We start from the raw sequence: 57671 nt of genomic DNA, 5'->3' as shown, positions 1-57671 counted from the left end.
CGCTGGTTATAGACTTGGGAGAAGGATTTATTACCGAAGATGTGGTGCTTGACGCCTCAAAAGTAGGACAGCCAAAACCTACTCCGGTATTGATTAAAGAAGAAGTGCTTTGGTCAACCAACGACAATATACAAACCTGGCTTTTGCTGTCGTATTTAGCAGCTGTTTTGGGAGCCTGGGGAACCATTGGCTATGTAGTATTTCAGATTTTTAAAATTAGCCGGGCCGGCAAAGAGGAATAAATGAACATCTTTTATCTGCTTATAGGAGTAAGTTTACTGGTGGCGCTCATTTTTTTGGGTGCTTTTATCTGGTCGGTTCGGTCGGGGCAGTACGACGATAGCGAAACTCCATCGATGCGGATGCTTTTTGACGACGACGATGTGGAATCGGAACCGGAAACCAATGAAGAAAAAAAGAATAATAAAAAATAATTATCCAACTCATGGAAAATCAAAAATTTAATTACGACAACAAAATCGTTAAGTTGTTTATTCTGGCCACCCTGGTTTGGGGTGTTGTTGGCGTACTGGTAGGCATTTTGGCTGCGGCACAGCTCGCCTTCCCAGTATTCAACTTTGGTCTCGAATTTACCACTTTCGGAAGAGTGAGGCCACTGCATACCAACGCCATTATTTTTGCATTTGTAGGAAACGCCATTTTTGCCGGAGTGTATTACTCGATGCAGAAGTTGCTGAAAACCCGAATGTTTAGCGATACTTTAAGCAAAATTCACTTTTGGGGCTGGCAACTTATCATTGTTCTTGCAGCCGTTACGCTGCTGGCCGGATTTACCACCTCGAAAGAATATGCCGAACTGGAATGGCCAATTGATATTTTGATTACCATTATTTGGGTGGTTTTTGGTTGGAACATGATCGGGACAATTGTTGTTCGTCGTGTTCAGCATATTTATGCAGCCATTTGGTGGTACCTGGCTACTTTCCTTGGCGTGGCCATGTTGCACGTGGTAAACTCTTTCGAGTTGCCAATATCATTGTTTAAAAGTTATTCCATTTATGCAGGAGCACAAGACGCAGTAGTACAATGGTGGTACGGCCACAACGCCGTGGCATTTTTCCTTACAACTCCGTTTTTGGGCTTAATGTATTATTATCTGCCCAAAGCGGCCAACCGTCCAATTTATTCGTACAAACTGTCGATCATTCACTTTTGGTCGCTTATATTTTTATATATGTGGGCAGGGCCACACCATTTGTTGTATCAGGCGTTGCCTAACTGGGCACAGGCTTTGGGTACTACATTCTCAATAATGCTTATAGCACCAAGTTGGGGAGGAATGATAAACGGTCTGCTCACCCTACGTGGTGCCTGGGATCGTGTTCGCGATAGTGCCGCACTGAAGTTCATGGTAGTTGCTGTAACGGCTTACGGTATGTCAACTTTCGAAGGCCCGATGATGTCGTTGAAATCAGTAAACCAAATTACCCACTTTACCGACTGGACCATCGCTCACGTACACATTGGTGGTATGGGCTGGAACGGAGGTCTTGTATTTGGTATGCTCTACTGGCTGGTTCCAAAACTGTTTAAAACAAAACTATTCTCTGAGAAATTAGCCAATACTCACTTTTGGTTGTCAACGTTGGCAATTTTAATTTATGCCATCCCGCTTTACTGGGCAGCCGTTACACAGTGGCTGATGTGGAGAAACTTCACCCCTGAAGGTTTCCTGCAGTATCCGAATTTCCTGGAAACAGTAACACAGCTGATACCAATGTATATGGCACGTGTGGCTGCCGGAATTCTGTTCCTTGTTGGATTCTTTATCATGGTTTACAACCTGGCAAAAACAATGGCTGCCGGAAGTTTTGTTAACGACGAAGCTGCCGAAGCACCTGCCCTTGTGCTGGCCGGAGCCCGCAACCCGATGAAAGAAACCGTTCACCGATGGATGGAAAGAAAAGGCGTTCGTTTCTCTATCCTGGTATTTATTGCCCTCGCTATTGGTGGAGCTGTTGAGATTATTCCAATGATATTTATAAAATCGAACGTACCAACAATCGATTCGGTAAAACCATATACGCCGCTTGAGCTGGAGGGTCGCGACCTGTACGTAAAAGAAGGTTGTTACGTGTGTCACTCGCAAATGGTTCGTCCGTTCCGCTGGGAAACCGATCGTTATGGCGAATACTCGAAAATTGGCGAGTTCGTTTACGACTATCCGTTCCAGTGGGGATCGAAACGTACCGGCCCCGATTTGGCGCGCGCCGGAGTGGTTGGCGGACCGATGTACAAAAATGCGGCCTGGCACTACAACCACTTTATGGATCCGCAAAAGATGAACGAACAATCGATAATGCCGAATTATGCGTGGCTGGCGGTTAAAAACACCGATCTTTCGCTAACTCCGAAAAAGATCAGGGCCATGCAAACGCTGGGCGTTCCTTACCCCGAAGGATACGACGAAAAAGCCGTTGACGATTACCTTACGCAAGCCGAAGGAATTGTTGCCGACTTAAAAGCATCGGGTATTGAAACCGATGCAAAAAAGCAAATCGTTGCAATGATTGCCTACATGCACAAGCTGGGAAGAGACATTTCGGAGCAGCCGGAAGTTGCCGAAGTTGAACTACATTCGGAATCATTTACAGAAGCCACCGACCAGAAAGAGGTTAAGCTTTTAACCAGTGCTGAAGACCTGGCTGCCGGAGAGAAAATGTTTAAAACAACCTGTGTAGTCTGTCATGGCCCGGAAGGAAAAGGAATTGCAACATTTCCAAGTTTGGTGGATGACGAATGGCTGCACGGAAACTCGCCTGCGGAAGTTTTCCATTCAATTTCGGAAGGAAATGTAGCGAAGGGAATGGTGCCGTATAAAACGCAATATTCCGAGAAACAGATTACACAGCTAACAAGCTACGTATTAACAACTCTACAAAACAAGGAAAATGAAGATAGTAAGTAATCTATTAACAAATATCGAAGGAATCCAGATCTTTTACATCATTGGATTACTCATTTTTGTAATGCTTTTTATTGTGATCTTCATTCGCACCATGCGCATTCCCAACCAGGAAATGGAAGATATAAAGAATTCAATTCTAACAGATGGCGATTCTAATCCTATCAATACTTAAAAAATACAGCTATGTCAGATAAAAACAAACAAATATTGGAGCAGGATGAGCACCTGATGGACCACGATTATGATGGCATTAAGGAGTTGGATAATCCGCCGCCACGATGGATTATGATGTTGTTTTATATTACCATTGGCTGGTCGATAATTTACGGCGCTTATTACTTCTGGTTAAAAGAAGGCAACCTGCAGGATGAAGAATATGCGCACAAATCGATGCAGCACGATGCAAAATACCAGATCGCATCAATTTCGGCCGACGACCTTGTGGCTTTTACCGATGAAGAATCGCTAGCTGAAGGAAAGCAAATTTACACCGATTTAGCATGTATGGCCTGCCACGGCATGAATGGCGAAGGAAATGCAATTGGACCAAACCTGACGGATGATTACACATTGCACGGGTGCGATTTTGAGAGTGCTTTTAATACCATTAAAAATGGTGTGCCGGCAAAAGGAATGACCGCTTATAAAACGCAAATAAGCGATGAGAAGATCCAAAAAGTGGCCAGTTACGTTATGACACTCAGAGGAACAAATCCGGCCAATGCGAAAGAGCCGCAAGGAGAAAAATGTGAGTAAAAAATAAATACCTCGAAAAATGGTGGGGAACAGTGTTTCCCATCTTTTTTATATGCAAATTGAACATATGGCAAACCAAAAAGTCGATTTCAGAGACTACCCCATAAACTGGAACGAGCGGGGCGGACGAAAATGGATATATGCCAAAAAGCCTTCGGGAAAATGGTTCTCCCGGCGTACAATAGTTAGCTACTTTTTGTTGTTGTTTTGGGTAGGCGTACCCTTTATTCGAATTAATGGCAATCCGCTGATTCTGCTCGACATAGCTAACCGCAAGTTTATCATTTTCGGAGCCATTTTTTGGGCACAGGATACTTTTATTCTGGCATTGTTAATGCTTTCGTTTGTGCTTTTTGTTGTATTGTTTACGGTAACATTTGGCCGGTTATGGTGCGGATGGACTTGTCCACAAACCATATTTCTGGAAATGGTATTTCGTAAAATTGAATACCTGATTGAAGGCGATTACCGCGAGCGCCATAAACTGGATAACAGTCCGTGGACCACAAAAAAAATATTCAAGAAGACACTTAAACACGGTATTTTCATTCTGATATCGATTGCCATGACCAATGTTTTTCTGATGTGGTTTATTGGCAGCGAACGTTGGATTGAAATGATTCAGGAACCGATTAGCCAGAACCTTTCCGGCTTTTTGGTTATGCTGCTGGTTTCGGCATTCTTTTATTGGGTGTATTCGTTTTTCCGCGAACAAATCTGCACCATGGTTTGCCCTTACGGACGCATGCAGGGTGTTCTGCTCGACTCGAAATCGATTGCCGTTACCTACGATTATGTGCGCGGCGAACCGCGTGGCGGACATGGCGATGGCGATTGTACCGATTGCAAACAGTGCATTTCAGTGTGCCCAACCGGAATTGATATCCGCAATGGCTCGCAGCTGGAGTGTATTAACTGTACCGCTTGTATCGATCAGTGCAACAAAATTATGCATGTCACCGGAAAACCTCCGGGTTTAATTCGCTACGCTTCTGAAGCCCAGATAAAAGGTCAGCAAAATTCAATATGGAATGCGCGCAACCGGGCGTATTCGATGGTGCTGCTGTTGATCTTCTCGTTTTTTGTTTACACGCTATTTACGAGGCCGGTATTGGAAACAACGATTCTGCGCACACCGGGTTTGCTTTACCAGGAGCAGGACTCAACTCTGTCGAACGTTTACAACATTAAAATTGTAAATAAAACACACGACGAACTTCCACTTGAATTGCGTGTTATCTCTCATGATGGCAAAATTCAAACGGCCGGAAACACGATAATTTTGAAAGATCAGGATATGTACGAATCAACATTTATTCTTTTCTTGCCAAAAAGCGAAGTTACCAGCGACAAAACCGAGGTTGAGTTTGGTGTTTTCAGCAATAATGAATTAATTGAAACCTACAAGGCCACGTTTGTAGGGCCATGAGAAAACTGAAAGTTGACAGTCTCAGTTTTCAGTAAAGTGACAAATTAAAGACCTTGTCATTTCGACGAAGAATGAGGAGAAATCTGTATCATAAAAGCTAAATTGCAACAGATTGCTCTCCGTCATTTGACGGATCGAGATGACATAAAAAGGAACAGAAATAATAAACAGGAAAAAAATGAAGTTTAATTGGGGAACAGGAATATTTCTTTTTCTGGCGTTGTTTTTAGCCGGATCGGCCGTTTTTATTGTATTTGCGGTGCGCCAGCCGGTAAACCTGGTGCATAAAAATTATTACGAAAAAGGTGTTGATCATACCGAACAGATGAATGTAAATGCCCGGTCGAAACCATTTGCCCGCTCGTTTGATGTGAACCTGAACAACGAGGCATTGGTAATCAGCATTGAAAATGAACTGGCAACAAAAATCGATTCCGGTAATATGCAGTTGTATCGCCCGTCGGATTACACAAAAGACATTAAGCACGAAGTTTTAGCGGGAAACAATTCGATCCAATTTCCAAAATCCGAGCTGATAGCCGGTCGTTACATTTTAAAATTCACGTGGTACACCAACGGTTTACGTTACGAAGTTGATCGCCCGGTAAATATTCAGTAAATTCACTACCTTTAATCAATTACAACCTTTTGTTCATATAATCAGCGCCATGACAATTTTTATTTCAGCACTTATATTAGGCTTGATGGGCAGTTTTCACTGTGCCGGCATGTGTGGCCCCATTGCCATAGCTTTGCCACTTCACGGCAACACCGTTGCGCAAAAAATATTCGGAGGAACCCTTTATAACCTGGGGCGCACCTTAACCTATGGAATTATGGGAGCCATTTTCGGGCTTCTCGGGCAAGGGCTTCAACTCATCGGCTTTCAGCAAAAAGTATCGGTGATTATGGGTGCTTTGATGATTATTTCGGTGCTTTTCCCAAAACTGTTTAAAAACCAGTACAAAATGGATAAAAGCTGGTTTTCGGCAGTGGGCAAACTGAAAAAGAAGATTGCCGAAATGTTTTCCATCCGCTCTTTCCAAAGTTTGTTTTTTATTGGCATGCTAAACGGACTGCTGCCTTGTGGACTGGTTTATATGGCCATTGCCGGAGCCATTGGTACAGGCGGTATTGCAGAAGGTTCGCTGTATATGATTCTTTTTGGTTTGGGAACAATTCCCATGTTGCTGGCTATTTCGCTGGCAGGAAACGTTTTGAGCTTAGCAGTACGAAAAAGAATCAACAAACTAATTCCGGTACTGGTTGTTGTGGTTGGAATTCTGTTTGTATTGCGTGGATTGAGTTTGGGCATCCCTTATTTGAGTCCGCCAAAACAAAAAATTGAGCAGAAATTTGAAAAAAGTCTGGAGAAAGAAAGTGCGGCAATGCATACCGAAACAAAAGGCGATTGTTGTAAAGTAGATTAGTGGAAAACGGACCCTGGGAAATGGCGAAAAAGGAGGAGAATAGCTGTGTACATTGTGGTGCCGATTGCGGAAGTAATCCGGTGGTATGGAACGAGCTGAATTTTTGTTGCAGCGGTTGCAAAACGGTGTATCAGCTGCTGAACGAAAACAAACTTTACAACTACTACAACCTGGAAGAAACACCGGGGATAAAAGTGGAAACCACCACCGAATTTGGTAATAAATATGCATTTCTCGACAACGATGAAGTAAAGGAAAAGCTGATCTCGTTTTCTGAAGGCAGCATTTCGAAAGTAAAATTTTATGTACCGGTAATCCACTGCGCATCGTGCATTTGGTTGCTCGAACACCTGCACAAACTTCACAAGGGCATCCGCCATTCGTTTGTAAATTTTACCCGCAAAGAGGTTGACATTACTTTCGACGAAAAGGAAATTTCGCTGCGCCAAGTGGTTGAGTTGCTGGCATCCATTCATTACATCCCCGACCTTTCGCAAAGTTTAAGCGATAAAAAAGACGACAAATCGTACAAAAAGCTGTTGTATAAAATTGGCGTTGCAGGTTTTGTTTTTATCAACGTAATGACCTACAGTTTGCCGGCCTATTTTAACGGCGAACCGCTGAGCGACAAACTGCAATCGCTGTTTAGTATTCTCAGTTACATTCTGGTAATTCCGGTGGCGTTTTACAGCGGCAGCGATTATTACATTTCGGCCATTAAAAACCTGCTGAAAAAGAACATCAGCATCGATTTGCCAATCGCATTGGGAATAATTGTACTTTTCCTGGTAACCAGTTACGAGGTAATTTTTACCGGCGGGCCGGGTTACAGCGACAGCTTATCGGGCCTCATCTTTTTTCTGCTGGTAGGCAAATGGTACCAAAGCAAAACTTACGAAGCGCTTTCGTTCGACCGAAATTACAAATCGTATTTCCCCATTGCCGTTACCAAAATCAACAAGCAGATTGAAGAAAGTATTCTGATTGAAAAAATAGAAGTGGATGATGAACTGATCATTCGTAACAAAGAGCTGGTTCCTGCCGATGCCGAACTGGTTGATGGTGAAGGCCGAATCGATTACAGTTTTGTTACCGGCGAATCGACACCAATTGTTAAAAAGCCCGGCGACTTTATTTATGCCGGCGGCCGCCAAATGGGCGGAATCATTCGCATTAAGGTGAAAAAAGAGGTGAATCAAAGTCACCTCACCAAACTGTGGAACCAGGATAAATCGTACGAAAAACCCAGCGACTCGCTAAAAACGTTGTCCGACCGCATTAGCCAATACTTCACGCTGATTGTAATTGCCATTGCCATTTTCGGTTTTACGTTTTGGGCAATTCGCGGCGAATATCATACGGCCATTTTTGTTTTTACAGCGGTACTAATTGTTGCCTGTCCGTGTGCGCTGGCGCTATCCATTCCGTTTACCTTTGGCAACACCATGCGCATTTTTGGCAAGCGCGGTTTGTACATTAAAAACACCGATATTATTGAAAAACTTTCGCACATTAACAGCATTGTTTTCGATAAAACGGGCACCTTAACCCAGCCCAACCAAAACAAGGTGGAGTATTCCGGCTCCGAACTTTCAGCATCGGAAAAAGAAGCTGTTTTTTCACTTACGCGTCAATCGACACATCCACTGAGTGCGGCACTTTCGCAATCGTTTAACGGATCAGCATACCACAACCCGGAGCATTTTGTAGAAGTTGCCGGACGTGGAATTTTTGGGAAAGTAAACGACCTGAATCTGCGGATCGGATCGGAAGAGTATGTAACGAATACTCCCAAGTCGCAAAAGAAAAAATCATCGGTGGTTTATGTGGCTATCGAAGATGAACTGAAAGGCCATTTTACCATTAGCAACCAGTATCGAACAGGTTTTAAAAACGTATTAAGCGCGTTGAAACAAGGTTTTAACCTTTTCCTTATTTCGGGTGATAATGATGCTGAAGCTGAAAATCTGTCATCGTTTTTTGATCGGGAGCACATGCTTTTCAATCAGAAACCCGGCGATAAAGCCGCATTTATAAAGTCGCTACAAAACAAGGGAAATACCATATTGATGACGGGCGACGGGCTGAATGATGCCGGTGCGCTGATGCAAAGCGATGTGGCCTTAACAATTGCCGATAAAGTTTACCATTTCTCGCCTGCCAGCGATGCTGTTCTGGAAGCCGAACAATTTAACCGGCTGGCTAATTTTATCCGCTTCACCAAAACATCGCTGAACATTGTAAAACTCAGCTTCCTTATTTCGTTCTGCTACAATATTGTCGGAATTGCTTTTGCCCTCAGCGGAAATCTTTCGCCGGTGGTAGCCGCTATTTTAATGCCAATTTCGTCCGTTTCAGTTGTTGCTTTTGCCACTTTTGCAACGCGCCTGGCCGGGAGAATTAAGCTGCGCAAAATTCAGAAATAAACCTAAAAACAAGTAGCTGATAAATAACCCGGCAAACAAAACTTCGCTATTAACAATAAATTCTGCCAACTCTTTTTATTTTTATGGTGTAAAACTTTAAACCTAATGATCAGCAACAAAAAAGTAGTTGTGGTGCTTCCGGCCTATAATGCTGCCAAAACACTTGAAATCACCTACAACGAGATTGATTTTTCGATTGTTGATGAAGTTATACTTGTTGACGACTTAAGTAACGACGACACCGTTGAAGTAGGCAAAAAACTCGGCATTCAACACATTGTAGTGCACGAGCAAAACAAAGGTTACGGCGGAAACCAAAAATCGTGCTACAACAAAGCGCTCGAACTGGGTGCCGACATTGTTATTATGCTTCACCCCGATTACCAATACACTCCGAAATTAATTCCGGCAATGGCTAATTTACTTGCAAACGATTTATACCACGTTGTTTTGGGATCGAGGATTTTAGGAACGGGAGCACTGAAAGGAGGCATGCCACTGATAAAATACATGGCCAACCGCCTGCTTACTTTTATTGAAAATATTCTTCTCGATGCCAAACTATCAGAATACCACACGGGTTACCGGGCATTTTCGCGCGAAGTGCTAGAAGCGGTAAACTATAATGCCAATTCCGATAGTTTTGTTTTCGACAACCAAATGCTGGCCCAAATATGGTATGCCGGCTACGAAATTGCCGAAATAACGTGCCCAACAAAATATTTCGATGATGCCTCATCGATCAGCATTAAAAACAGTACCATTTATGCTATTGGCGTTTTAAGAACTGCTTGCCAGTTTCGTTTGCAGAAGTGGGGTTTGATTAAGAACAAGATTTTTGATCACAAATAATACACTAATGAAGAAACGAGATGCACTATTTCTACTCTTTTTAATCCTTATTAGTTTACTATATAACTACCACGAAATTATTTTTAAAGGACCTTGGTTACCACACATGTGGAGGGCTGCTGATTGTTTGTCGATAACCCAAAACTATTTCCAGGAGGGATTGAATTTTTTTAAGCCGGAGGTACACTGGACCGGCCCGCAAGGTAACGGAAAAACAATTTCGGAGTTTCCGATAATCTATTTCGCTGTTGCCAAACTGTGGACTTTATTTGGCAAACATTATTTCATTTACCGATCTATTAATATTCTACTTGTTTTTAGCGGTTTATTCTCGCTTTACAAAATATCTTACAGAATACTTAAAGATAACTTTTGGGCAGCGTTTATTCCCATCTTTCTGTTTACATCTCCGGCACTGGTATTTTATACCAACAACTTTCTTCCCAATGCTCCGGCTTTTGGGCTTTCATTAACAGGAATTTGGTGCTACTTGTTATTTACCGATACAGGTAAAAAGAAATGGTTAGTATTATCAGTACTGTTTTTTACGGTTGCCGGATTGTTAAAAGTGACTTCATTACTTATAGTGCTTGCTTTTTTTTCATTCCAGGTTTTACAAAGCTATTCTGACATTCGAAGAAATGGAATTAACGGCAAAGCCCTGTTAAGCAGATTTCTTCCTTATCTCCCTGTTATTGCAATTCTCTTTATTTGGGTACGGTATACTGATTATTATAATTCCAATAACAACCGAATCTTTTTACAAGACCTGTTCCCGATATGGGATTTAAATGCGGAACAACGAAACGAGATATGGAAAAACCTTTATTTTACTTTACTCCCATCATTTTTTAACAAAAAAGCGCTGGCTGTTGTTGGTACACTTTTCGTTATAAATATTGTTTTCTGGCTAAACAAAGGGAACAAATACCTGCTTATTATACCCATAACTTTTCTGGGTGTAATGTTGTACATTTTTCTATGGTTTAAGGCTTTCGATGTACACGACTACTATCTTATTAATCTGCTCATTATAATTCCTCTTATTTTATTGGGATTTCTGCATGAACTTCGAACCAGGTTTAAAATGGTATTTAGCAGCATGATTTTTAAATCTACCGCAATAATTGGAGTATCGCTATTAATCTATTTAACAACGATGACAAACAGGTTAAAATACGATGTAAACGATCCGATAGTAAAATATGACGTTGCGCTTGATGAAGCTGAGAAGGAATTATACGCCTACAAACAATACAATTACAGGAGAACTTTCGAAGCGTTTGAATCAATTACGCCATATTTACGCTCAATAGGCATTAACCGGAACGATATGGTTATTAGCATTCCGGATAACAGCATAAACATTTCGCTTGTTTTAATGGACCAAAAAGGATTTACCGATTATGGTTACGTTCCTACCAAAGGGAAACCCAAAGAACGAATTGAAGAGTTCAAATCGATCGGAGCAAAATATCTAATTGTTAACGACATCGATAAAATAAACCACCAGGAGTTTACTCCCTATCTTCAAAATAAAATTGGGGAATACAAAAACGTCAGTATTTTTAAACTTTAATGTAGCCATCTATCGTAAATGGTTCATAAAAAGCCGGAAATGAAAAAAAACGGAATAGCAATAATATTTCTGATGGCGATTGCCACACTGATACTGTTCGTGCAACTTAAGCCCGTTTTTCAACACCCCAACTCTGTTTTATATTCGAAAGGTGGTGATGCACTAAAAAGCTATTTCAATTTCTCTTACTATTTAAAATACGACGATGGCATTCGCCACGATGGAATAAACTACCCTTACGGCGACCATTTGCAATACATTAATTCGCATCCGCTTTATGTGCAGTTTGTAAAGTTTATCGACAAACATATTTACCCGGTTGCCAACCACGGAGTGGCCATTTTAAACCTGACGATGCTGGCGCTTTTTCTGCTGGCGCTGCCCTTTATTTTTCTGATTCTCCGGCACTATTCGCTACCGCGTTGGTATGCCGGAATAATATCGCTCATTATATTGTTTCTGAGTCCGCAATTCGATCGGATACATGGCCATTTCGAAATGGTTTATGCCGTTTTCCTGCCCATGTTCTGGTACTTCCTTATTCGTTGGCGGCAGGGCAACAAACGAATACTTTGGTCGGTATTTCTGGTTCTTGCAGCCTTAATCGGAGGATTCACAAGCGCTTATTTTGTGGCTTTTTATAGCATTTTACTGTTCGGCGTATTGATGGTGGAATGCTGGAACCACCGAAAAAACCTGTCAGGATTTTGGAAAACCGGCCTGTATTTAGTGGCAATTGCAGTGTTCCCTTTACTTATTGTAAAAGGACTGGTTTCGGCAACCGACTGGGTTTCCGACCGGCCAGATAATCCTTACGGTTTTTACGTTTACCACGCCAACTTTTTTAGCATCTTTCTGCCTCCGGGTTCGCAACTAAAAAGTATTCTGGGGAATCATATCAACATGAATTTTCAATGGGAAGGACGCGCTTATGTTGGGCTGCCGGCCACTTTACTTGCGGTATCAATTTTCATAACCGGTTTTTACAATCTGATAAGCAAAAAGAAAAGCAGCTGGAAGATTTTTAAACCCACAAAAAAGATCGAAGTATTTTTCTACGCTTCCATCCTTATTCTTTTTTTCTCAATGTGCATTCCGTTTAAATATGGTTTCGGATGGCTATTGGATGTGCTGCCTCCGTTAAAACAATTTCGGGCACTGGGACGCTTTTCATGGATTTTTTATTATGTATTCACCGTTTACACCGCCTGGTTTATTTACCGCATATTCCGTTTGTTAAAAATGAAAAAATTACCGGTTTTAGCCACCACATTGCTGGTTTTCGCAATTGGCTACTGGGCTATCGACGCCGGAGTGAATATAAAACGAAGTACCCGCGGATTGCTAAATACAAACGACAAATTTGAATCGATCGACAGCGAATACCTCGCACGTTTTCAGGAAGCAAAAGTAAATCCCGATGAGTTTCAGGCCATTTTCTTTTTGCCCTTTGCCAGCACCTGCGGCGACAAACTGCTGTTTGAGCACAGCCTGAATGGTTTTTCCGAGGCCATGAAATGTTCGTACCACACCGGAATTCCGCTTATACAAAGTTTTTCGCCAAGGCTTTCGTATTCGCAGGCACTCAGCAGTATTCAACTACTGGCAACTCCGGCCATTCGAAAAACCCGGCTCGACGATATGAACGACAAACCCATTTTGCTGGTTTGCACAAAAGAAACATTGAACGACCGCGAAAAATGGCTGCAAAGCAAAGCCGAGGTCTTTTGGGAAGACAAATACGTCACCTTGTCGCGACTGCCATTATCCGTTTTTCATGATAGTTATGCAGAGTGGCACAAACAAGTTGAGAGTGAGATTCCGAATCTAAAATCGTTTGGAGAAATTTCAACTGATACTACTATTAACTCCATACTTTTTAATGGTTTTGAAGACGGTTCTGCTAAAACCGTTTTTAGTGGAAACGCCTCTTTTTTCAGCAGAAAAGGCCAGCAGCTTTTACTCGACAAAAAGATTGACGCCCAATTTCCGGAAGGGAAATACGAATTGTCTTTCTGGCTTTATGTTGACAACCGGAAATACGACATGCCCAAAGCTGAGGTGAAAGTTTTTGATGCAGACGGCCGGCAGAAGTTTTACAAACGCATGAATACACGCCAGGTGCACGATACTTGTAACGGCTGGATTCGCGTTTCGGAAATGGTACAACTCCGCCCCGAAGACACATTGCAACTGCTGGTTAACGATGAATATGTTTCGGTTGATAACCTTTTAGTAAAACCTGCTGATGCTAAAGTGCTGGTAAAAACATCCAATCAGAATTTTTTCAATAACTACCCGTTATAAACCTATTTCGAATTTATTTCGATCCGACTAAATTTCCTGAAAACGTTTGAAATTTCAGAATTATATTTCACCTTTAAAACGACAAACAGAATTACTATGGCAAAATCGCTGGTAAACACTAATGCAAAATTTGGCACCCTGCCGGTTTTTCTAACGGCACTTTCTACCATACTTGGGGCAATTTTATTTTTACGTTTTGGCTGGGCTGTTGGGCAGGTTGGTTTTATCGGCGTAATTGGCATTGTTGCCCTCGGACATATTGTTACAATTCCCACGGCTTTTGCCGTTGCCGAAATTGCTACCAACCAGCGGGTGCAGGGCGGTGGTGCTTATTACATTATCAGCCGCTCTTTCGGGCTGAATATTGGCGGAGCCATCGGTATTGCCTTATACCTTTCGCAAGCTATTAGTGTAGCTTTTTATGTTATTGCTTTTGGCGAGGCGTTTGAGCCGGTAATAAAATGGATTGGCGAAACGTATAATTTTTACATCCCCGACCGGCGTTGGATTTCCATTCCAACCATGGTTTTACTTTCGGGATTAATTCTCACAAAAGGCGCAAATGTGGGTATGAAAGCGCTGTATGTGGTAGTTGCCATTTTACTGACTTCAATTGCCATGTTTTTTTTAGGCGACTCAACGATAAAACCCGAAGTGGTTAATTTTCACAGCAAAATTCCCAATAACCTGAATTTCTTCTTTGTATTCACCATCATCTTCCCGGCATTTACCGGGCTTGCAGCGGGCTTAGGGCTTTCAGGTGATTTAAAAGATCCCAAAAAATCCATTCCGCGCGGAACCTTGTGGGCAACTGTAGTGGGCATGCTGGTTTATGTTGCCATTGCGTATAAATTTGCCATTTCGGCAACACCTGAAGATTTGGTAGCCGACCAGTTGATTATGAGTAAAATTGCCATTTGGGGACCAATAATCCCGATCGGGCTGGCAGCTGCATCATTAAGTTCGGCGCTTGGCTCCATAATGGTTGCACCACGAACCTTACAGGCCATTGGCTACGACGATATTTTTCCGCAGGGGCACATAAACCGCTGGTTTGCCAAAGGAAGAAAAACCGATAACGAACCCATAAACGGATCGTTGATTACCATTGCCATTGCATTTGTTTTTGTTGTTGTTGGCGATGTTGATTTTGTAGCTCAAATCATCTCCATGTTCTTTATGGTAACTTACAGCGCCATCTGCCTCATCTCGTTACTGGAACACTTTGCTGCCGATCCGGCTTATCGCCCAACCTTCCGTTCAAGCTGGCATTTATCGCTTATCGGAACACTTTCGTCGTTGTGGTTAATGTTTCAAATGAATGCCACCTACGCAGCAGTTTCAGTGGTAATTATGGCCATGATCTATTACATTATCATGCTAAATAACGAGGAGAACCAGGGATTAAACAAATTGTTCCGTGGTGTTATCTTCCAGCTTAGCCGCCAGTTGCAAATTATGCTGCAACGTGCCGACAGCGAAAAAGACAAAAGCTGGCGACCATTTGGTGTTTGTATTTCGCACGACACCTTTAAACGCCGCTCGGCATTCGATATTATGCGCTGGATTTCGTACAAATACGGCTTTGGAACCTACATCCACTTTATTAAAGGACTATTGAACGAGAAAAATACGAATGAATCAAAACAAGTGCTCGACCGCCTGATTCAACTTTCGGCAGGAAGCCAAAACCGTGTTTATCTCGACACCATAATCTCGCCATCATACACTTCGGCAATTGCGCAAGTAGTGCAGCTTTCCGGGATATCGGGCAAGGGAAACAACCTTATTCTTTTTGAATTCTCAAGAACCGATCCGGGTAATCTGAAAGAAATTACGGGGAATTACCAGATCGTTGAATCGGCCGGGTTCGACATTTGTATTCTGAATACTTCATACAAAAGTTTTGGGTATAAAAAAGAAATTCATATCTGGATTCGCCCTGAAGATTATGTGAATGCCAACCTGATGATATTGTTGGGCTACATTATTTTAGGCCACCCTGAATGGAAAAAAGGAAAAATTAAAATATACGCGCTTTACCCCGAACAAGACATGGAGGAAAAACGCAAACAATTGATGGAATTGATAAAAGCCGGAAGGTTGCCAATCAGCCCGTCGAATATTTCGATGGTACCCTACGAATCGGGCGACCGGAAAAGCAAAATTATGAAATATTCGGCCGATGCCGACCTTACAATAATTGGATTCACTACCGATGCATTGAAAAATATTGAAGAATTCAGCGAAGGCTACAACGACCTGGGCAACATCCTGTTTGTGAGTTCAAACCGGGCAAAGGCAATAAACTAACCGCCACCTTCGTTTTTACACTTCGCATTTTTAGCTAATTTTGATGCACTTTAAACGATTCAAAATGGAAAGAATAGCCATATTTCCCGGATCTTTTGATCCTTTCACAGTAGGACACGAGTCGATTGTGCGACGTGCCATTTCAATGTTCGACAAAATTTATATCATGATTGGTTACAACGCCAATAAGAAATCGTTCTTTCCTGTTGAAAAAAGGATGAAGTGGATTAACCAGGTTTTTAAAGACGAACCAACAGTTGAAGTTCGCTTACACGAAGGATTGACCGTAGATTTCTGCAAAGAAGTGGGAGCAAAATACATTTTACGCGGTATTCGCACCTCGTCCGATTTTGAATACGAACGTGCCATTGCCCAGGTAAATAAAAAGATGCACCCCGAAATTGAATCGGTATTTCTGCTCACCCTGCCGGAACATACACCGGTTAACGCCAGCATTATCCGCGATATTGTTTCGCATGGCGGCGATGCAAGCATGTTTCTACCCAAAGGACTGGATATGAGCGAATTTAAAATTAAAAAACGTCAATGACCAATAGCCTGCGTGTTTTTATAATCCTGATCTGTTCGCTGTATTTCGCGTTAAATGCAACGGCAACAACTATTCGTTGCACCAATGCTGACTACGCCAACGAAAAGCTTACTTTTTACGCCTTTGCCGACCCGATTTCGAACAACAACAAAGTGGCTTTCACTTTAACATTTAACAGCGAAGGAACGAGCGAGGCATCCTTACAAACTGACGCGCCGGTTTTTACTTTTTCTGAATTTGGCATTTACCGCGGAATGCTCTTGCTGGAGCCCGGAAAAACCATCGATCTTAAACTTCCGCCTCTTAAAAAGAAATCGTTTGCCGACCAAAAAAATCCCTACTTTCAACCCATTTCGTTTTGGATTTATACCAACAACGGCGAAATGCTCAACGACAAAATCAGCCGCTTTGAGCAGAAACTTAACGAACTGACCGATAAAGATTTTAACGCCTTATATTTCCAGCAATCCGAAACGGCCTTTAACCGACTGAAAGCCGGTATTAACGAGGCTTTTCCCGAAAAAGGCCCGGAGAGTTTTGAGCTGCACAAAAAATTGCGATTACAGCTTATCGAAGCTGATATTTTCCGAATGAGTCCTGAAGATTATTCAGCTATTTTTCAGTCGATTTCACCTGAATTCTGGGGGCATCAGTCGTTTAAAACTTTATTCGACAAAACCTTCGACAAGCAATTGAGCTTTTCGGCAAAAGCCATTGGCGGAGCAAAAGTATCGGCTGCAGTTGCCAGCGAAAACATAAACGCCTTGCTTGATTTTATTGCTGAGAAATATGAGCTAACGGGCACCATGGCCGATTTGGTGTTATTAAAAATGCTGCACGATGGTTTTTACTCCAAAGAATTTTCGGTGAAAGCCATTAAGAATATGATTGCCAACAAACATTTTACAGGCAACCGGGGAACAAAAATTCGTGAGGCGGCCAAAAACGTTGCGGCCAAAATCGTATTTCTGGAAAAAGGAAGCGAAGCTCCGGCGATTTGTTTAAGCGACATTAACGGGAATAAGGTTTGTACGAACGACAGCCAGGAGAAATTTAAATACCTTGTTTTTGCCGACGTGGAAACTGTTATTTGCCAGGAGCACCTAAAATACCTGAGCCGCCTGAACGAACTATTCAATAAAAACCTTGAAATTTTTGTGGTGCTTCGAAACACTGACAGAGCAGGAATCGACCGTTTTTTTGACGAAAACAAGGTGCCGGCAACTATCCTTATCGACACTGAAAATGAAGCCATTGAAGAATATAAAGTCCGGTCGTTTCCACAATGCTTTCTGCTAAACGAAAAACACCAGGTGGTTTTTGACGATGCCAAAGCGCCACTCAACGGCTTCGAACAACAATTTGGCACGTGGCTGCGTAACGAGCTGTTTATGCGTCAGCGCAATCAAAGCCGGTAAAGTCCGATTAGCGATTTTAAGTTTTCATAGGTATTTTTGAGCACAACATCCAACTCACTTGGTTGAAACCAACGCACTTCAGTAATTCCTTCTTCCAGTTGTGGAACCGGTGTTTCCGTCCCGCTGTAGTCCATTTCAAACCAAAACGTTTCTTTAAAAACCCACTGCCCGAATGTTTTTTTGTACGGCGATTTGTAAATGTGATAAGTTGATGGCAGCGTTTTTACAATGAAATGATTCGTAACTCCACATTCTTCTTCTACTTCGCGCAAAGCAGCTGTTTCGTTACTTTCTCCTTTGTCAATTTTTCCTTTTGGCAGATCCCATTTACCGTTTCTGAAAATAAAAAGCAATTTCCCGTCACGTTTTACAACTCCTCCGGCAGCATTAATCTGTAAAAATGCTGATCTGAAATTTTGAAACAAAAGCTCAACTTCAGGATGTTCTACAACAGTTTCCTGATTATCACTGTTTTCAAAATTCTGCAGATAACCTTTTATCGCGTCAATACCGCTGTTTTTGGTCAATATTTCGCTTAGTTTACTCAATGTTATATTCGAGCCCGGCACAAAACCGATCCTCTTTTCATTCAAAAAAACTTTATACTTTTGCATTGAATTAAAATTGCACATAATTATGGAAAATATACAAACTGAAGTAACCAAGCGATTACTTGAAATTAACACCATAAAGATACAACCAGATAATCCATTTACATGGGCATCGGGTTGGAAATCTCCAATTTATTGCGACAACAGAAAAACGCTTTCTTATCCTGAAACCCGCTCTTTCATTCGCGATGCGTTTGTACAGCTGATTCAGGAAAAATACCCGGAAGCAGAAGTGATTGCCGGGGTAGCCACCGGAGCTATTGCAATTGGCGCGCTGGTGGCCGATAAACTGGGACTTCCATTCATTTATGTTCGTTCGAAACCAAAGGGACACGGACTGGAAAACCTGATTGAGGGCGACCTTAAACCGTTCAAAAAGGTTGTTGTAGTAGAAGATCTTGTATCAACAGGAATCAGTAGCTTGAAAGCTGCCGAAGCAGTTAACAACTTTGGTGGCGATGTTGTGGGAATGGTATCAATTTTTACATATAATTTCCCATTGGCAAAAGAAAACTTCCAGAAAGCAGGTATCGAACTTACTTCGTTGAGCCGTTACCAGATCCTGATCGACTTTTCGCTGGAAAGAGGCGACATTACAAAAGATCAGGTGGAGTCGCTGATGGAGTGGCGCGAAGACCCTGCAAACTGGGGAAAATAACCGGAAAGAAAAGACATTAAATATTTCCCGCTCCTAATGGTTATTGGGTGCGGGATTTTTTATTAAAACATATGGCACTCAACAAATACGTTAGCGAAGTAAAAGTTATCGAACAAAATCAACAGGTGGTTTTTAATTACCTGTCGAATTTCGAAAACCTATCGACATACCTCAATTCAGGCTTGATAGAGAAAATAACTGAGAAGGTACCCCAGATTAAAATTACCGATTTTGAGTCGGACCGCGATTCGTGTAAATTCAATATTACCGGGCTGGGAGTTGCCGAAATTAAGATCGTTAACCGCGAGCCATTTAAAACGATAAAAGTAGAAAGTTCGGGTGGTTTACCACTGAGTTTTACTTTCTGGATTCAGTTAATGCCGGTTAATGAATACAAAACAAAAATGCGCCTTACACTGCATGCCGAAATGAGCATGATGATTAAAATGATGGCCGGAAGTAAACTAGAAGAAGGTATCAATCAATTGGCCGACACACTTTCAAGGTTGCCTTATCAGTAGCAGTTTTCAGTTTTCAGCACAGAAGGAATTTCGAATGATAATTAACGATTGTAGATTTTAGAAGGAATAGGCAGCTGGCAAATTAGTAGGCAATTTTTTTACCACAGAGTAACACAGAGATTTTCACAGAGCAACGCTGAGATATTATGGTTGAATGTAACTCATTATTTTGCAAAGTAGCATTCAACAATTCTTCAATTAATCAATCTAATTCAATCTTTTTTTCAATCTCTAACAATCTGTTTCAAACAACAAACTCCACCTCTTTAAACATATATTCTGTTACATTTCCGTCGGGTTCTTCCAACTGAAGTTGCCCAAAACTGCCAATGCCTGCAATTCTGGCGCTAAACTCTTTGCCGTCTTTCCGGTACGGGTGCAAACCCTCGTTTCTGAATAAAGCTTGAAAATATTCCGCATCTACTTTTTCGAGTCTTCCCTCACGCAAAATCTCGATATAATTCTCAAGCTTCTGCAAAAAAGCTTTTAAAATATCCTGAATTTCAAATCCTTTTTTCAAAAGCTGTTTCATCGAAACCGGATTGGGTGCATCCGAAAGAAACTGCTCCTGATTTACGTTCACCCCAACGCCAACTATCGATGAATCAAGCGCCATCCCTTTCAACGTGTTTTCAATTAAAATGCCGGCAATTTTCTTTTCGCCCACATAAATATCGTTGGGCCACTTAATTTTCACGTCATTTAAATGCTGTTTAAGTACGTCGGCCAAAGCCAGGCTAACCACTTTCGAAATGTAAAACTGTTTTCCAGCTTCTAAAAAACCGGGGTATAGAATCACACTAAAAAGCAAATTTTTATCGCGTTCGCTTTCCCAAAAATTACCAACCTGCCCACGTCCACTTTCCTGGTAATGTGCCAAAACGACAGTACCTTGAGCCGCCTTTTCTTTTACCAGTTGCTTGGCATAGTTGTTGGTACTATCGAGCTCATTAAAAACAATAATATTTTTGTCCGTTAAAAACATATAAATTCAAAAGTAAACCATTCTCTTTAAAAATGGTTAATGGACAAAAAGATTATCTTTGTAGGGTACAATAATTTTTTATGAATAAAGCAGAAGAATCAAAGGTTTTAATAGAAGCAATTCTTGAAGGTATTCATCGGATAAAAGGAAAAGAGATAAAACACGTTGATCTGGAAAGTATCGGCCACACAGAATGTGGACATTTTATTATTTGCCACGGAACCTCCTCAACACATGCTGATTCCATTGCACACTCGGTAGAACAAACGGTAAAAGAAATTACCGGACAGGATGTATGGCATCGCGATGGCTACCGAAATGCAATTTGGATATTGTTGGATTACGGAGATGTAATGGTGCATGTTTTCCAGGAAGATGCACGCCGGTTTTATAACCTTGAAGAACTTTGGGCTGATGCAAAAATTACTAAAATTGAAGAAGATTAAAAGACCATGACAGATAAACAAAATAACAAAAAAGACCAGAACAATCTGAACAACCCTTTTGGGAAGTTAAATCCCAAAAACAACGGCAAGCCGCCAAAATTCAATGCCTATTGGATTTACGGAATTATAGCTGTTGTTTTTCTTATTGTACAATATTACATCAGCACCAGCAAAGGCCCGGTTGACACCTCGTGGCCCGAGGTAAAAACAATGCTGCAAAACGGCGATGTAAAACGTATTGTAGTAATTAATGAAAAAATTGCCCGGATTTATTTGAAAGAAGATCGGGTAAAAAATTACGAATCGCAGTTTGAAGGAAACTTCTCGAAACCATCAGATATTGGCCCGCACTTTAAGCTGAATACCGGACCAATTGAAAATTTTGCCGACGACCTTAAGGTTGCACAGGAAAACATGCAAGACAAAGTCTTTCCGGTGTACGAAGATGAGCAGAATTGGGCGCGCGACATTATTTGGTCGATCGGGCCTTTTGTACTGATAATATTACTGTGGTGGTGGATTTTCCGTAGAATGAGCCGTGGTGGCGCAGGAGGAGGTGGCGCAGGAGGTATTTTCAATGTAGGAAAATCGCAGGCCAAAGTTTTTGACAAAGACCAGAGAGTATCGACAAACTTTAAAGATGTTGCCGGACTGGCAGAGGCCAAACAGGAAGTGGAAGAAATTGTAGAATTCCTGAAAAGCCCGGCAAAATATACCAAACTTGGTGGTAAAATTCCAAAAGGCGCATTGTTGGTTGGCCCTCCGGGAACCGGAAAAACCTTGTTGGCAAAGGCCGTTGCCGGCGAAGCAAACGTTCCGTTTTTTAGCATGTCGGGTTCCGATTTTGTAGAGATGTTTGTGGGAGTTGGAGCATCGCGTGTTCGCGATTTGTTTAAACAAGCCAAAGAAAAAGCACCGTGTATTGTGTTTATCGACGAGATTGACGCCATTGGTCGTGCCCGTGGTAAAAACCCAAACATGGGATCGAACGACGAGCGTGAAAATACGCTAAACCAGCTACTTACCGAAATGGATGGTTTCGATACCAACAGCGGGGTAATCATTCTGGCGGCTACCAACCGTGCCGATATTCTGGACCGTGCATTAATGCGTGCCGGACGTTTCGACCGCCAAATTCACGTTGAATTACCTGACCTGAATGAGCGTGGCGAGATTTTCAACGTTCACCTTCGTCCGTTAAAACTGAGCGAAGAGGTAAAAGTTGATTTTCTGGCTAAACAAACACCGGGATTTTCGGGTGCCGATATTGCCAACGTTTGTAACGAAGCGGCCTTAATTGCTGCCCGCAGAAACAGAGATGCTATTGTTAAACAGGATTTCCTTGATGCCGTTGACCGTATTATCGGTGGTTTGGAAAAGAAAAATAAAATCATTTCGCAGGAAGAAAAGAAAACAATTGCTTTCCACGAAGCAGGCCACGCAACAATAAGCTGGTTGCTGGAATATGCACATCCGCTGGTTAAAGTAACTATCGTTCCTCGCGGGAAAGCGCTGGGAGCTGCCTGGTATTTGCCTGAAGAACGCTCGATCACCACAAAAGATCAATTGCTGGATGAAATGGCATCGGCACTGGGCGGACGTGCAGCGGAGGAAATTACTTTTGGTAAAATTTCGTCGGGAGCACAAAACGACCTCGAAAAAGTTACCAAACAGGCGTATGCTATGGTGAGCATTTTTGGTATGAGCGAAAAAGTAGGAAACATAAGCTTTTACGATTCAACCGGCCAGTCGGATTATTCATTCACCAAACCATACAGCGAAAAAACGGCCGAACTGATCGACGAGGAAGTGAAAATCCTGATCGACAGTCAGTATCAACGTGCGAAACAAGTGCTGAAAGAAAATTCGGAAGGACACGCAAAACTGGCTAATTTACTGCTTGAACGCGAGGTGATATTTAGTGAAGATCTGGAAGAAATTTTTGGAAAACGCCCGTGGGATAAAAAACACGTAATTTCTGAAAATGGAAACGGTAACGGTGAAGAACCTGTAAAAACAGATCTTATCGAAGACACGAAAGCAAAAGCAGAAGAAAATCACGAAGAAGAAACAACGAAAGAATAAATGGCAACGGCTCGAGAAGAAATACTAAACAGGCTGAAAAACGCCATTCACCCCGAGCCGGAAATGCCAGATTTTGACGCTCCCGTTTATCACGCTATTGAAAGATCTTTAGGTCAGGCATTTAAAGAAAATATGGAGGCGGTAAACGGGAGTGTCTATTTGTGCAAATCAGAAGAAGAGCTGGTTGAAAAGCTAAAAACAGTTTTGCAGAATATTCCTGAAACGGAAGTGGTTTGCGCTGAAGATGAACTTCAGGAATTACTGGCAAAAAACGGAATTCAACATCAAAACTTCGAAAACAGACAACAAGCCATTGAGGCAGGAATAACATCGTGCGAATTTTTAGTTGCCCACACCGGATCGGTAATGGTAAGTTCTGCCTTACTGGGAGGCCGCCAATTATCGGTGTATCCGCCGCAACACATTGTTATTGCCCGTAAAGATCAGCTTGTTGATTATCTGCATACTGCTTACGCAAAAATCCGCGAGAAATATCCCGATCAGTTGCCTTCGCAAATTACCTTAGTTACCGGCCCAAGCCGAACTGCCGATATCGAAAAAACGCTGGTGATGGGAGCTCACGGACCGCGCGAACTGCATGTGTTTCTCTACTAGCTTCACACTATTTAACTTCTCGGAAACCAGATTTTGTTAACTTTGCAGCATGGAAAAAGGTTGGGAAATGATTTTTATGACAGCACACGAATACAAAGCGGAAATGGCCAAAGACCTGCTTGAAAGTGCCGGAATAAAAATTGTTGTTCTTAACCAACACGATTCGGCATACCAGAATTTTGGCGAGTACAAAATTTATGTTGCCGAAGAAAACCGCAACGAAGCTATTAACCTAATCAAAGAATTAAAAGGTGAGTAATTTACTTAAACGCTCTCTAACCGGAATTATTTATATAGCCGTTATGCTGGGTGGAACACTGCTGCATCCGATCATTTTTGCAGTGGTATTTGCAACGCTGTTATTTATTACCCAATACGAATTTTATGCCATGGTGGAAAAAGCGGGCCATCATCCTTCGCGCATTATCGGAAGCATTTTTGGCGTTATCTTTTTCCTCATTTGTTTTGCCTTATCGAATAACTATCTGCCGCGCCAGTTTGGCTTTAGTTTTATTGCCATAGTGGTTATTCTGCTTATTGTCGAAATTTTCAGAAGCGACAAAGACACCCTAAAGAATGCAGGTTCGAGTACACTGGGTTTTGCTTACATTGCCCTGCCCTTTAGTTTGATGAACTTTGTAGTACACACGTCGGTTAACGGGCAAAATACCTTTTACCCGTGGATAATGGTTGGCGTGTATTTTATTTTGTGGATAAACGATTCGGCAGCTTACCTGGTGGGAACACAGTTTGGCAAACATAAAATGTGTAAGAATATATCGCCCGCAAAATCGTGGGAAGGACTGATTGGTGGAGCCGTTTTTGCCATAATTATGGGAATAGTAAATGCTGTACTATTTCCGGCGGTGAGCATGGTTAGCTGGATAGCAATTGCAGTACTTACTGCGGTTTTCGGCACCCTGGGCGACCTATTCGAATCGAAGATAAAACGCGAAATAGATATAAAAGACTCGGGAACATTCTTGCCCGGACACGGTGGATTTTTAGACCGCCTGGATAGTTTGCTTTTTGTTATCCCTGCAATTTTTATTTGGCTCATTTTTACCGGAAACGTGTAATGCGTATTAACAAATGAAGAACATTATTAAACAGATACCCAATTTTATTACCACCCTCAACCTGTTATCAGGAGTAGTTGCAACCATTTTTGCCATCGACGGGCACCTGATCTGGGCCGGTATTTTTATTTGTGCCGCCTCGGTTTTCGACTTTGCCGACGGGCTGGCGGCTCGTGCTTTAAAAGCCTATTCTGAAATCGGTAAACAGCTCGATTCCTTATCCGATTTGGTGTCGTTTGGAGTGGCTCCGGGAGCTATTCTCTTTACCTTACTGGAGTTTGCGATGTTCGGGAAGAACCAACCCATACATGAAATTAGTGGCGAATGGTGGCAGTGGATAATTCTTTTCTCGGCATTTCTAGTCCCGGTTTTTGGTGCTATCCGCCTGGCAAAATTTAATGTATTTACCAGCGACGAACCATTTTTTAGAGGTTTGCCTATTCCATCGAACGGAATATTTTGGGCTTCGTTGGGCTTGATGCTCGAGTTCCCGAAATACCACGATATTTTCCAATCGCTTTATTCCACAAAAAACCTGGTTCTTCTGGGTATTTTCATGTCGGGGATGATGGTGATTAATATGCCCATGTTTTCACTGAAAGTGAAAAACCTGCGTTTAAAAGACAACTGGTATCGTTACCTTTTCCTGGCGTTATCAGCCATTTTACTAATCGTTTTTAACGTTTACGGACTGGCGCTGATCATCTTACTTTACATTATTCTGAATGTGATTTTCTACCTGTTCAAGGTTGAGTTTTAGACCGAGATAATGGCAATCCAACCCGTACCGGGTTGTGTACTTTTGTTTTTCGGATTCTTACTAAAATCGAACTCCTATGGAGTTATTCAAAAGTTGATATCTTTTCACGCAAAGGAGGGAAGGAGCGCAAAGTTCGCCAAGGATTTAAAGTATGTTTGCGTTCTTTGCGAAAACTTAGCGTTCTCTGCGTGAAATTTCTATTTATAATCATTGGGAAATTTGCAAAAGAAAAGCCTCTGAAAACGGAAGAAAATATTTTCCCGAGGGAAAGATTAATAATACGCCATGACAAATTGACTTCCGAAACCAGAGGCTAATATCTTTAATAACGAACATTACAGAACGTTATTAACTTCTTTGTAAAATACTTAACAACAAATCAGTAAAGTTGTTTTAGGATTGAGGAATAATTTAAAGAATTCTATTTTAAAGGTGCTGCAAATTTTAGCACATCGGCATCGGTAATTTCCTGGTCGCACAAAATAATCAGCCTTTCAATTACATTTCTGAACTCGCGAATATTTCCGGTCCAGTTAATTTTTTGCAGCTCTTTAATGCCCTTTTCCGAAATGGTTTTTTCCTGCATTCCGTACTCGCCACAAATTTGTTTGATAAAATGGCTGGCAAGCAGTGGTATATCGTCGAGGCGTTCGTTAAGCGTCGGAACATGAATCAGAATCACACTTAAGCGGTGGTACAGGTCTTCCCTGAATTTATTCTGATCGATTTCGTTGGCCAGGTTTTTATTGGTAGCGGCCACTACCCTAACATCCACTTTTATGTGTTTATCGCCGCCAACACGGCTGATAATACTTTCCTGCAGCGCACGTAAAACTTTGGCTTGTGCCGAAAGACTCATATCCCCAATTTCATCCAGGAAAAGTGTTCCGCCATTGGCTTGCTCAAATTTTCCTTTACGCTGTTTTACTGCCGAGGTAAATGCACCTTTTTCGTGACCGAACAACTCGCTTTCGATCAATTCTGAAGGAATAGCCGCACAATTCACTTCAACAAACGGACCTGATGCGCGGTTACTTTGATCGTGAATCCGGCGGGCGACCAGCTCTTTTCCCGATCCGTTGGCACCGGTAATTAAAACACGTGCATCGGTTGGAGCAACGCGGTCGGCCATCTGAATAATATCGGTAATGGCTTTTGATTCGCCAATAATCTCGAATTTCTTATTAACCTTTTTCTTCAGAATTCTGGTTTCGGTAACCAGCGTTGATTTGTCCATGGCGTTGCGGATAGTAATCAGCAAGCGGTTCAAATCCAATGGCTTCTCGATATAATCAAAAGCTCCCTTTTTTATCGAATCAACAGCGGTATCAATATTTCCGTGACCCGAGATCATCACCACCGGAGTGTCGGGAGCCAAAACCACCAGGCGTTCCAAGACTTCAATGCCATCCAGTCCCGGCATTTTTATATCACAAAGTACAATATCGTACTCGGCCGAACGAATTTTCTCAATTCCTTTTGTTCCATCTTCTGCCAGATCTACTTCATATTTCTCGTATTCGAGAATATCTTTTAGCGTATTTCTGATGCTTCTCTCGTCGTCTATTACCAGGATCTTTGACATGCGTTTCTGTTTTAATTTCGAATATAACAATAAATACAGCAGAACGCTTTACAAAAATGATTCCAATAAAAATTTACAGAGCTTCAAGGTTTACGAAACCTTGAAGCTCTGATAAAGAAACAGCAACCAGGCGATAACCTCACCTGGAGTAAGAGAAACTCTAGAGTCCGGTGCTGTATACATTAAACATATACAGCACCGGACTCTCCTTTTATGCACAAATAATCAGCGGTTATAAACCGCTGGACCCGAAAATTATTCTGGGCTTCTCTAGTGATAACCTCATCTGGAGTGAGAGAAGCTTAAAGTCCGGGGCTGTTTAATTTAATCATATACAGCCCCGGACTCTCTTTACTTTGAGTGAGACCATCACCAACGAGTAGTATTATCTGCTAACAATCTCTTTTCGGCGTAATCCAAATAAAAATCCCGAAGAGTTGTTCTCCGGGATTTTCTTATCCTTTTCTATTTTCGTTTGTTTTTAACTACACCCGCCCGTAGCTTTTATCACTTCTTTTATTACCGGTTTATTCAGGTTTTCGAATGCTGTTTGTAATTCGGTAAGTTTACGCGCAGCTCCCGACCGAAACAAATATTCTTCGTAGGCTTCTTTACCAGCCAGAGGCTCCGGTTTTTGAGCATGGAATATTATTCGCTCAAAATCATCGGCCGTTTCTTTCAAAATCAGGTTATTCGATTTGCCAACAAACTGCGCCGTTAAACATGCCTCTTTGTGTGTGGCAGAATCGTTCGAATAGAAAATATTTGTTTTGTGTTTTTGTTTGAAATAATCCTCGTACTTCCGATCAAGAAACTCGCTTAATGGAATATTAATGGCCAGTGGTAAATGACCGCTCTCAAATTCTTCCTTCGTTCGCACATCAATTAAATTTACTTTGTAGTAATTATTAACCAACTCATCGGCAAGTTTATCTGCCGATATTTCTTTAAAAACACATTTGCCCTGTTCTTTTTTGTCGGCAACTTGTTTTTGAATTCTATCGTTTCGCGATGGAATTACCACAGCCAACAATATAAAAACAAATGGAACAACAGACACCAGGTAAGTTCTGCGCATTGTTAAAGGGCTAAATTTCAGTTGTTTTTTGCGAACCCGGTATTCTACCCACGTAGTTCCGTAAAAAGCGAGTATTGCAATTGCCGTTAATATAAAAGCCCATGCAACCGGCGACAGGCCAAAGAATACGTCGATGCGAACCGGCCCCATCGCTTTTCCCAGATAAATGGGCTCCAGAATAGGATAAAATTCTGCAAAAGCAAGTATTCCGATCAAGCTTCCAAAAATAAATGCCCATCCATCGAGTTTACCAATCGATGCCGCACAAACACTTGTGCCGGGGCAAAAACCGCCAATAATAAATCCGGCCCCCATAATTGCTCCTCCTACAAGTGCCGACCACAGAAAAGTGGGATTTACATAAATCAATCTTATATCGAGCAGCCCAAAGTGTGCCAATAACAAAACTCCTATCATTGCTGTTACGCCGGCCGTAAAAAAAACACGTAATACGGTAAAATCGTAACCATAAAACAAACCAACCAGCTTTTTGGTACTGGAAAAACCTGCCTGCTCAAGGGTGTACCCAAAGGCAACACCAATAAGCAATGCAATTACAAAATTAAATTCGTTGCCAATTATTTCAGGAACTAATGGTGCCATAATAATATTGTTTTTTTCGGTTGTAAAAATTTATAATTATTTCAGCCACAATCGTCTGAAGAAGAAAGCCAGCATATATGCCATTCCGAAAATAGACATCATGGTAATAATTCCTCCAAACGACATCACTGCCATTCCACTCAATGCCGACCCGCTGGTACATCCGCGCCCCAGTTGCGACCCCAGGCCAAAAAGGGCACCGCCGGTTATGGCTCCTACAATTCGCATGGCATTGGTTGCTTTTGGCCCTTTTTCGAGTTTCCATCCTATGCGATCAGACATTACTCCTGATAAAAAAGCACCGATAATAACGCCCAACACCTCGAAAACCAGCCACGAGCGTAAAGGACCGTTGGGATGTTCGGCTGCATATTCTTTGTAAAATTGCGTGTTCCCGGCATGCTGTGGTGCCACGGTATTAACGCTTTCAATAACAACACTTTTCATCGCTCCACTTGCTCCAAGTCCTCTACCGGTTATGTAAATGGTGGCCAATAAAATTAAGCCTAAAAGAAAACCTGCGAGATAAGGATTCATATATTTTTTCGACCTCATTTTTTTTGATATTTATTGTATTTTATAATTGATTCCATTTTCTCTATTCCGCTTTATTCTTTTCGTCATCTGCAACTTTTTCATCATCTAACTCTTCGTATCCTGTAATCATTGCTTTTAAATTAGATGTATAAGTGTGCCCGGTGGTAGTCATGTATATATGAACGATTACAAAAGCAACCAATAAGAACGCGCCGAATGAATGCCAGTTTGCAATACTTCCAAGGCTAATATCGCGAATTACAATCTCGTTATTGCCATCTACCGTTTTATGAAACATGTACAACAAGCCCGAAATCACCATCATGGGTACCAAAACAAGCTTAAATCCCAGATAGGTAAAAGCCTGAAGCGGGTTTAACTTACTAACCTGCGTTTTTTTTGTTGGGTGTGGTTCTTTCTTAAATATGCCGCTGGTATAATACTTTATTTGTGCCGAAAGCTTGCTTACATTGGGAATATATTGTTTCCACTCACCTGTAGTTACATGCCAGAATATGGCAAAGGCAATGAGTACCAAAAAGGCATACGAAGCAATACGATGAAAGTACACAGCTTTTTCGTAGCCAAATAAATGAATTGAATCATGAACTTCGAAACCGGTTACTGTCAGGAAAAAGATTAATGCTGCCTGCGTCCAGTGCCAGAAACGATTAAACCCCTTATAAATATATATTTTACTCATTGCTATTGTTTTTGATTATTCTGATTCTCGTAGTCAATTATCTCCGTTTCGTACTCCTTATTACTTAACGAATAGAAAATACGGATAGCCGCATGAACGATTACACCGCCCAGCGCCAGAATAATTAGCCAGCGACCAATGCCATCGAGAATTGGATTATTATCGCGTCCGGGCAAGTAGAACCCGGTGAGTTTTTCCAGTCGACCACTACTTCTGGTATGGCATTCGGCGCACGAAACAGACTGTTCTTTTGGCGCTACCATGTGGTTTACCGGCCAGTACATCTCCGTTCTTACAAAACCATATTCTCCACTGTAGGGATATCCCAGTCTGTTCATTCCTGCCTCTGAAGCCTGATCCCAGTCAAAATCCTTCCAATAAGCACTATCTCCCTTCTCTTCTGCAAATAGTTTTGGCTGAATTAAAATATTGTATTTCTTATCGTAAATCTGATCGCCAACATGAATCTTTACCGGAATAATTTTTGAATTCGGATCGTCATGTGCGCCAAACAGCTTGTTCATCTGCACCGGAATTTCCCCGATCGTATCTCCCATCATATAATGATCGGCAGTACCATTAAACCAAAGGTAATCGGGCTGTATATTTCGAGCCCATTTAAACGAACCTTTAATCGACATATAAGTGTGGTTACCTAATGAATCATTTTCCATATATGGCTCACCATCTTTTAGTTTACCGGCATCCGACCAGTTCCATTCCATTTTTGTGGCATTCTCTTTTGCATAGGTTGGAATATGACACGTTTGACATGCAACTTTTGCAGTATGTCTGTTCAACATCTGGTTAAAGTGTGGCATGTTGGTGTGACAATCTTCGCAATTCAGGCGGTTAATATTATCAGCCGACACCGAATAAAGCTTACCTTTCATCACATGATTTTCTGCCGTATGACAATCAACACAACTCATGTTTAATCCGTTGGCAGCCATGTGTACATCTACATCGCGCGTGGTTGCAATTAGAGCTGCTTCCAAATCGCCATGTTTTACATTATTTCCACCACCACTATAAAAATGGCATGCACCACAATTATTTTTTGTTGGTTGCCCTACACTTTGTGCAACTTTACTGAGGTTCACACTACGATCGGGATAACCTGCCATGGAAGTTCCTTTCTGGTATTCTTCCGAGTTATCGTGACACACCATACAGTCAACATTGCGGGCATTTTTAAAATCGAAATGATCATTATTCATTCCAAAACCAATATGGCATTTTGCACATGCCTGCTCATTAGTCTGCGACCCAATACAGAAATTATTTAAAAGATTCTTTTTCCCGATTGCACGAATTCCACGTCCCTCAACATACGCGATACGCTCCCAGTTCCAGTGACTTGACCCCATTATTTCCTTATGAACTTCGGTATGACAGGTAAGACATGCCTCCGTTACTTCCTGCGGTGTTTCAAAGTCAGCCTGAAGCACCTTAAATTTGCTATGTTCAACCGAGGGGACAGGTTTTATTGCATATTCCTGACGTAATTTCTCCAGCTTTAAATCGTAAAACGGCTTTTCTTTATGAAAAAGCTGGATGGCTGCTATTATTGCAACCACTACAATTAAAGGTATTATTATCTTTTTAACCATTGATTAAGATTTTTTCAAGCATAAACATACTCAAATATACAGATACTTCAATGTGTTAAATATCAGGATATGGCAATTTATATTTAGACTGAATAAGGGGTCGCCCCATGAAAGTATATCACAAAAGAGAAAAAATGTTTTAAACCTGTGCCTGAACAGCATAGGACGAACGGAGCTAAAGAAATTACTTTTCCGTTTTTTAATAAACCGGGAGAGCATAAAAAAAGCTCCAGATAAAATCTGAAGCTTTTGCAGGGTGGATGATGGGATTTGAACCCACGACCTCCGGAACCACAATCCGGCGTTCTAACCAACTGAACTACAACCACCATTTTGTTTGCGGGTGCAAATATAAATATTTTATTCTTTCCACAACTCAAAATGAATTAAATTTTGAATGGTATTTTTTACAACACTGTTTTCGCAGCTGATTATAGAGCTGTAGTGCCGTCGATAATTAATAATGAATTGAATTGATTTAGAGAAGCAAAATCCACCTGAATTTCGATACGGGCTCTTTCCCTTTTAAAACAGATAAAAAAAAGCGGTTGCCCGATTAAATTCGAACAACCGCTTTTTTATTGCTTATCTAACTTTTCTTACTCGTAAAAGTCAACGTAATCCTGCGACTTTAAATAATCCATACTTTTTCTACAGCTTTCAATCGGCTCGAAATTGTAACGCTCAACTTCAACAATACCATATTTAGCACCTGATTTTTCGCGTTCGGCAAAAACCGAGGCAAAGTCCATTTTTCCGCTTTCGCCCAGTTCTTTTTCGTCTTTTATGTGCCACAGCTCAAAACGTCCCGGGTACTTCTCGAAATAATCAAGGGCATTTTTTCCTCCTTCTGCAATCCAGTATAAATCGAGCTGAAACATCACTTTTTCAGGGTCGGTTAATTCCAGCATCCAGTCGTAAAGCGGTTTGCCTTCGTATTCAGTAGTAAATTCCTGGTCGTGGTTGTGATAACCAAAACGAATACCGGCGGCATTACATTTTTCGCCAACGGCATTAAAATATTCGCAGTAGTCTTTTAAACCCTCGAGGCTTTCGTAGGCCGAACCGCCCATCCAGGGTTGAACGATCCATTTTACACCCGCTGCTTTGTGTGCGGCAATACAGGTATCCCACCAGGCCATGGTTTCGTCCCAGGTTTCTTCAGTCGGAACAGCTTGTCCGGTGTGTGCTCCCAAAAATTGCAGGCCGTTGCTTTCGCACAGGTTTTTAAACTCTACCGGATCGATGCCATACATCAGTCCATCGCCATAACCTGCCGTTTCAACAAATTTATAACCGCTTTCGCCCACTGCCTTAAGTGTTCCGGCTACATCTTTTCCCATGTCGTCGCGAACCGAATAAAGTTGAAGCCCGATAAACTGTTCCTTTTTAACTTCAGCACTTTTTTCATCTGCCTTTTTCGGAGCCGAATTGCACGACGTTAATCCTTGCATAAACAGCAAAGCAACAGCAACTACTGCTACTAGTTTTAAACTCATTCTTTTTGAAATCATTTTTAAATTGGTTTTAGGTATTTAAATCTTGTCACAAAACTGTGATTTGTTTACAAAGATGGCTTTTTTACGCTATTATTCCCAAATTTGCTGAGGCATTAATCGTTACTTTAGTCGCTTTAATCGTTGAAATATGAAGAATAAAGAATTGCTGGCATCCTTGTCGGCTCTGGGGGCTATTTTCTTCTGGAGCTTTTCTTTTGTATGGTTTAAAATTGCATTTATAGCCTACAAACCGATCACTGTTGTTTTGTTCCGGCTGCTTATTTCGGCATTTCTAATCGTTATAATTGCTCGTCTTTTAAAACGCCTGCAAAAACCTGCGAAAAAGGATTACAAACTTTTTTTCCTTATCGCATTTTTCGAACCCTTTCTTTATTTTTTAGGCGAAAGTTATGGCTTGCAATACGTTTCGTCAACAGTGGCAGCGGTTATTGTGGCTACAATTCCACTGTTTACGCCAATTGCTGCCTGGTATTTTTACAGAGAAAAACTGAGTTTAATGAACACAATCGGCCTGGCATTGTCGTTTGCCGGCGTGGCGTTGGTTGTATTAAATGGCAACTTTCGCTTCGATGCGTCGCCACTGGGCGTTAGCCTGGAGTTTATGGCCGTTTTGTCGGCCATTGGTTACGCTCTGGTTTTAAAAAGTCTGGCTTCGCGTTACAATACGCTTACTATTCTTGCCTATCAGAATATTATAGGCGTACTCCTGTTTTTACCCATCTGGCTCAGCATCGATTTAAAGGACTTCCTTCAAACGCCGTTTCACCCGCAGGCATTCAGAGCCATTCTTCTGCTGGCGGTATTTTCGTCAACACTGGCTTTTGTGTTTTTTACGCAAAGCGTGCGGCAACTTGGCGTAACCCGGTCGAACACCTACACCAATCTTATTCCCGTGTTTGTAGCCATTCTGGCGTTTTTAATTCTGAAAGAAGAATTGGGGCTTCAAAAAATCGTTGGAATTATTGTAGTTGTCTCGGGGCTGTTCCTCTCACAACTCAAAAAGAAAGATACGAACGGGCGCCTGAAAGCAGTTGAGGTACACCGGAAATAAACTGGATTTTGAAGATTGCCCCTACCCTTTTGTCTGTCGACATTTTCCCTAAACAGGGAAAAATGCGTTGATGTAAAGCTGCAAATGCTCCAATTAGCTGGCTCCCCTCGTGAGGGGAGCTCCCGACAGGCTGAGGGGTAAAGAACCCTTAAATTTCAAATATCACAAACTCTACCCTTTTGCCTGTCGGCATTTTCCCTAAACAGGGAAAAATGCGTTGATGTAAAGCTGCAAATGCTCCAATTAGCTGGCTCCCCTCGTGAGGGGAGCTCCCGACAGGCTGAGGGGTAAAGAACCCTTAAATTTCAAATATCACAAACCCTACCCTTTTGTCTGTCGACATTTTCCCTAAACAGGGAAAAATGCGTTGATGTAAAGCTGCAAATGTTCCAATTAGCCGGCTCCCCTCATGAGGGGAGCTCCTGATAGGGTGAGGGGTAAAGAAAGTTTTATTAAAATTGCAACCATAATGAACATCAATTATAAAACACCCGAAGAATTAAAACAGCTTACCGATAAAGGCCGGCCCGAAACCAATGCTTTGTTGAAAAAGCTGAAAAAGAAAAAACCCAAACGGCTCGACGATGTGGTGCATACGCTGCATTATGAGGCGTTTGATAATTTCGACTGCCTGGATTGTGCCAACTGCTGCCAAACAATTGGTCCGCGGCTGATTGACAAAGACATTGAGCGACTGGCCAAACACCTGAAAATGAAAGTGGCCGATTTTATGGCGCAATACATAAAAACCGACGAAGACGGCGACTTTGTTTTTAACGAACATCCCTGCCCTTTTCTGCTGCCCGACAATTATTGCATGGTGTACGAAAGCCGACCGAAAGCCTGCCGCGAATACCCGCACACCGACCGGAAACGCTTTTACCAAATTCTCGAACTGTCGCACAAAAACTGCGAAACCTGTCCGGTGGTACTCGAGGTTTTTGACGAATTGAAAAAGGAAAATTTCTAACTTTAACCCAAACAGCAACACTGCTTACAATATACAGATGATGAAAAACCTACTTTTAAACGACGGAAACGAACTGCCCATAATTGGCTTTGGAACCTACAAATCAACCGAACAGGAAGCAATTGATGCGGTACAATTTGCCCTTCAGAATGGCTACCGCTTAATCGACACGGCAGCTTTTTACTTTAACGAAGAAGCCGTTGGCAAAGGAATTAAGGCCAGTGGCATTCCGCGCGAAGAAATTATTGTAACCACCAAATTGTGGCGCGATTACCTGGGGTACGAATCAACCAAAAAAGAGCTGGAAAAATCGTTGAAAAAACTCGATCTGGATTATATCGACCTGTACCTGATACACTGGCCCGCAAATGCGCGCAACTACAACAACTGGCAAGAAACCAATGCCGACACCTGGCGCGCCATGGAAGAACTGCAGGCCGAAGGCAAAATAAAATCGATTGGTGTGAGCAACTTTTGGCAGGAACATCTTGAAGCCTTGTTCCAATCGGCTAAGGTAAAACCGGCGATCAACCAAATCGAGTTTCACCCGGGTTACTGGCAGCCGGAGTTAACAGCCTATTGCAAAAAACACGGTATTGTGCCTGAAGCCTGGTCGCCACTGGCACGCGGACGTGTGTTCCACAATGAAACATTGAAACAGATTGCGCAAAACCATCAACAATCGATCGCAAAAGTATGCCTGCGCTGGATTACGCAGCACGAGGTAGTGGTGATACCAAAATCAACTACTCACGAACGGATTCTTGACAACCTGGATGTATTTGGCTTTGAACTCACTCCGGAAGAAATGAACCTGATCGACAATCTACCCGAAATGGGATTTAGCGGCGAGTTGCCGAATATCTGGCCCGAGCGGCTACCTTTGACTTAGTATATTGATAGCCTCACCCAGAGTGAGGCTATCAATATGGTTTCTTTACGCGCTAAGCGGTTTAAAGCCGCTAAGCGCATAGCCACAGCGGAAATCTGGGTATCCATTATTTTTAGAAAGGAGCTTTATGCATGACTTCGGTTGGTACATGTTGTCGGGGTGGATTTCGGAGAGCGTTCCTGTCCGAAGGACACGGAACTGCGATGCGAGAATCCGCAGTTGGCGTACCACCGAACCCCACCCTGCAATATGTACTGTGTTGTAGCACGTTTTTATTGCATTTCGACATGTTATAGTTCATATAAGTTTTATCCGAAATTGCTCTTTTAGTATTCGTATAAAATCTGGTCACCTGAGTTCGTTAAGTTTAGCAAGACCTTATCTCTATTGATTCGTAAATCACCAATGTCGAATGTTATTTCTTTTCCAATATATGCATCACACAATTCTTGATTTTTCAATGACAATCTTAAATTTCTTTGAGGTGGGTCGGAATAAAGGATAACTCCAGAATCAATTAACTTTACTTCCCAAGAACTTCCACTGCACCCACTGGATGCAAAATTTATTTTTAAACAATCATTATCTAATTCAGCACTAATTATTGTAAGTTGGTCATTTGGTTCATTATTGTACTGGTCTTCATCTACGATTACTGATTTGTCACAAACAGTTGATGAATTATCAGTTTCTTTATCACAATAAGTAAGAGTCAATCCGATAATAATCGTTCCAATTAATAATTTTAAGACTTTCATAATTTTGTTTTATCGAAAGATGCAAATTCTTAATAGTTGGTTGCGTCAAATGTGCTACAACTAAAAAACATCAGAAGTTAACGTAACAAGAGCCAGAAGGCCTTCAGAATTTCAGAAAAACCCGGAAAGCCCTTTCTTTTCCTTGCAGAAATGCTTCGCAAGCCTCCTTTTCTGCTATCTCCCTGTATTCTTTCGGGAATCTGTCCCAGAAATGGAATTTACCAGACAGAAACGGAAGAAACGTCCCGGATTTGGAATCTACCGCGTCGTGTCGCATTTCTCGCCGGTTTTTTACATTTCTCGTTGGTTTTTCGCATTTCCGGCTGGTACAATCGCATTTCTCGCTGGTTTTTTGCATTTCCGGCTGGTACGATGGCATTTCTCGCCCGTTTTTCGCATTTCTGATTGGTTTTTTCCATTTCCGGGCGGTACAATTGCATTTCTTATTGGTTTCTCGTATTTCTGCACGTAACAGCAGTGTTACCCACAAAAACGCGGCAATTACTCTGGCAAAAATCAGCAAAATCACAGTCATCTGCGTTCCAAATACATCAGCACCATTCCAACACCGATAATTCCCCCCGATCTGTTTCCACCGATAATAATAATTAAATACCTTTGGCGTTTTAGAAAAAATGATGATCGCCCATGAAGCGAAAAATTTACCTTTTCATATTCTTTTGTTTTTCGGTAGTTGCGGGAAAGGCTCAAATTGGAGGTGAATATACCTACCAGTTTCTGGAGCTGACCAACTCGGCGCGTATTGCTGCCCTGGGAGGAACACAAGTTGCGATCATGGATTCAAGCGACCTGAACCTTCCATACACCAACCCGGCACTGCTGCACAAAGAAATGGACCACCGCGTTTTGGTGAATTACGTTAATTACCTTGCCGATGTAAATTACGGCTATGCTTCGTATGCCAAAACCTACGATGGAATCGGCAATTTTGCGGTGGGCATGCACTACATCAATTACGGGCAGTTCGACGAAGCCACTGAAGCCGGAGAACTTACCGGAATAACCTTTAAAGCTGCCGAATATGCACTGAACCTTATTTATTCGAACCGCTATAAACGATTGAATTACGGCATCAACCTGAAACCGATTTTATCGTCGTTCGAAAGCTACCAATCGCTTGGAATTGCCGCCGACCTGGGAGCCAGTTTCGCCAGCAAAGACGGCTATACAAACGTGGCTTTGGTGGTGCGCAACATCGGCACGCAAATTTCCACGTATTACGATGGCGCCGACCGCGAACGCATTCCGTTGAACATTCAGGCCGGAATAAGCAAGCGCTTACAACACGCCCCGCTTATTTTCTCGGCTACTTTGCAACACCTTAACCACTGGGATCTGGCATCAAGCGATGAAGAAGAGGATTTTAACGGCGAAACCATTCACCAGCGCGAGGAGAGTTTTGCCAAACAAACCATGCGCCACCTAGTACTGGGAGCCGAACTACTTCCTTCGGAGAATTTCACCCTGCGTGTGGGCTACAATTACCAGCGCCGCCAGGAGCTAAAATTCGACAACAAGGCTTCTACGGTTGGCCTTTCTGCCGGATTCGGATTAAAAATCAAACGCTTTCATTTTGATTATGCCATTTCGCGTTTCCATCTGGCCGGCTCGTCCAACCTGTTTTCGGTAGCGGTTAACCTGAACAATAATTTCTAATTGAACTAATCTGATATTTCTAAACCACCTTCCAGTTTTCATCAAACAATCGTCTTTCCAGACAGGAAATACTTTTTCCTATAGCTGAAATGAGCTTGCGAATTACATGTGATGCCAAACTTGGACAATCCTAATCACATGAAAAAGGATTCAAAAAAGCCACCGCTGACGATAAAAAGCTAAAAATAAATTCCATTCACTAAAATCAAAAAACTCCTCCTTTTAGCCCTTCCTCCCTCAGGGCTAACGAGCGTCGAACAGACTTGATTTTTTAACGTTCTCTTCATTTATTTTCTTAACGCTTTTTCTCGAAGGCGGACCTGAAGCCAAACTTGGTGCGGGCTCGTCAAAAATCCGTCAGTCGGGCTAACCCGCCACATTGAAAAAACGCAAAGGTTATTTTTTGACAAGATTTTTGGTTCCTTTTGATCGAATGCAAAAGGAACTGCCTGTCCGGCATAAGGACAAAATCTACAATATTGATCTACAGTCAAACACAACAACCGACCTCTAGCATATTCGCAACCAATAAAAACATACATCTCGAAAAGAATTTTAATTCTCTAAAATTTATTTAGAATCACCTAAAACAGACAATTGAATCTTAATTAAAAATTCCCCATCTTTGCCTCAAATTCCTAAAAGAAACATGAACGACAAAAAGATTATCATAGCCATCGATGGCCACTCCTCTTGCGGCAAAAGCACCATGGCCAAATCACTTGCCAAGCGCCTTGGATACGTTTATATCGACACCGGAGCCATGTACCGTGTGGTAACTTTGGTTGCCCTTCGCAAGGGCTGGATCGAGAATAAAATTCCCGACACACAAAAGGTTATCGATGGGTTGAAAGACATAAAAATCACTTTTAAATGGGACGAAAAAGCCGGTAAAAACACCACTTTCCTGAATGGAGAAAATGTGGAAGATGAAATCCGGCAGTTGGAAGTTTCTGAAAATGTAAGCCCCATAAGTACCATTGCCGAAGTGCGCCACGAAATGGTGCGCCAGCAACGCGAAAACGGTAAAAACAAAGGCATTGTTATGGATGGCCGCGATATTGGCACTGTGGTTTTCCCCGATGCCGAGCTGAAAATATTTATGACCGCCTCGCCCGAAATTCGTGCACAACGCCGCTACCTCGAACTCACCGAAAAAGGCGACAAGGTAAACTTCGAAGAGATTTTAGCCAATGTTGAAGGGCGCGACAAAATTGATTCTACACGCGCCGTAAGTCCCTTAAAACAAGCCGGCGACGCATTAATTCTTGATAATAGTGAGCTAACGCGCGAACAACAACTGGACTGGGCCGTTAACAAAGTAAAAGAAATTACTGAAGGAAAATGATTGTTGAGATAGATAGAAGATCGGGATTTTGCTTTGGCGTGATCAACGCAATCAAAGCAGCGGAGGATGAATTGAAGCAGACAAAGCAATTGTACTGCCTGGGCGACATCGTTCACAACGGAATGGAAGTGGAGCGCCTCGAGAAAATGGGATTAAAATCCATCTCGAAAGAGAAGTTTTTTACCCTCAGCAATTGTAAGGTATTAATCCGTGCCCATGGCGAACCGCCGGAGACCTACGAGTATGCTAAAGCCAACAACGTGGAACTGATTGATGCGACTTGTCCGGTTGTGCTTACACTTCAGGAGAAAGTTAAAAGCTCGTATTCCAAACATTCGCAAATGGAAGGCCAGGTAGTTATTTACGGTAAAAAAGGGCATGCCGAAATTGAAGGCCTCAACGGGCAAACCAAACACAATGCCATTATTATTGAAAGTATTGCCGATGTTGACAAGATCGACAAAAGCCGTCCGGTTTCGCTGTACTCGCAAACTACCAAGCGAATTGAAGATTTTCATGCCATTGCCCAAAAAGTAAAAGAAACCACAGAGCCGGGCGTTCCGGTTGAAATAAAAGATACCATCTGCCGTCAGGTGTCGAACCGCGTTCCCAACCTGAAAAAATTTGCCGAACGTTTTGATATGATTTTGTTTGTTGCCGGCAGAAAAAGCTCCAACGGACAATATTTGTACACCATTTGCAAAGAGGTAAATGATGGTTCGTATTTCATCACCAGAATCGATGAAATCAAAAAAGAATGGTTCGAAGGCGTTAAGTCGGTGGGTATCTGTGGGGCTACCTCAACACCTAACTGGCTGATGGAAGATGTGGAAAAATGGATCCACAGCAACTTCGATTAAGATTCTTCCGTTCATTCCATAAAATCCCGTACTTTTAGGCAAATATTTTTTATGCCTCAACTTTTTGCACAAGTTATATTACCCCTGTCGCTGCACGATAGCTTTACCTACAAAGTACCTGCATCGCTGGAGAGCGAGATTGCTCCCGGGAAACGGGTTATTGTGCAGTTTGGCAAAAAGAAATTGTACGCAGCTCTGGTCATCTCCCTCTCGGATAAAAAGCCGGAGGATATGGAGGTAAAAGAAGTTCAGGAAATTCTGGATGAACATCCCATAATTTTTCCGGTAAATTTTAAATTGTGGCAATGGCTGGCGCAGTATTATTGCTGTACACTGGGCGACGTATTTCGGGCTGCTCTGCCTACCGGGTTAAAACTCGAAAGCAAATCGAAACTTTTCTTAACCGGTATTGACGAACCGGTAACCCTTAGCCCAAAAGAAGAACTGATCATCCGGCAACTGCAGGAAGATGTTTCGCAACTTTCGGATATAGAACATAAACTGGGAACTGAATTTTCGTACCAGGCACTCCGCTCGCTGATGGACAAAAAAGTGGTTTATGCCGAGGAAAAAATCAGCAGCAAATACAAACCAAAAACAGAAGCCTTTGTAAAACTGCACAGCAGTATTTCTTCTGAAAAAATACTTCAGGAAAAGGCCGATGCGTTGAAACGCGCGAAAAAACAACAGGAGCTACTTTTTCATTTTTGCACGGTAACGAATGTATTTTCTGACGATCAGATAAATGAAATCCCAAAAAAAGAATTGCTGGCCGGAACTGCTTTTTCGGGCAACCTGGTAAAAGAGCTGGTAAAAAAGAAACTACTTGTTGAGCGCCAAAAACAGGTCTCGCGGCTGGAAGAGGAAAAAATCGAACAGGTAAGTATTAACCTGCTGAATAAATACCAGGCAAAAGCCTACGAAGAAATAAAAACCACTTTCGAAACGCAGCAGGTAACGCTGATTCACGGAATTACAGCCAGTGGCAAAACGGAAATCTACATCCATCTGATTGATGAAATGATAAAAACCGGAAGGCAGGCTTTGTACCTCGTTCCGGAAATTGCGCTTACCACACAAATCGTAAAACGCCTGAAAAACGTATTCGGGAATAAAGTCGGCATTTACCACTCGAAACTAAACAGCCAGGAGCGTGTTGAAATTTGGGAGAAAGTATTGCAGTTCAACAACAATCCTAAAGAAGGCTATCAGGTAGTTTTGGGCGCTCGTTCGGCTGTGTTTTTACCTTTCTCGAAACTGGGAATTGTTATCGTTGATGAAGAGCATGAAAATTCGTTCAAACAATTCGATCCGGCACCACGCTACAACGCCCGCGATATGGCCGTAGTTTTGGGCTACCAGAACGATGCAAAAGTATTGTTGGGTTCGGCAACTCCTTCGTTCGAATCGTATTACAACGCACTTAAAAACAAATACGGACTGGTAAACCTGATGAAGCGCCACTCGGAAATGGAGCTTCCCGAGATTCTGGTTGCCGACATAAAACGCGCCTACAAACGCAAACAAATGCGCTCGTTTTTAACGCCCGAACTGTTTGAAATGATGGAAACAGCGCTGGAGAAAAATGAGCAGATCATACTTTTCCAAAACCGGCGTGGTTATTCGCCTTACGTTGAATGTTTCTCGTGTGGCGATATTCCCAAATGCCGCAATTGCGACGTAAGCCTTACCTACCATAAATACAAGCGGCGGTTAAGTTGCCACTATTGTGGGTTTAGCTACCAACTGCCCGACAAATGCGACAATTGCGGTTCGCCCGAATTAAAAACACGGGGTTACGGCACCGAAAAAATTGAGGACGAGCTGAAACCCTTGTTCCGAAATGCACGGATTGCGCGTATGGATTTGGATACTACGCAATCGAAAAATGCCTTTGCCAAAATCGTTAAAAACCTGGAGGAGCGAAAAACAGATATCCTGATCGGGACACAAATGGTGACCAAAGGACTGGACTTTGAACACGTGAGCGTTGTGGGAATTTTAAATGCCGACAACCTGATTAACTTCCCCGATTTCAGGGCACACGAGCGTGCTTACCAGCTTATTTCGCAGGTAGCAGGCCGCGCCGGACGAAAGCACAAACAGGGGAAAGTGGTGATTCAAACCTCGCAGCCCGATCATCCGCTAATTGAGTTGATTCGCGAACAAAACTACCAGGCCACACTAAAAGAGCAGTTTGAAGAACGCCAACTGTTTAAATATCCGCCATTCTTCCGATTGGTGAAAATTGTGGTGAAACACAAAAATGTTCAAAGCGTTGACCGTGCCGCCAACCAACTGGCACAGCACCTGCGTAAACACAAACAGCTGGTGGTTATGGGACCGGAATATCCATTGATCAGCCGTATTCAACTGTGGCACCACAAAGAGATTTGGATAAAAATTGATCGCAAACTAAATCTCGATCTGGTAAAAAAAGAAATTACCGCTGCCGTAAAAACGGTTAGGCATCTTCCGTCAAACAGCAGTTGCGTTTTTAATATCGATGTCGATCCGTCCTAGCAATCAAACATCCAGTATTGAGAATCCAGCATCCAGCATCCAGTTGAACGAAGCGAATTGAAAATCGGCCACAGCCAAATCCCGACCGGAAGCGTCGGGGCAACCAGCATCAAGAATCAAAAACGAATATCCAATATTGAATCATCAATACCCAATTTCCAACAGTCTTCCTTGTTGGTAATTTTAAGTTGAATATTGGATATTATTACTCTAAAAGCTGCTGGCTCCTAGCCACTAGCTTCCAGTCACCAGTATCAAGCATCAAGTATCAAGCATCCTACATCTAGAATCCAGAATCCAGCATCAAGGATCCAGGATCAGAAAAACACAATAAGTTTCTCGTATTTACATTTTTCTACCGTTGTTTTTTCTTAGTTTTGTGCTCATAAAATTATTTTGTGGACAAAGCAGAAGTAAACGAAATATTCAACCGGTTTTCAAATATACGCGCCCTTGTAATTGGCGATGCTATGGTTGACACCTATCTTTGGGGAAAAGTTGATCGCTTGTCACCTGAAGCTCCGGTTCCTATTGTATCTGTAACAACGCGTGAAAACCGTCTTGGCGGCGCGGCAAACGTATCCCGAAATATTCAGGAACTGGGAGCTACTCCAAAACTTTTTGCCGTGGTTGGCGACGACGACAATGGTAAGGAATTCCTAAATCTTTTAGATAAACGTAAGGTCTCTGCCGAGGGGATATTTATCGATCCTTCGCGAAATACAACAGTAAAAAACCGGGTAATTAGTGCCGGCAAACAAATTGTTCGGATCGATGAGGAATCCATTGAGTACATTTCAGAAGAAATGGAAAACAGATTGATTGACGCCATAAAAACAGAGCTGGAAACACAGCAGGTTGATGTGATCGTTTTTGTTGATTACAACAAAGGCGTGGTTACGCCAAATTTATTTAAAACCATTAACGACCTGGCACAGGAAAAAGGCATCCCAACTTCTGTTGATCCGAAGAAGCAAAACTTTACTAATTATAAAAATGTATCGCTCTTTAAGCCCAATTTTAAAGAGTTTGTTGAAGGCACAAGCTTCCCGCTTAAGAAAGGCGATCTGGCAGGCCTGAAAAAAGCAGCCGAAACCTTTAAAACGGGGCAACAATTAAAGTTGATACTAATAACCCTTTCAGAACTGGGAATATTTATCATCAATGGCGATGAAGAGCAGTATTATCCGGTTGCTATTCGTGATATTGCTGATGTATCAGGAGCCGGCGACACGGTAATCGCAGTGGCCAGCCTGGCAATGGCGGCCGGACTTTCGCCAAAAATAATAGCACAGATGTCGAACCTGGCAGGTGGATTGGTATGCGAGAAAGTAGGAGTTGTTCCGGTTGATCAAACACAGCTGAAAAAAGAAATGAAATCGCAAAAAATTTAAACGCTTTTGGGTTCAAATCCAAGTGCTTATCAATTTATCCCCCGGCATGCCTTTAAAATTACACTTTGGTTAATGGTAAATTGTTAACTTTGAAACCGCTCAAGAATAAAAAAGACGCTATAAATGGGAAAAATAATTTCGTTAGCAAACCAGAAGGGAGGAGTTGGTAAAACAACCACAACTATTAATCTGGCTGCAAGTCTGGCAGTACTTGAACAGAAGGTTCTGATTATTGACGCCGATCCGCAGGCAAATGCCACATCGGGGTTAGGATTCGACCTGAGAAACGTGCAATCAAGTATTTACGAATGTATTGTAAATGAAATAGAAGCCGACAAGGCGGTTTTACACACCGGTATCGACAACCTGGATATAATTCCTTCTCACATTGACTTGGTTGGTGCTGAAATTGAAATGCTAAACCTGCCCAACCGCGAGAAAGTGCTAAAATCGGCCCTGGAAACACTGAAAGACAAGTACGATTTTATTTTTATCGACTGCTCACCATCATTGGGATTAATTACGGTAAATGCCCTTACAGCGTCTGACTCAGTAATCATTCCTGTACAGTGCGAATATTTTGCGCTTGAAGGACTTGGCAAACTGCTGAATACGATTAAAATCATTCAGAACCGCCTGAACCCGGAACTGGAAATCGAAGGGTTCCTGCTCACCATGTACGACGGTCGTTTAAACCTGTCGAACCAGGTTTTGGAAGAGGTAAAACACCACTTCCAGGAGATGGTCTTCGACACCATTATTCAGCGTAACGTAAAACTAAGTGAAGCACCCAGCTACGGAAAACCGGTGGTACTTTACGATGCAAGCTCGAAAGGAGCAATTAACCACATGAACCTGGCGCGCGAAATATTACAGCGCAATGCTATGACTAAAATGTCGAAAGACAATGTTGTTATAAATTAAACATTCTTAAGTAAGTATGATGGCAAAAAGGAATGCACTTGGAAGAGGATTAGGCGCATTGATCGACGATGCTGAAAAAATGCAGCAAGGCGCCGGACTGGATGAAATTGAATTAAGCAAGATTGAAGCAAATCCTTTTCAACCCCGCTCGAAATTTGATGAAGAGGCACTGGCAGAGCTTTCGGCCTCGATCAAAGAAATTGGATTGATACAGCCCATTACCTTACGAAAAGTTGGCGACAATAAATACCAGATTATTGCCGGTGAGCGACGTTTCAGGGCATCGCAACTGGCAGGACTGAATAAAATTCCGGCTTATGTGCGTAAAGCCAAAGACGATGGTATGCTGGAAATGGCGTTGGTTGAAAACATTCAGCGCGAAGACCTCGACTCCATTGAAATTGCACTAAGCTACCAACGCCTGATGGACGAGTTGGAATACACGCAGGAAGAACTGAGCGGCCGCGTGGGTAAAAAGCGCTCTACCATTGCCAACTACCTGCGTTTGTTAAAACTTCCGGCCATTGTTCAGAAAGGACTAATCGACAAAGAAATATCGATGGGTCATGCGCGTGCCATCATTAATATTGATGATGCCGATACGCAAATAATGATCTTCGAGCAAATTATCAAACACGGGCTTTCGGTTCGGAAAGTAGAAGAGGTTGTTCGCGATTTAAATTCAACTGAAGAAAAAACAGACGAGCCTAAAAAACCTAAGTTCCCAAAAGAATTTAAACTAATTAAAACCCAACTCGACAAAATCTTCAGCCGACAAATCGACTTCTCGATGAACGAGAAAGGAAAAGGAAAGATTACCATTCCTTTTAAGTCGGAAGCCGATCTGGAAAGAATTGTTAAAATATTTGAAAATCAAAAATAAACCTTAAGAATCACACAATTACTAAGGGTATTTTCTATTTTTGCGCAAAATTATTAGTGTGATTAAACGCGTTTTTTTTTCTAAAATATTGCTTCTTAGCCTGCCATTGTTCTTCAGCATTAATTTGCTGGGGCAAACAACTGCGCAGGATTCTGCTTTTATTGCACAGGCAAATAAAGTAACTGGAAAGACTGAACATTCGCCTAAAAAAGCCACCCTCTATTCAACATTTTTACCGGGACTTGGACAGGCGTACAACAAAAAATACTGGAAAATTCCGTTGATTTATGCCGGTTTCGGAACCATTGGTTATTTTATTCACTGGAATAACGACAACTACAAAATTATGCGTCAGGCCTATGCCGATTTAACAGATGGCGATGGACCATACGGTGAAGAGGATCCAACAAATTCGTATATGGATTTGGAGGCCACACAGTATTACGACCTAAATAACGCCACGTATTACAACAATTTTAAAACCGGTCTCGACAAACAACAAAGTTACTACCGGCGTAATCGCGACTTGCTAATTATCAGCATTATTGGGTTTTACGGACTGAATATTATCGATGCCAGTGTAGATGCACACTTGTACGATTTTGATATCAGCGAAGACCTTACTTTTAACTGGCAGCCCACAATGCAATACCAGAATCTTCAATACGTTTATGGTGTAAGTTGCACTTTTACTTTTTAAGATGAGATATATTATCAGTTACATATTTTCGCTATTATTATTCACCAGTGTGCTGGCACAGGAAATTGACACAGCACTTACATTAGACGATTTACAACTGGAAGCAGATACTACCGGTTTTAACGCATTGGATGTTGATGATATGCTGAATCCCATTTTTTCGGATCAGATGGACAGCATGATGAGTTCGTGGGATATTCAGAACCGTTTCAATTTCAGCAATTCGGAAGTAAGAACCGCCAACTACCCTAAAAATCTGCCCGATTCGGTTTACATTAACCGTTTAAAAGAAATTGAACAGGTTGTTGACCTTTCATACAATTCGGTGGTAAACAACTACATAAAAATGTACACCGAAAAGCGTCGCGACCTGGTTGAAGTGATGCTTGGTTTATCGGCCTACTACTTCCCTATTTTTGAGGAAACGCTGGATAAATACGATATGCCGCTGGAGATAAAATACCTGGCCATTATTGAGTCGGCATTAAACCCAACGGCCCGCTCGCGGGTTGGCGCAAATGGTTTGTGGCAGTTTATGTACGGCACGGCCCGCAACATGAAACTGGAAATAACCTCGTTTGTTGACGAGCGCCGCGACCCGATAAAAGCCACCGATGCCGCTGCCCGTTACCTCACCAAACTGCATGATATTTACGGCAACTGGCACTTAGCAATTGCAGCATACAATTGCGGCCCGGGGAATGTAAACCGTGCCATCCGCCGCTCGGGTGGAAAACGGAATTACTGGGAAATTTACTACCGCCTACCACGCGAAACCAGAGGTTATGTACCTGCATTTATTGCGGCAACTTACACCTTCGAATATTACAAGGAACACAACTTAGTACCACGTTTCCCCGAAATAGAACTATCGGTTGACACGGTAATGGTGAACGACTACCTGCATTTTGATCAGGTAAGCGAAAAACTGAATATCGAAAAGGAACAGCTGCGTGCCCTTAATCCGATGTATCGTCGCGATGTGATTCCGGCCAAAGAAAGCAAACCCTATCCATTGGTTCTGCCAAACGATGTGATTTTGGATTTTGTTGATCTGGACACTGCAATTTTTGCCTACGAGTGCAATAAATACTTCCCAAACAATACCTTAATGGACCCGACAACAAGCAACAGCAGCTATTTTACGCCTGTTGACATTAAAGGAAAAGCAAAGGTTGTTTACACCGTTAAAGCGGGCGACAATGTTGGTTTTATCTCGTCGTGGTTTCATGTACGTGCTTCCGATTTACGGTATTGGAACAACATTAATCGCGACATAATTCGTGTGGGGCAGAAACTGGCTATTTACGTTCCTGAAAAAGACAAGGAAAAATACCAGCAGGTAACAACTATGAGTTTTGCTCAAAAACAAGCTTCCATTGGCAAAACATCAGCGCCAACAACAACGCGCACTACAAAACCTCTTGATCCGAATTTTGAATATTACACCGTACGTAAAGGCGATACGTTGTGGGACATTGCCCAAAAATATGCAGGAATTTCGGCTGATGAGATCATGCGCTTAAATGAGCTGAAGAATGACCGGGGATTGTACATCGGGCAGAAATTAAAGATTAAACGTAAAGGATAATCCAAATCTCGCAACACTTTATTTTACACCTTGTTTTTCATTTTTTTTAGTCATCCGAAAAACCTGCGTCATCAACGCTCCATCCTTCTACGCATACGTTTTGGCCCATACCACAGCCAAAATCCCGTTACACAAAATAACAACAAAGCAAAGCCGGTAATGCTGGAATAGAAAAGTTTTAACCCGCCATCGGTGCGAAACCAGTGATCGAGAACAGAACCGTCGTGTATATTTTCAATTAAATCCGACCAGCGGCGCTCAATGTGCAAAACCTCCCCGGTGGCACCATCCAGCTGAATGCCCCAATAACCATCTTCGAACACAAATTTCACCATCCCCTTGTTTGGCCGAACATCTATTTTACTCAATTCGGGAACACTTTCTGCCGAAATAGAATCGTGATAAACCCGTAATGCAAGGGTATGCAAACTATCGATGGGCAGCCATTCGCTAAGCCTGGTTGTTGTTCCGGTTTGCGATTCGGCCAGAATTAGTCCGCCACTGTTCTTTTTCCACGTTAATAAAATTCCGGATACCGCTACGAATAAGAAAAACACAACTAACAGAAGGCCTGTTACCCGGTGTATCTTTCGGAAATAGCGAATAAGTTTTGCTTGTTTAGCTCTGACGTGATTAGGGCTCATGCGAATACACAAATTGTTGGTTGGCCACTCATAAGTTGGTTGTTTTGGTTTTAAATTGTGAGGTTAAAAATACGAATCTGGGTTTTTCCTATTTTAACGAAAATTCGGCCGATACAGTAACTTTTATGTTTTTGGTGGGCGAACTGGTATTGTGTACACCATAACCGGCCACTTCTGTTGAGTACGGTTCGGTAATCTGAAAAACACCACTGCGTGCCGACAGAAGTTTGTCAACTTTTAAATCGGTGGTTGACACAATTAAATCGGCGCGTTCGCGGGCATTTTGTGTGGCAGCTCCAAGCAATTCCTTTTTAATCTCTTCCAGCTCGGTGCTAAAAAATTCCATTTGCGAATTATCAAAAGCCAGGCCGGCATTTACAAAAACTGCCGGATCGATAGCAATCTGCTCAATCTCTTTTAAATCGTTCGAGAGAATATAAATACGTTGCGTGAGGCTATAGCCCGAATGTCCGCCGTTTGAATACTCGCGATTTACATTTATCGGAAACACTTTAAACTCTTCGGTGGCAATTCCCGTTTTCTCCCACACTTTTTTGAATGTTTCGAGTTTTTTACCCATCAAACGGTAACCTTCTTCGGTGCCCGACATCGACACACGCTGCGAAAGGCTCACGGTCCATTTCACCACGTTACTTTCAAATTCGTGTGTAGCATAGCCCACCACCTTTACCGTTTGCTGCTGCTGCCGCGATTGTTTAAAAAACACACCAAAAACGCCGAAAGCCAGCACCATAAAAATACCTAATATTATTGCCGTTGAATTTTTCATACACTTTCTGATTATTGCTGAATATTAATTTTTTGCCCCAATGCTTTTATTTCCTGCTGCAGTTTATTGCGCTTTTTTATGGCTTTCGACAAGGCCAACGCATCGCGAACAGCCTCTTTATCGTAAGTTTCCAGAATGATGTAATAATATTCGTTACCCAGAAAAACAGCTTTCAGATTGCGATCTACGTTGTTGGCAATAAACTCAATTACACCATTATCTTTTCCGTTTCGGTACGATACTTTTTCCCACTTGGCTTCCATAAAATCACTGCGGTGGTTGTCAACCGAACCAATCGGAATCGTATCCGTTTTGGCATCATCGCCACTATCATAAACCCTGAGCCCGGTATGATTCAACCAGTTTTCGCCATGGTAATTACTGCTCAGATACAATTCACCGCGTTCATCTAAATGCACCTGAATGTACGAACGGTCCCATGCCCGGGTAAAAGTCTGGCGTTTGTGCGTGTATTGCGAATACCGGTCGAACTCGGTCTTTTCTTTTACAAACGATTTTTCCAGCTCTGCAACCTGCACTTCAACCGAATCCAGCTCGGCTTCATTCCGCTGCATTACTTCAAAACGAACTTCCTGCAACAGGTTTTTTGCGGCGTTAGCCGAATACATCGCTTCGGGGTACAATTTCGGAATACTGTCTAACTGGCGAATTGCCTCGGCAGTGTCGTTTTTAACCAATAGATTTTTAGCCAGATCGATCTTTACACGCGCCTTATCTTCATCCGACGGGCCGCAGGAAACAAAAATTATTAGTACTAAAAGTACCAGGTATTGAACAGAAATCTTCATTCGTTTTTAAATGTTTATTTTTGGCAATTCACCACTTGTACAAAAATAGTATTTTAAACCTATTAACAGTAACGAAGAAAAGCCGGTTTATTATCATGAATACCAATTCAGTAAAGTTTTTTAATGCCAAAAACGACGAAAAATACCCCGAAAGCAGTGCGATAATCATTGCAGCATGGCACTTGTCGAATTCCGAGAATATCGGTAAAATCATCCGGCTGGCCCATAATCTTGGAGCGCAGGAAGTTTTATTTGTGCGCGAATCGGAAAATCATCGGGAATCGAAAATTAAAAAGACCGCCGGTTTTTCGTACGACCAAATGAAATGGCGTTTTATTTCTGAAAACGATTTTATTGAACTGTTGGGTACCGGGTTTCAGCTCACCATTGTGGAAACCTGCGATGGAGCCACAAATATTTACCGCGAAAAACTGCCACCAAAAACCATATTGCTTGCCGGAAGCGAATCGCACGGCCTTCCGGAAAACATTATTAACAGGGCCGATAAAAGTGTTTATATACCCATGCCCGGAGGCTGCAAATCGTTAAATATTTCCAATGCCTTGTCGGTTGCCGCATTCGAGTGGTACCGCCAGCAAACCTGCACTTAGCAATTAATTTTCAACACCTTAAAAGAGTATTTATTTTACTAAATTGAATTAACATCAACTTAAGGCTCATTATTATAGATTTTTTCTATCTTTAAATCAAAAATCGACTTACGCCATGATTACCCTAACCCAATTAGAGTACATAACTGCCGTTGACACTCATCGTCATTTTGGCAAAGCTGCCGAGGCATGTTTTATTACACAGCCTACCCTTTCCATGCAAATTAAAAAGCTGGAAGAAGACCTCGAAATTATCATTTTCGACAGGAGTAAACAACCGCTTATTCCAACCGATGTTGGTGTTCGTATTATCGAACAGGCGCGGGTGGTATTAAAACAGGCCGAAGAAATAAACAACATCGTAAAAGACCATAAAAACCAGGTTTCGGGGATGTTACGCATTGGTATTATTCCAACGCTGGCCCCTTACCTACTGCCTATTTTTGTTGGAAACTACAAAAAGAAATACCCCAATATTTTCATTAAAGTGGTGGAAGCAACCACCGAAAATATTATCAATCTTTTGCACAAAGACCTTATCGACGTTGGTATTCTTGTAACTCCTCTTCACGAAGAAAAGATACTGGAGAAACCCTTGTTTTACGAGGAAATGCTGATTTATGCCAACAGCGGACATAAGCTGCACCAACAAAAAGAAATTACGGTTGAGGATATTGCAACACCCGAAATATGGCTGCTGAGCGACGGGCACTGTTTCCGCGATCAGGTTGTAAACCTGTGTTCGTATCTGGGTACTACCGATAGCCAGTTGCCATTCCATTTTGAAGCCGGATCGTTGGAAACATTAATGAATATTGTTGACCGCGAAGGAGGAATAACGCTTATTCCGGAATTGGCAAAAGCTACCATGTCGCAAAAAAGAGCCTACAACGTGGAGAATTTCACCAGCATAAAACCGTTGCGCGAAGTTAGCCTGGTATATTCGCGGCACTATGCAAAACACAAATTAATTAACCTGCTTTGGCGCGAAATTAAAGACTCGGTTCCAAAAGAATTACAAGACGAAAAACGCGGAACAATTGTAGAATGGCGCTAAAATAAGGTCAACCAGGTTACTTTTTTACGTCATGCTGAATTTATTTCAGCATCCTTTAAGGAATAAAGATTCCGAATCCGTCAGCTGACGGACGGAATGACGAACCTGAATTTTTTGATTGACTTGACACTTTAGATATCAACAAACTAAATGCCATTTACCTACAGACAAAATAGAATTTAGAATTTTTCTTGCTGAAGTTATTGCAGAATAAATTTTTTATATATCTTTGCGCCGCAATTCGCGGATGTGGCGGAATTGGTAGACGCGCTAGACTTAGGATCTAGTACCTATGGTGTGGGGGTTCGAGTCCCTTCATCCGCACTCAAAAAAACCGCCGACCCTAATTTTATAAATGGGTTGGCGTTTTTTGCATTTTAGGGGTATAAATAAATTTATCATCATGAATATTAATTTAGAAAACATCGACCAGGTTAATGCGGTAATCAACCTTACCATCGAAAAAACTGATTATGAAAAACAAGTTGCCGATGTTTTAAAAGACTATCGTCAAAAAGCTACAATTCCAGGATTCCGCCCCGGAAAAGTACCGGCAGGCCTTATTAAGAAAAGATTTGGAACAGCTGTTTTGGTTGAAGAGATAAATAAACTGATCTCTCAAAACCTGTCGAAATACATGATTGATGAAAAACTTCCTGTACTAGGCGAACCAATGCCAAACGAGGAAAAGCAAAAACCAATTGACTGGGAAAAAGATGAGTCGTTTGAGTTTGCTTTCGACGTAGCTTTGGCTCCCGAGGTAAACGTATCGCTCGACAAACGCAACAAATACACGTACTACAACATTGAAGTTTCTGACGACATGATTCAGCAGCAGGTTGACATGGCAGCTTCTCAACTGGGAGAAAATGTTCCTTCCGAAGAAGCAAAAGAAGACAGCACTGTTCGCGGTAACTTTGTTCAGCTTGATGCCGAAGGCAACGAAGTGGAAGGCGGAATTGCTCCTGAAGGTGTGCTTTTAGCAGTTGACAAAATCAAAGACGAAGAAATTAAAAATGCATTTGTTGGTTGCAAAAAAGACGATATCATCGTTTTCAACCCGGTAAAAGCGTTTGAAAATAACCACGAAGTGGCGCACATGCTTAACATTAAGCATGAAGAAGCCGAAACACTGGAAAGCGATTTCAGATACACCGTTACTGAAATTCTTCAGTTCCAGAAAGCTGAGTTGAACGAGGAGTTGTTCAAAAAACTTTACGGCGAAGAAACTGAGGTGAAAACGCTTGAGGATTTCAAAACAAAAATTAAAGATGACCTGGCCAAAAACCTGGTATTCTCATCTGATCATAAATTTGCATTAGACACCCGCGACGCGCTGGTTGAAAAAACGGATCTGGAAATGCCGGAAGAGTTTTTGAAGCGTTGGTTGGTAGCTGTAAACAAAGAATTAACACAGGAGCAAATCGAAAACGAATTCCCTGCATTTATTCTCGACTTGAAATGGCAATTGATTAAAGATGCCATTGCAAAAGAAAACGAACTGAAAATTGAAGCTGAAGAAGCAGAAGACTTTGCCAAGAAAATGGCAATGGCACAGTTCCAACAGTACGGAATCTACGATGCACCTGAGGAGCAGCTGGAATCGTTCGCAAAAATGATGCTTGAAAAACCTGAAGAAAAAGAACGTATCTACAAAAAATTGCTGGAAGACAAAGTGGTAGAAGTGGTAAAAGAAAAAGTTACTGTTCAGGAAGAAGAAGTATCGCAGGAAAAATTCAACGAAATGATGCAAGCCGCTCAATAGGCGCTGCAATCATCTGAAAATATTTTGCTGAGTGTTTCAGCATAAATCTTTTTTATAACTTTGTGAATCGTGATAAACGTATTTACAAAGTTATTTTTTTACAAGTACTTATAAAAAATGGACAACAACGAATTTAGAAAATACGCAACAAAGCATGCCGGTATCAGCAGCTTAACAATGGACAGATATACATCGGCCTACGGCAGTTATATTTCGCCAACAATTATCGAAGAGCGCCAGTTAAACATCGCATCAATGGATGTGTTCTCGCGTTTAATGATGGACCGTATTATTTTTCTTGGCGTACCCATCGACGATACTGTAGCTAACATTATTCAGGCACAATTGCTGTTCCTCGAGTCAACCGATCCGTCGAAAGACATTCAGATCTATTTTAACTCGCCGGGAGGTTCCGTTTATGCCGGTTTAGGCATTTACGACACCATGCAATACATTTCGGCCAACGTAGCTACAATCTGTACCGGTATGGCAGCCTCAATGGCAGCAGTGTTGATGACAGCCGGACAGAAAGGAAAACGCTCGGCATTAACACATTCCCGCATCATGATCCACCAACCAATGGGTGGTGCTCAGGGCCAGGCTTCGGATATTGAGATCACTGCCCGTGAGATTCTGAAGATCAAAAAAGAATTATACACCATAATTGCCAACCACTCGGGACAAACATTGGAACAAATTGAAAAAGACTCAGACCGTGACTACTGGATGACCGCGCAGGAAGCAGTAGATTATGGTATGATTGATGAAATTTTAGTGAGAAATAACAAATAATGTCAAATAAAGAAAAGATGGACAAGTGTTCGTTTTGCGGACGGGAAAAGAAGGAAGTAAATCTTCTGATTGCAGGGATTGACGGACACATTTGCGACCGTTGTGCCGAGCAAGCTCATTCAATTATCCAGGAAGAGGTGAAAACATCAAGCTCTTTTGATTTGGATGACATCAAACTGCTGAAGCCAAAAGAGATCAAAGATTTTCTTGATCAATACGTTATCGGGCAAGATCGCGCCAAACGTGTACTTTCAGTTTCAGTTTACAATCATTACAAACGACTGACACAGAAAGTTGATGATGATGAAACCGAGATTGAGAAATCGAACATCATCATGGTTGGCGAAACCGGTACCGGAAAAACCTTACTGGCTCGCACCATTGCAAAAATGTTACATGTTCCGTTTACGATTGTTGATGCAACCGTGCTTACCGAAGCCGGTTATGTTGGCGAAGACATTGAAAGTTTGCTAACACGCTTGCTTCAGGCTGCCGACTACAATGTGGAAGCTGCCGAACGCGGAATTGTTTTTGTTGACGAAATTGATAAGATCGCACGTAAAAGTGATAATCCATCGATTACACGCGATGTTTCAGGCGAAGGCGTTCAGCAAGGTTTGTTAAAACTGCTCGAAGGTTCCATCGTAAACGTTCCACCGCAAGGAGGACGTAAACACCCGGAACAAAAGCTGATTCCTGTTGATACAAAAAATATATTGTTTGTATGTGGTGGTGCGTTTGATGGTATCGAGCGCAAAATTGCCAACCGACTAAATACAAAAGTAATTGGTTACAGCGCTGCCAAAGATGCCGACCGCATCGAGCGCGAAAACCTGCTTCAGTATGTTTCGCCACAGGATTTAAAATCATTTGGGCTGATCCCCGAGATTATCGGTCGTTTGCCGGTGCTTACTTACCTAAATCCATTGGACAAAGAAACACTGCGCAACATTTTAACCGAGCCAAAAAATTCGGTGATCAAACAATACACAAAACTTTTTAAGCTTGATGATATTGAACTGAAATTCGACGAAGAGGCACTGGAATACATCGTCGACAAAGCCATTGAGTTTAAACTCGGAGCGCGTGGTTTGCGTTCGATTTGTGAAAACATTATGAACGACGCCATGTTTGATGCGCCATCGGAAGAAATTTCAGAACTGCACATCACCAAAGAATACGCCGAAAGCCAGATCGACAAATCGGGTATCCGACGATTAAAAGCAAGCTAATAGCTTATAAAATATAGCATTAAAAAACCGGACTTTTCAGTTCGGTTTTTTTTTGTGCCTTCACCCCAATTGATAGCCTCACTTAGAGTGAGGCTATCAATTGTCAAAACTGGGTAGAACGCTGACAACACTGATTTTTTTTGATTTTCGCAGAAAAGAGATGGCTAGCAGATTACGCTGATTTGCACAGAATGATTTCCGGGTTCAGCGGTTTATAACCGCTCTTTGGTGATGGTCTCACTCCAGGTGAGGCAATCACTGAGGTTTATTCCTTTATCAGACCTTCAAGGTTTTGGAAAACCTTGAAGGTCTAAAAAACTCCGCTGATTCCGATTTATAATCAGATGGTCTCACGCTAAGTGAGGCTATCACTGGCAAAGTTGATCGAAACGCGGATAACACCGATTCTACTGATTTACGCTGAAAAGAAATGGCTAGCAGATTACGCTGATTTGCACAGAATGATTTCCGGGTTCAGCGGTTTATAACCGCTCTTTGGTGATGGTCTCACTCCAGGTGAGGCTATCACTGAGGTTTATTCCTTTATCAGACCTTCAAGGTTTCTGAAACCTTGAAGGTCTTGTAACATTACTGCTAATTTTTTTTTCAGCCGTTTAGGCTGAGGAACGATTTACAAAATCGCGTAGCAAGAATTATTTGTGTCAACATTATTTTTTAACCCCTTTTAACGTTTTGTCAATTCACCTTATTTTACGGACTATTCGACACCTTAGATAGCATTATAAATTTTTTTGTCTATTTTTTTTACCCCTTCTTTAAACATTATTTAAGTAATTGCTGTTTCCCAGGTAGATACTTTTTTATACTCATTAGAATCTATAACAATGAAAACAAAAAATTTGAAAAGCATGTTGAACTTGAGAAGTTTGGCTATCGCAGCGGCGATTATTGTAAGTTTGAATATCCGTATTTAGTCATAGTCCAGTAATTCCAGCAATAACCAGCCTGTCAAAGAGTTTTTCTCCAAAATACCTCCGGTTTAGCTTGTAGA

53 protein-coding genes and 2 tRNA genes (1 of these 55 running past the window's edge) are annotated in these 57671 nt (G+C 42.0%); 41 read left to right on the top strand and 14 right to left on the bottom strand.

Annotated features, from left to right (window positions below; genetic code table 11):
* From BMW53_RS05840 to BMW53_RS05770, 15 genes are all read left to right on the top strand, one after another.
* On the top strand, nt 1-242 hold the 3' end of the coding sequence (locus BMW53_RS05840; protein ID WP_051567761.1) for a c-type cytochrome. Its footprint begins 634 nt before the window's first position; the window shows 242 of its 876 coding nt (coding positions 635-876); the start codon falls outside the window, past its left edge; it ends in the stop codon at nt 240-242.
* Nucleotides 243-434, top strand: coding sequence for a cbb3-type cytochrome oxidase assembly protein CcoS (gene ccoS, locus BMW53_RS05835; protein ID WP_074780337.1), 192 nt, complete (start codon nt 243-245; stop codon nt 432-434). It begins immediately after the preceding gene.
* 11 nt (nt 435-445) lie between these two features.
* Entirely contained in the window at nt 446-2929 is a 2484-nt protein-coding gene (gene ccoN / locus BMW53_RS05830) for a cytochrome-c oxidase, cbb3-type subunit I (protein WP_074780334.1), read from the top strand.
* Nucleotides 2913-3101, top strand: coding sequence for a hypothetical protein (locus BMW53_RS05825; protein ID WP_038557884.1), 189 nt, complete (start codon nt 2913-2915; stop codon nt 3099-3101). The genes ccoN and BMW53_RS05825 overlap by 17 nt, the downstream gene beginning before the upstream one ends.
* Before the next feature lie 11 nt (nt 3102-3112).
* Nucleotides 3113-3685 carry a c-type cytochrome gene (locus tag BMW53_RS05820; protein WP_051567760.1) on the top strand — a complete coding sequence of 191 codons (573 nt, stop codon included), beginning with the start codon at nt 3113-3115 and terminating at the stop codon, nt 3683-3685.
* Between the two features lie 67 nt (nt 3686-3752).
* Nucleotides 3753-5114, top strand: coding sequence for a cytochrome c oxidase accessory protein CcoG (gene ccoG / locus BMW53_RS05815; RefSeq protein ID WP_217642897.1), 1362 nt, complete (start codon nt 3753-3755; stop codon nt 5112-5114).
* A 178-nt stretch (nt 5115-5292) separates the two neighbouring features.
* Entirely contained in the window at nt 5293-5733 is a 441-nt protein-coding gene (locus tag BMW53_RS05810) for a FixH family protein (RefSeq protein ID WP_074780330.1), read from the top strand.
* A gap of 49 nt (nt 5734-5782) precedes the next feature.
* Nucleotides 5783-6544 carry a sulfite exporter TauE/SafE family protein gene (locus BMW53_RS05805; protein ID WP_217642896.1) on the top strand — a complete coding sequence of 254 codons (762 nt, stop codon included), beginning with the start codon at nt 5783-5785 and terminating at the stop codon, nt 6542-6544.
* Nucleotides 6544-8970 carry a heavy metal translocating P-type ATPase gene (locus tag BMW53_RS05800; RefSeq protein WP_081804813.1) on the top strand — a complete coding sequence of 809 codons (2427 nt, stop codon included), beginning with the start codon at nt 6544-6546 and terminating at the stop codon, nt 8968-8970. Before BMW53_RS05805 ends, BMW53_RS05800 begins: the two co-directional genes overlap by 1 nt.
* Nucleotides 8971-9075: 105 nt before the next feature.
* Nucleotides 9076-9822, top strand: coding sequence for a glycosyltransferase family 2 protein (locus tag BMW53_RS05795; protein WP_038557878.1), 747 nt, complete (start codon nt 9076-9078; stop codon nt 9820-9822).
* 7 nt (nt 9823-9829) lie between these two features.
* The gene (locus BMW53_RS05790; protein ID WP_083404948.1) at nt 9830-11401 is read left to right on the top strand and encodes an ArnT family glycosyltransferase; all 1572 of its coding nucleotides are present in this window, start codon (nt 9830-9832) and stop codon (nt 11399-11401) included.
* A 39-nt stretch (nt 11402-11440) separates the two neighbouring features.
* Nucleotides 11441-13708 (top strand): DUF6311 domain-containing protein, encoded by a 2268-nt coding sequence (locus BMW53_RS05785; protein WP_139178031.1) that lies wholly within the window; start codon nt 11441-11443, stop codon nt 13706-13708.
* A gap of 96 nt (nt 13709-13804) precedes the next feature.
* Complete coding sequence (locus BMW53_RS05780; protein WP_074780324.1) at nt 13805-16021, top strand: APC family permease; 2217 nt, start codon at nt 13805-13807, stop codon at nt 16019-16021.
* A 64-nt stretch (nt 16022-16085) separates the two neighbouring features.
* Nucleotides 16086-16571, top strand: a complete 486-nt coding sequence (gene coaD, locus BMW53_RS05775) for a pantetheine-phosphate adenylyltransferase (RefSeq protein ID WP_038557869.1) — start codon at nt 16086-16088, stop codon at nt 16569-16571.
* Nucleotides 16568-17989 carry a peroxiredoxin family protein gene (locus tag BMW53_RS05770; protein ID WP_038557868.1) on the top strand — a complete coding sequence of 474 codons (1422 nt, stop codon included), beginning with the start codon at nt 16568-16570 and terminating at the stop codon, nt 17987-17989. Before coaD ends, BMW53_RS05770 begins: the two co-directional genes overlap by 4 nt.
* Here BMW53_RS05770 and BMW53_RS05765 read toward each other — a convergent pair.
* Nucleotides 17977-18603 carry an NUDIX hydrolase gene (locus BMW53_RS05765; protein WP_038557866.1) on the bottom strand — a complete coding sequence of 209 codons (627 nt, stop codon included), beginning with the start codon at nt 18601-18603 and terminating at the stop codon, nt 17977-17979. The genes BMW53_RS05770 and BMW53_RS05765 overlap by 13 nt on opposite strands.
* A 22-nt stretch (nt 18604-18625) precedes the next feature.
* On the opposite strand from BMW53_RS05765, the gene pyrE reads away from it, so the two are divergent.
* A complete protein-coding gene (pyrE, locus tag BMW53_RS05760) occupies nt 18626-19258 on the top strand; it encodes an orotate phosphoribosyltransferase (protein WP_038557864.1) in 633 nt (210 codons plus the stop codon).
* A gap of 71 nt (nt 19259-19329) precedes the next feature.
* Nucleotides 19330-19779, top strand: a complete 450-nt coding sequence (locus BMW53_RS05755) for an SRPBCC family protein (RefSeq protein ID WP_038557862.1) — start codon at nt 19330-19332, stop codon at nt 19777-19779.
* A 244-nt stretch (nt 19780-20023) separates the two neighbouring features.
* On the opposite strand, the gene BMW53_RS05750 is transcribed toward BMW53_RS05755, so the two are convergent.
* Complete coding sequence (locus BMW53_RS05750) at nt 20024-20764, bottom strand: biotin--[acetyl-CoA-carboxylase] ligase (protein WP_038557861.1); 741 nt, start codon at nt 20762-20764, stop codon at nt 20024-20026.
* An 80-nt stretch (nt 20765-20844) separates the two neighbouring features.
* On the opposite strand from BMW53_RS05750, the gene rsfS reads away from it, so the two are divergent.
* Genes rsfS through BMW53_RS05720 form a run of 6 tightly spaced genes read left to right on the top strand, consistent with a single transcriptional unit; the run spans nt 20845 to nt 25749 of the window.
* Nucleotides 20845-21210 (top strand): ribosome silencing factor, encoded by a 366-nt coding sequence (rsfS, locus tag BMW53_RS05745; RefSeq protein ID WP_038557859.1) that lies wholly within the window; start codon nt 20845-20847, stop codon nt 21208-21210.
* Between the two features lie 6 nt (nt 21211-21216).
* Nucleotides 21217-23295, top strand: coding sequence for an ATP-dependent zinc metalloprotease FtsH (ftsH, locus tag BMW53_RS05740; RefSeq protein ID WP_074780321.1), 2079 nt, complete (start codon nt 21217-21219; stop codon nt 23293-23295).
* Nucleotides 23296-23910 carry a LutC/YkgG family protein gene (locus tag BMW53_RS05735; protein WP_038557857.1) on the top strand — a complete coding sequence of 205 codons (615 nt, stop codon included), beginning with the start codon at nt 23296-23298 and terminating at the stop codon, nt 23908-23910.
* Between the two features lie 49 nt (nt 23911-23959).
* On the top strand, nt 23960-24169 hold the full coding sequence (locus tag BMW53_RS05730; protein WP_051567758.1) for a putative signal transducing protein: 210 nt from the start codon (nt 23960-23962) through the stop codon (nt 24167-24169).
* Nucleotides 24162-24989: a phosphatidate cytidylyltransferase gene (locus BMW53_RS05725; protein ID WP_038557855.1), complete on the top strand. Its 828-nt coding sequence runs from the start codon at nt 24162-24164 to the stop codon at nt 24987-24989. The genes BMW53_RS05730 and BMW53_RS05725 overlap by 8 nt, the downstream gene beginning before the upstream one ends.
* A 13-nt stretch (nt 24990-25002) precedes the next feature.
* Nucleotides 25003-25749, top strand: coding sequence for a CDP-alcohol phosphatidyltransferase family protein (locus BMW53_RS05720; RefSeq protein ID WP_038557852.1), 747 nt, complete (start codon nt 25003-25005; stop codon nt 25747-25749).
* A gap of 421 nt (nt 25750-26170) precedes the next feature.
* Here the strand turns inward: BMW53_RS05720 and BMW53_RS05710 are convergent, their stop codons facing one another.
* The 7 genes from BMW53_RS05710 to BMW53_RS05680 all read right to left on the bottom strand — a co-directional run bounded on the left by BMW53_RS05710 (nt 26171) and on the right by BMW53_RS05680 (nt 33367).
* On the bottom strand, nt 26171-27334 hold the full coding sequence (locus tag BMW53_RS05710) for a sigma-54-dependent transcriptional regulator (RefSeq protein WP_038557848.1): 1164 nt from the start codon (nt 27332-27334) through the stop codon (nt 26171-26173).
* Nucleotides 27335-27815: 481 nt separating this feature from the next.
* Complete coding sequence (locus BMW53_RS05705) at nt 27816-29015, bottom strand: YeeE/YedE thiosulfate transporter family protein (protein WP_038557846.1); 1200 nt, start codon at nt 29013-29015, stop codon at nt 27816-27818.
* Nucleotides 29016-29051: 36 nt separating this feature from the next.
* Complete coding sequence (locus BMW53_RS05700; RefSeq protein ID WP_038557844.1) at nt 29052-29570, bottom strand: YeeE/YedE thiosulfate transporter family protein; 519 nt, start codon at nt 29568-29570, stop codon at nt 29052-29054.
* 43 nt (nt 29571-29613) lie between these two features.
* Entirely contained in the window at nt 29614-30255 is a 642-nt protein-coding gene (locus tag BMW53_RS05695; protein ID WP_051567754.1) for a cytochrome b/b6 domain-containing protein, read from the bottom strand.
* A gap of 2 nt (nt 30256-30257) precedes the next feature.
* Nucleotides 30258-31868, bottom strand: a complete 1611-nt coding sequence (locus tag BMW53_RS05690; protein ID WP_038557840.1) for a tetrathionate reductase family octaheme c-type cytochrome — start codon at nt 31866-31868, stop codon at nt 30258-30260.
* A gap of 255 nt (nt 31869-32123) precedes the next feature.
* Nucleotides 32124-32197: transfer RNA gene (locus BMW53_RS05685), tRNA-His, on the bottom strand.
* 270 nt (nt 32198-32467) lie between these two features.
* Entirely contained in the window at nt 32468-33367 is a 900-nt protein-coding gene (locus BMW53_RS05680) for a sugar phosphate isomerase/epimerase family protein (protein WP_038564408.1), read from the bottom strand.
* A gap of 148 nt (nt 33368-33515) precedes the next feature.
* Here BMW53_RS05680 and BMW53_RS05675 point away from each other — a divergent pair, with 148 nt between their 5' ends.
* From BMW53_RS05675 to BMW53_RS05665, 3 genes are all read left to right on the top strand, one after another.
* Nucleotides 33516-34439, top strand: a complete 924-nt coding sequence (locus BMW53_RS05675) for a DMT family transporter (RefSeq protein ID WP_051567750.1) — start codon at nt 33516-33518, stop codon at nt 34437-34439.
* A 469-nt stretch (nt 34440-34908) separates the two neighbouring features.
* Nucleotides 34909-35409: a YkgJ family cysteine cluster protein gene (locus tag BMW53_RS05670; protein WP_038557837.1), complete on the top strand. Its 501-nt coding sequence runs from the start codon at nt 34909-34911 to the stop codon at nt 35407-35409.
* Between the two features lie 37 nt (nt 35410-35446).
* Complete coding sequence (locus BMW53_RS05665) at nt 35447-36301, top strand: aldo/keto reductase (RefSeq protein ID WP_217642895.1); 855 nt, start codon at nt 35447-35449, stop codon at nt 36299-36301.
* A gap of 326 nt (nt 36302-36627) precedes the next feature.
* On the opposite strand, the gene BMW53_RS05660 is transcribed toward BMW53_RS05665, so the two are convergent.
* Complete coding sequence (locus BMW53_RS05660) at nt 36628-37059, bottom strand: hypothetical protein (RefSeq protein WP_038557835.1); 432 nt, start codon at nt 37057-37059, stop codon at nt 36628-36630.
* 103 nt (nt 37060-37162) lie between these two features.
* Complete coding sequence (locus BMW53_RS05655; protein WP_038557833.1) at nt 37163-37594, bottom strand: hypothetical protein; 432 nt, start codon at nt 37592-37594, stop codon at nt 37163-37165.
* 113 nt (nt 37595-37707) lie between these two features.
* Here BMW53_RS05655 and porQ point away from each other — a divergent pair, with 113 nt between their 5' ends.
* From porQ to BMW53_RS05610, 9 genes are all read left to right on the top strand, one after another.
* Nucleotides 37708-38736, top strand: coding sequence for a type IX secretion system protein PorQ (gene porQ, locus BMW53_RS05650; RefSeq protein WP_038557831.1), 1029 nt, complete (start codon nt 37708-37710; stop codon nt 38734-38736).
* 649 nt (nt 38737-39385) lie between these two features.
* Nucleotides 39386-40084, top strand: a complete 699-nt coding sequence (gene cmk, locus BMW53_RS05645; protein WP_038557830.1) for a (d)CMP kinase — start codon at nt 39386-39388, stop codon at nt 40082-40084.
* Nucleotides 40081-40944 carry a 4-hydroxy-3-methylbut-2-enyl diphosphate reductase gene (locus BMW53_RS05640; RefSeq protein WP_038557827.1) on the top strand — a complete coding sequence of 288 codons (864 nt, stop codon included), beginning with the start codon at nt 40081-40083 and terminating at the stop codon, nt 40942-40944. Before cmk ends, BMW53_RS05640 begins: the two co-directional genes overlap by 4 nt.
* Nucleotides 40945-40995: 51 nt before the next feature.
* The gene (gene priA, locus BMW53_RS05635; RefSeq protein ID WP_051567748.1) at nt 40996-43467 is read left to right on the top strand and encodes a replication restart helicase PriA; all 2472 of its coding nucleotides are present in this window, start codon (nt 40996-40998) and stop codon (nt 43465-43467) included.
* A 398-nt stretch (nt 43468-43865) separates the two neighbouring features.
* A complete protein-coding gene (locus BMW53_RS05630; RefSeq protein ID WP_038557825.1) occupies nt 43866-44861 on the top strand; it encodes a bifunctional heptose 7-phosphate kinase/heptose 1-phosphate adenyltransferase in 996 nt (331 codons plus the stop codon).
* A gap of 123 nt (nt 44862-44984) precedes the next feature.
* Nucleotides 44985-45785 carry a ParA family protein gene (locus BMW53_RS05625; RefSeq protein WP_038557823.1) on the top strand — a complete coding sequence of 267 codons (801 nt, stop codon included), beginning with the start codon at nt 44985-44987 and terminating at the stop codon, nt 45783-45785.
* 16 nt (nt 45786-45801) lie between these two features.
* On the top strand, nt 45802-46668 hold the full coding sequence (locus tag BMW53_RS05620; protein WP_245749017.1) for a ParB/RepB/Spo0J family partition protein: 867 nt from the start codon (nt 45802-45804) through the stop codon (nt 46666-46668).
* 58 nt (nt 46669-46726) lie between these two features.
* Nucleotides 46727-47368 carry a DUF5683 domain-containing protein gene (locus BMW53_RS05615; protein ID WP_139178030.1) on the top strand — a complete coding sequence of 214 codons (642 nt, stop codon included), beginning with the start codon at nt 46727-46729 and terminating at the stop codon, nt 47366-47368.
* A 1-nt stretch (nt 47369) separates the two neighbouring features.
* A complete protein-coding gene (locus tag BMW53_RS05610) occupies nt 47370-48959 on the top strand; it encodes a lytic transglycosylase domain-containing protein (protein WP_038557821.1) in 1590 nt (529 codons plus the stop codon).
* A gap of 71 nt (nt 48960-49030) precedes the next feature.
* Here BMW53_RS05610 and BMW53_RS05605 read toward each other — a convergent pair whose 3' ends face one another.
* From BMW53_RS05605 to BMW53_RS05595, 3 genes are all read right to left on the bottom strand, one after another.
* Nucleotides 49031-49603: a PepSY domain-containing protein gene (locus BMW53_RS05605; protein ID WP_038557819.1), complete on the bottom strand. Its 573-nt coding sequence runs from the start codon at nt 49601-49603 to the stop codon at nt 49031-49033.
* Between the two features lie 88 nt (nt 49604-49691).
* Nucleotides 49692-50393 (bottom strand): SIMPL domain-containing protein, encoded by a 702-nt coding sequence (locus BMW53_RS05600; RefSeq protein WP_038557816.1) that lies wholly within the window; start codon nt 50391-50393, stop codon nt 49692-49694.
* 11 nt (nt 50394-50404) lie between these two features.
* Nucleotides 50405-51202 (bottom strand): hypothetical protein, encoded by a 798-nt coding sequence (locus BMW53_RS05595; RefSeq protein WP_038557813.1) that lies wholly within the window; start codon nt 51200-51202, stop codon nt 50405-50407.
* A 95-nt stretch (nt 51203-51297) separates the two neighbouring features.
* On the opposite strand from BMW53_RS05595, the gene BMW53_RS05590 reads away from it, so the two are divergent.
* From BMW53_RS05590 to clpX, 6 genes are all read left to right on the top strand, one after another.
* Nucleotides 51298-51813: a TrmH family RNA methyltransferase gene (locus BMW53_RS05590; RefSeq protein WP_139178029.1), complete on the top strand. Its 516-nt coding sequence runs from the start codon at nt 51298-51300 to the stop codon at nt 51811-51813.
* Between the two features lie 115 nt (nt 51814-51928).
* A complete protein-coding gene (locus BMW53_RS05585; RefSeq protein WP_051567744.1) occupies nt 51929-52870 on the top strand; it encodes a LysR substrate-binding domain-containing protein in 942 nt (313 codons plus the stop codon).
* A gap of 243 nt (nt 52871-53113) precedes the next feature.
* Nucleotides 53114-53194, top strand: a tRNA-Leu gene (locus tag BMW53_RS05580).
* 79 nt (nt 53195-53273) lie between these two features.
* A complete protein-coding gene (tig, locus tag BMW53_RS05575; RefSeq protein ID WP_074780318.1) occupies nt 53274-54635 on the top strand; it encodes a trigger factor in 1362 nt (453 codons plus the stop codon).
* A gap of 117 nt (nt 54636-54752) precedes the next feature.
* Nucleotides 54753-55427 carry an ATP-dependent Clp endopeptidase proteolytic subunit ClpP gene (gene clpP, locus BMW53_RS05570; RefSeq protein WP_038557809.1) on the top strand — a complete coding sequence of 225 codons (675 nt, stop codon included), beginning with the start codon at nt 54753-54755 and terminating at the stop codon, nt 55425-55427.
* Nucleotides 55427-56659: an ATP-dependent Clp protease ATP-binding subunit ClpX gene (gene clpX, locus BMW53_RS05565; RefSeq protein WP_245749016.1), complete on the top strand. Its 1233-nt coding sequence runs from the start codon at nt 55427-55429 to the stop codon at nt 56657-56659. The genes clpP and clpX overlap by 1 nt, the downstream gene beginning before the upstream one ends.
* The last annotated feature ends 1012 nt before the right edge of the window (nt 56660-57671 follow it).

Source organism: Draconibacterium orientale, assembly GCF_900111425.1.
Taxonomy (GTDB): domain Bacteria; phylum Bacteroidota; class Bacteroidia; order Bacteroidales; family Prolixibacteraceae; genus Draconibacterium; species Draconibacterium orientale.
The sequence above is the reverse complement of the archived record's forward strand: the minus strand, read 5'-3'. Positions and strand labels throughout refer to the sequence as shown.

Bases quoted from the DNA above. Each gene is read 5' to 3' on its own strand.
- ccoS (WP_074780337.1), top strand. From the start codon at position 243: ATGAACATCTTTTATCTGCTTATAGGAGTAAGTTTACTGGTGGCGCTC.
- ccoN (WP_074780334.1), top strand. From the start codon at position 446: ATGGAAAATCAAAAATTTAATTACGACAACAAAATCGTTAAGTTGTTT.
- BMW53_RS05825 (WP_038557884.1), top strand. From the start codon at position 2,913: ATGAAGATAGTAAGTAATCTATTAACAAATATCGAAGGAATCCAGATC.
- BMW53_RS05820 (WP_051567760.1), top strand. From the start codon at position 3,113: ATGTCAGATAAAAACAAACAAATATTGGAGCAGGATGAGCACCTGATG.
- ccoG (WP_217642897.1), top strand. From the start codon at position 3,753: ATGGCAAACCAAAAAGTCGATTTCAGAGACTACCCCATAAACTGGAAC.
- BMW53_RS05810 (WP_074780330.1), top strand. From the start codon at position 5,293: ATGAAGTTTAATTGGGGAACAGGAATATTTCTTTTTCTGGCGTTGTTT.
- BMW53_RS05805 (WP_217642896.1), top strand. From the start codon at position 5,783: ATGACAATTTTTATTTCAGCACTTATATTAGGCTTGATGGGCAGTTTT.
- BMW53_RS05795 (WP_038557878.1), top strand. From the start codon at position 9,076: ATGATCAGCAACAAAAAAGTAGTTGTGGTGCTTCCGGCCTATAATGCT.
- BMW53_RS05790 (WP_083404948.1), top strand. From the start codon at position 9,830: ATGAAGAAACGAGATGCACTATTTCTACTCTTTTTAATCCTTATTAGT.
- BMW53_RS05785 (WP_139178031.1), top strand. From the start codon at position 11,441: ATGAAAAAAAACGGAATAGCAATAATATTTCTGATGGCGATTGCCACA.
- BMW53_RS05780 (WP_074780324.1), top strand. From the start codon at position 13,805: ATGGCAAAATCGCTGGTAAACACTAATGCAAAATTTGGCACCCTGCCG.
- coaD (WP_038557869.1), top strand. From the start codon at position 16,086: ATGGAAAGAATAGCCATATTTCCCGGATCTTTTGATCCTTTCACAGTA.
- BMW53_RS05770 (WP_038557868.1), top strand. From the start codon at position 16,568: ATGACCAATAGCCTGCGTGTTTTTATAATCCTGATCTGTTCGCTGTAT.
- BMW53_RS05765 (WP_038557866.1), bottom strand. From the start codon at position 18,603: ATGCAAAAGTATAAAGTTTTTTTGAATGAAAAGAGGATCGGTTTTGTG.
- pyrE (WP_038557864.1), top strand. From the start codon at position 18,626: ATGGAAAATATACAAACTGAAGTAACCAAGCGATTACTTGAAATTAAC.
- BMW53_RS05755 (WP_038557862.1), top strand. From the start codon at position 19,330: ATGGCACTCAACAAATACGTTAGCGAAGTAAAAGTTATCGAACAAAAT.
- BMW53_RS05750 (WP_038557861.1), bottom strand. From the start codon at position 20,764: ATGTTTTTAACGGACAAAAATATTATTGTTTTTAATGAGCTCGATAGT.
- rsfS (WP_038557859.1), top strand. From the start codon at position 20,845: ATGAATAAAGCAGAAGAATCAAAGGTTTTAATAGAAGCAATTCTTGAA.
- ftsH (WP_074780321.1), top strand. From the start codon at position 21,217: ATGACAGATAAACAAAATAACAAAAAAGACCAGAACAATCTGAACAAC.
- BMW53_RS05735 (WP_038557857.1), top strand. From the start codon at position 23,296: ATGGCAACGGCTCGAGAAGAAATACTAAACAGGCTGAAAAACGCCATT.
- BMW53_RS05730 (WP_051567758.1), top strand. From the start codon at position 23,960: ATGGAAAAAGGTTGGGAAATGATTTTTATGACAGCACACGAATACAAA.
- BMW53_RS05720 (WP_038557852.1), top strand. From the start codon at position 25,003: ATGAAGAACATTATTAAACAGATACCCAATTTTATTACCACCCTCAAC.
- BMW53_RS05710 (WP_038557848.1), bottom strand. From the start codon at position 27,334: ATGTCAAAGATCCTGGTAATAGACGACGAGAGAAGCATCAGAAATACG.
- BMW53_RS05705 (WP_038557846.1), bottom strand. From the start codon at position 29,015: ATGGCACCATTAGTTCCTGAAATAATTGGCAACGAATTTAATTTTGTA.
- BMW53_RS05700 (WP_038557844.1), bottom strand. From the start codon at position 29,570: ATGAGGTCGAAAAAATATATGAATCCTTATCTCGCAGGTTTTCTTTTA.
- BMW53_RS05695 (WP_051567754.1), bottom strand. From the start codon at position 30,255: ATGAGTAAAATATATATTTATAAGGGGTTTAATCGTTTCTGGCACTGG.
- BMW53_RS05690 (WP_038557840.1), bottom strand. From the start codon at position 31,868: ATGGTTAAAAAGATAATAATACCTTTAATTGTAGTGGTTGCAATAATA.
- BMW53_RS05680 (WP_038564408.1), bottom strand. From the start codon at position 33,367: ATGAGTTTAAAACTAGTAGCAGTAGTTGCTGTTGCTTTGCTGTTTATG.
- BMW53_RS05675 (WP_051567750.1), top strand. From the start codon at position 33,516: ATGAAGAATAAAGAATTGCTGGCATCCTTGTCGGCTCTGGGGGCTATT.
- BMW53_RS05670 (WP_038557837.1), top strand. From the start codon at position 34,909: ATGAACATCAATTATAAAACACCCGAAGAATTAAAACAGCTTACCGAT.
- BMW53_RS05665 (WP_217642895.1), top strand. From the start codon at position 35,447: ATGATGAAAAACCTACTTTTAAACGACGGAAACGAACTGCCCATAATT.
- BMW53_RS05660 (WP_038557835.1), bottom strand. From the start codon at position 37,059: ATGAAAGTCTTAAAATTATTAATTGGAACGATTATTATCGGATTGACT.
- BMW53_RS05655 (WP_038557833.1), bottom strand. From the start codon at position 37,594: ATGACTGTGATTTTGCTGATTTTTGCCAGAGTAATTGCCGCGTTTTTG.
- porQ (WP_038557831.1), top strand. From the start codon at position 37,708: ATGAAGCGAAAAATTTACCTTTTCATATTCTTTTGTTTTTCGGTAGTT.
- cmk (WP_038557830.1), top strand. From the start codon at position 39,386: ATGAACGACAAAAAGATTATCATAGCCATCGATGGCCACTCCTCTTGC.
- BMW53_RS05640 (WP_038557827.1), top strand. From the start codon at position 40,081: ATGATTGTTGAGATAGATAGAAGATCGGGATTTTGCTTTGGCGTGATC.
- priA (WP_051567748.1), top strand. From the start codon at position 40,996: ATGCCTCAACTTTTTGCACAAGTTATATTACCCCTGTCGCTGCACGAT.
- BMW53_RS05625 (WP_038557823.1), top strand. From the start codon at position 44,985: ATGGGAAAAATAATTTCGTTAGCAAACCAGAAGGGAGGAGTTGGTAAA.
- BMW53_RS05620 (WP_245749017.1), top strand. From the start codon at position 45,802: ATGATGGCAAAAAGGAATGCACTTGGAAGAGGATTAGGCGCATTGATC.
- BMW53_RS05610 (WP_038557821.1), top strand. From the start codon at position 47,370: ATGAGATATATTATCAGTTACATATTTTCGCTATTATTATTCACCAGT.
- BMW53_RS05605 (WP_038557819.1), bottom strand. From the start codon at position 49,603: ATGAGCCCTAATCACGTCAGAGCTAAACAAGCAAAACTTATTCGCTAT.
- BMW53_RS05600 (WP_038557816.1), bottom strand. From the start codon at position 50,393: ATGAAAAATTCAACGGCAATAATATTAGGTATTTTTATGGTGCTGGCT.
- BMW53_RS05595 (WP_038557813.1), bottom strand. From the start codon at position 51,202: ATGAAGATTTCTGTTCAATACCTGGTACTTTTAGTACTAATAATTTTT.
- BMW53_RS05590 (WP_139178029.1), top strand. From the start codon at position 51,298: ATGAATACCAATTCAGTAAAGTTTTTTAATGCCAAAAACGACGAAAAA.
- BMW53_RS05585 (WP_051567744.1), top strand. From the start codon at position 51,929: ATGATTACCCTAACCCAATTAGAGTACATAACTGCCGTTGACACTCAT.
- tig (WP_074780318.1), top strand. From the start codon at position 53,274: ATGAATATTAATTTAGAAAACATCGACCAGGTTAATGCGGTAATCAAC.
- clpP (WP_038557809.1), top strand. From the start codon at position 54,753: ATGGACAACAACGAATTTAGAAAATACGCAACAAAGCATGCCGGTATC.
- clpX (WP_245749016.1), top strand. From the start codon at position 55,427: ATGTCAAATAAAGAAAAGATGGACAAGTGTTCGTTTTGCGGACGGGAA.